We start from the raw sequence: 57467 nt of genomic DNA on the forward strand, positions 1-57467 counted from the left end.
GACTCAATAGCTAACTCATCAGGGAGATACTCGTCAATGAGTTGTATCATGCGGTCAAAAATTTTCTTTAACTTGATGGCGTGGTTACTGTAGCTTTTCAGATGAATGACACCATACTGAATGACCTGCACCTTAGAACCTGTTATTTCAATAAGGCCGTAGCCCATTACCTGTGTGCCAGGGTCTATACCAAGAATAAGTTTATTAGGCGGAAGTGCAGAAGTGTATACCATGAGGTTACAAAATTAAAACATTATCTTGAACATTGTTTCCAATAGAAGGTTCCTTTTGCTTTTTGCAAAAGTTTTAGTGATACCACTTACATTATACCTGTTATACCAGACTGTTTTTACAGCACCAGATACGTTCCTGACCTGGGGAGATATTTTGCAAGATGCTCTAAAAAGTCCGGTAGGCTACCTGTTTATTATTTCAGCAGCACTGATACCCATAAACTGGGGTTTCGAAGCCCTTAAATGGAAACTGTTGGGGCAAAAGATAGAACCTATCTCTTTTCCCAGAGCTTACAGATCGGTGATGGTAGGCCTCACATTGGGCTTTATAACGCCTAACCGCTTGGGAGATTATGCCGGTCGTGTACTGGAGCTTAAGAGCAGGCAGCGGCTGGAGGCAATAGGAGCTATCTTTATCGGCAGGTTTTGCCAGTTAGTGGCTACCGTTTTGGTAGGAGGACTTGCCTTACTTTATTTCTTACTCCGCTTTTATTGGAATAGCTTTCCTGCTATTAGTCTTAGTGTTGCTTTTCTGTTGCTGGTACTGAATGTTATTTTTCTTCTGCTATTGTTTAACGCGAGAGCTATGGTAGCCTTTGTTGCTGCTATTAAGCTTCTAAAGCCGTTTGTGCAATACCTGGAAGTGATGGGTAGTTATACTTCCGCTGAAATAATGCAGTTACTCTTACTTTCCATTGGCCGTTATTTTGTTTTCCTGGTGCAATTTGTGTTACTACTCATATTATATAAGGTGCAGCTTCATCCTTTAGAGTATGTATGCGGGGTGTCGGGTACTTTCTTTCTGAAGTCAGTGGTGCCATCGGTGAGTTTAGTTTCTGACCTGGGGGTGCGGGAACTGTCGGCTATGTACTTTTTCAGCCTGCTGGGGCAGGCACGTTTGCAGGTGCTGAGTGCCAGCCTTAGTCTATGGTTACTTAATATTGCTGTGCCCAGTGCTGTAGGCTTAATTTTTGTGCTGCGTCTAAAGCTTTTCAGGAAGGAGGTTATCGCTTGATTGCAGCTCTTGCCCTGTCTCTTACCGCTTATGCCTGGATTATCCTGCGCCGCTGGTTCGCATGGAATAAGCTTCCTGAAGTGGAGGTGCCTGTAAACTACAAGCCGATTACCAAACTCTCCGTTGTCGTACCGGTTCGGAATGAGGCTACCCATATAACACAGCTACTGCAGGACCTGGAAAATCAAAGGTATCCTAAAGAACTGTTTGAGGTACTTATTGTAGATGATCACTCAGAAGATGGTACTCCTGAATTAGTAAGAGCATATGCTACCACATCCAATCTTCAGTTAAGAGTTGTTGAATTAAAAAACTACATCAACTTAAAACAAAAAAAAGATGCTGTAAAAACAGGTGTGGAGCAGGTAAAGGGGGAATTAATTGTGCTTACCGATGGCGATTGCCGGGTACAGCCTGAGTGGCTGGCACTGTTTGAATATACCTATAAAACTCAGAATGCTCTTTTTATAAGTGGTCCGGTCTGCTTCCATAACACCCACACACTTTTTGAGCGCATGCAGCTAGTAGAGTTTGCCAGCCTGATTGGTATAGGTGGTGCTTCTATTATGTTGGGGAAACCGAATATGTGTAACGGGGCCAACCTAGCCTATGCCAAAGGCGTTTTTGAACAAGTCGGGGGCTTTTCAGGTAATGAGGGAGTGGTCAGTGGCGACGATGAATTCCTGTTACATAAGGTCAGTGAACGGTTTCCGGGCAGAGTCGCTTTTCTGAAAAACAATAAGGCCACTGTTTTTACAGAGGCCCGCAAATCTATCAGAAGCTTTGTTTCGCAAAGAGTTCGCTGGGCCAGCAAGTGGAAAGCTTACCAGAATTGGCAGGTGCAGTTGGTGGCGCTGATTGTGTTCATAATCAATTTGTTGCTGTTTCTGGCTATGCCCATGCTGCTGTTTAAACAACTATCTACGCAAACATTTATAGTTGCTTATTGTGCCAAGTTTGCTATAGATTGCTTATTTTTAAATTATGTTCTGCGTTTTTTTGGCAGAAGCAGTTACCTGATATACATGCTGCCGCTGCAGCTAGTATATATACCTTACGTACTTTATACGGCTATTCTTGGTCTGTTTGGCCGGTACAGCTGGAAAGGAAGAAAGATACGCAGCCGATGAGCGATAATGAGTTTGATATACTGGATGAGCTTTATTTTGTAGTGGCTTATTCTGACCTTAGAAGCTCCTTAGCTTTTTCTGATGAAGATATTTGTGAGGGGCTTAAGTCACTGCTGGAAAAAGGATACATTAAAATATTATATCCTGACCAGGATACAGAGCAGGATTATAACCAAGAGGCTTTTGAAAAGCACTATAAAGATTACTATTATCTTGCTACAAAGTCAGGATTGGTTGTTCATAACTCCATCTAAACAAAGTTATGCTTATTTAAACTGCTCTAGCTTATGCAGGGGTAACGAATGAGTTGAACAGGACCTGTTGTAAAGCTGTAGTCAGATATGCTTTGCCTTTAAAGAGAGATGTTCCTTTAAAGGGAACAATAACGTTTACATCAGCCATTTTTATAAATGCAGTACTAAGTTTTTCAGAGTTTGGTGCATAGTTATTTATAACATTGGTGCCTGCGCTATTGTAGGAAGGTTTTTCAGTTAATAGCTGCAAGGGCTGCTCTTTTTTTAGTAATTTTACCTCATAAATGTATTAGTATGCTGGTGTTGGCCTCTTATCTGTTGGAGAATGGCCTGCTCGATGCGTATGACTCAAAAATACCGCTTTCCAATGCCTGACATAATTGTACCTAACATAAAGCAGGAACTAGACCTGAAGAAGCTGGAGCTCTCTGCATTACTTGAGATTACACAGGCTATTAACTTTAACTTGCCTGAAGCTGCGCTGTATAAAATTTACCGTTTTACACTGCTGGCCCAGTTACAGATTAGCCGCTTGGTGCTTTTTGTGCATGACGAGGATTGGAAATGTGAAGTATGTTTCGGCGCTGATCAGGATTTTGCAAAACAGCAACTACCAGAGGAAATCAAAGAGCTAAAGGAGATTACGCATACTTCAAAGCTCAAAATTGAAAAGAAGTGGCGGGTGTTTGAGTTTGTGCTTCCAATTCTGCATAATGGTAAGGTACTGGCTGTTGTCATGATAGGAAAAATTCAGCCTTACTATACAAGCTTGGATGCGCTTAACTTTGTGCAGACGGTGAGTAATATTATGCTCGTTGCTATTGAAAACCATAAAATGGCCCGTCAGCGTCTGGCGCAGGAGTCTATCAGGCGCGAGATTGAAATTGCACGAGAGGTGCAGACTATGCTCTTCCCTAAGTCATTGCCTAACGATAAAGATGTTGCGATACATGCCAGCTATATCCCTCATTCCTCTATTGGGGGCGATTACTACGATTATGTTGAGATTGACCAGGACCAGTGCCTGTTTTGTGTAGCAGATGTGTCCGGTAAAGGAGTTCCAGCCTCCCTGTTGATGTCTAACTTTCAGGCAGGGCTAAGAACAATGCTCAGGCAAACCTCTGATCTTAAAACGGTAGTGGCGGAGCTGAATAACCTTATTTACCGGAATGCCATAGCCGAAAAGTTTATTACGTGCTTCCTGGCTATCTATAACCGTAAAACACGTGAGCTGAGTTATGTCAATGCAGGCCACAACGCCCCGATTTTGCTGTACCAGGATCATTCTCACAGCCTGTTAAACGAAGGCTGTACCATGTTGGGAGTGTTCGATGTGCTACCATTTATGTCGGTTACCAAAGTGCAGGTGCCTTCAAACTCTATGCTGCTTTGCTATACCGATGGCCTAACAGAGGTTTTTGATGAGTATGAAGCAGAATTTGGAGTTGAAGGAACTATAGCGTTTATGCAGCGTAACCGTTTTCTTAGCTCTAAGATGTTACATATGCAGCTTCTCCAGGAGATACACCTTTACAATGAAGAGGCTTCCTTTAGCGATGATATCACGCTTTTGTCGTGCCGGTTTAAATAGTTTGGGCATTTGATTGAGTAAATAAGCAAATTGTTATGGCTTTTTGAAGAGAGCATATAAGGCAAACTCCCTCTTTTCTGTAACATCATTTCTTTCACAAATCTTCAAATTCCAAATCATTATCTTGCTCCGTTTGTACAAAACACCCTTGCTTCTAAAAAAGCTGATGCCGCGTTATACCTGGCATCGGGAAGTACAGGGGAAGAAATTGTTCTTGACATTTGATGATGGACCTATACCAGAAGTTACACCTTGGGTACTGGAGCAGTTGGAGAAATATCAAGCAAAAGCAACTTTCTTTTGTGTGGGAGACAACCTTGTAAAGCACCCGGAGGTGGCGCAGTTGGTGTTGGAGGCTGGGCACAAACTGGCAAATCATACACAGAACCACCTAAAGGGCTGGCAAACAGAGCTGCAAAAATATGTGCAAAACGTGGAGATATGTCAGCAGCAGCTACAAAATATTTTCCCTTCTGCCTCATTAGTTAAGAAAAAGTTGTTTCGCCCACCTTACGGGCGCATTAGTAAGCAACAGGCGGCACAGCTACGGGATAAGTATGAACTAATTATGTGGGACGTGCTTACCAACGATTATGATGCCAGCCTCTCACCAGAAAAATGCCTTAAAAAGTCTATAAGGTATACCCAAAGTGGTAGCATTATCGTATTTCACGACAGCCTGAAAGCTAAAAGAAATATGATGTACGCCTTGCCTCGTTTCCTGGAACACTTTACCTCGCTTGGCTACTCCTTTGAGACTTTATGATTGTATCTGTAGCCTATTTCATACTTTATTTCCTGCTTTTTCTGGCTTTGCTGGCCCTGCTTGTTTTTAACCGGAAACATTACAGACTGCACTTATCGGAACAGCCGCATATCAGTATTCTGATTGCTGCCCGTAACGAAGAGAGCTCGATCCTGCATTGCCTGCAGGCTATAGAACGTTTAAAATATCCAAAAGGTAAAGTAGAGGTGTTGATAGGAGACGATGCCTCTACAGATGCCACCAAAGCTACAGTAGAGGCCTTTATTAGAGACAAGCCAAATTACAGATGTATTACTATTACCGAAAACATAGGTAAGGCAAAAGGCAAAGCAAACGTATTGGCACATTTGGCAAAGTTAGCTACAACAGACTTTTTTTTCTTTACAGATGCCGACATAGAGGTGCCTCTAAGGTGGGTGCAAGGTATGTTGTCGGAGATGAAGAAGGAGGTAGGAATAGTTACCGGCATTACAACCATAACGGGTAATAGTTTATTTGCAAGGCTACAGGCACTGGATTGGTTATATGCGCTTGGCCTTATGCAAGTGGTGTCGGACCTGAAATTACCTGTTACTACCATGGGCAATAACATGCTTATAAGAAGGCAGGCGTACGAGCAGGTAGGCGGCTTTGAGAATGTTAAGTTCTCTGTGACCGAAGATGTGGCTATCTTTAATCAGATAATAAAAAAAGGTTGGGGGTTTCGTAATATTTATGATCGTTCTGTTTTAACTAAATCTGAACCTGCTTCCAATTTAATGCAATTGCTGCACCAGCGTAAGCGCTGGATGCGCGGGTCTATGCATTTACCTCTTTACATGGTTGTTATTCTTGTTCTTCATGCAGCTTATTATCCGGTGCTTCTTCCTTTTTTTGCCTATACATCGGTAGGTGTGATGCTGGGTATTTTTCTCTTCAAACTGCTACTGCAAAGTATCTATGTGCATCTCTGCCTGAAGCGGGTAGGCCAACATGCATTGTGGTGGCAGTATGTATTTTTGGAGTTTTATTTAGTCTTTACGTCTGTAGTGCTCATTATATTTTTCTTCCTGCCGATAAATGTCCGCTGGAAAGGCAGACAGTACTGATTGCGCTGAAGTTTTACGTTTCATGTTTTGAATTTTGTAATGCAAAAATGGAAAATAAAGCTTGTTTGTGTGATTCTGTTTTTGTGCTTTCTCAAAATAGGGTATTTAAAATTATTAAAATTTAATATTGGTTAGAAATTTAAATGTCGTTACAGTTAATATTTGATGATTTTCGTGCTTATATTGCCATCTTAATAATTGGTGATATACTTAGTGTCAATAGAATTTTAAACTAATTATTGTTCATGAAGCTTATTGATTCACACGCACATATTTATTCAGAAGAGTTTAAGGAAGATCAGAGGGAAGCGGTTGTAAGAGCACAGGAAGAGGGCGTGGATAGAATCTATATGCCTAACATCGACCACACGTCAATTGATGCTATGCTAGAGGCAGAGGCTCAGTTTCCTGAACAGTGCATTCCAATGATGGGGCTGCATCCGGCTTATGTAAATAAAGATTTTGAGCGTGAGTTATACCTGGTTGAGGAGTGGCTAAGCAGAAGGAAATTTGCAGCAGTAGGAGAGTGTGGTATAGACCTCTATTGGGATAAAACTTTCCTGCCACAGCAGCAGGAAGCCTTAAAAGTTCAGGTAGAGCTGGCTAAGAAGCATCAGCTTCCGGTTATATTACATACACGAGATGCTTTCGATGAAACTTATGAAATAATTGCAGAGGCTCAGGATGGAACTTTGCGAGGTATATTTCATTGTTTTTCCGGTTCCGTAGAACAGGCAGAAAAAGTAAAAGAGCTGAGTTTTCTGATGGGGATAGGAGGTGTATCTACCTTTAAGAACGGAGGATTGGACAAGCTCTTGCTGCACTTACAGCTAGATGATCTGGTGCTGGAAACAGATTGCCCCTACTTAGCGCCTGCACCCTATAGGGGTAAGCGTAATGAACCTGTATATGTCCCTATCATAGCAAGAAGAGTAGCTGAACTGATGAATAAGCCTGTAGAAGAGGTTGCAGAAAAAACAACACATAACGCCCTTAACCTTTACAAACTATAGCCATGCAGATAGTAAAAGTAGATATAGAGACAGCTGCTCCTGCTGATCCGGATGCTTCCATCCTTATTATCTATACAGGAGGAACAATAGGGATGGTATTTGATGAAGAAAAAAAGCATTTGGTGCCTTTTAATTTTAGCCAGATAATTCAGAAAGTGCCCGAGCTAAAGCAGTTTAACTACCTGCTGACAGTAGTGAGTATAGAACCTGCAATAGATTCTTCTAATGTAACAATAGCAGACTGGCTGATGATGGCCCGTCTGATTGAAGAAAACTATAACTTTTATGATGGCTTTGTTATTTTGCATGGCACTGATACCATGGCCTACAGCGCATCGGCTCTTAGCTTTATGCTGGACAACTTACAAAAGCCGGTAATATTTACAGGAGCCCAATTACCGATAGGGAAGGTCCGTACAGATGCCAGAGAAAATCTGGTAACAGCACTTCAGATAGCTGCTACTAAAATTGACGGTAAAGGATTGGTGCCAGAAGTATGTATTTATTTCCGTAACTTATTGCTACGAGGCAACCGGGCTAAAAAAGTGGAAAGCAGGCATTTTGCTGCCTTCAAGTCTGAAAACCACCCTCAGTTAGCGAAAGCTGGTGTTCACATAGACTATTACTGGGGCGCTATTCGTCCGCATGCAGAGCAGCCATTTGTAGCACATCATTTTTTAGAGGATAGGGTAGCTATTTTAAAACTTTTCCCAGGTATTACTCCTCAGGTAGTACGATCTATTTTGCAGGAACCTGATTTGCAGGGGGTTGTGCTGGAGACTTTTGGTGCCGGTAATGCGCCTACTGCTCCCTGGCTCTTGGAATTACTATACAATGCTATTCAGCGGGGTGTGTATATTCTTAATGTTTCGCAATGTGATGAAGGACGGGTAGATCAGGGGCATTATGAAACCAGTAAATATTTGTTAGAGATGGGCATAGTTGGTGGCTCTGATATTACCACAGAGGCGGCTATCACTAAAATGATGTTCGTTCTTGGTCAGAAGCTGCCCCATGAGCAAACCATTGAAATGCTGCGTAGTGACCTGCGTGGAGAAGTTTCAGTGTAGATTTATCTGCTGTATGTAAGTATTAGTTTGCAAGTGTGCCGGTTTATCTATTATCTTTGCACAGCAATTAGAGAGGTGTCCGAGTGGTTGAAGGAGCACGCCTGGAAAGTGTGTATACTCCAAAAGGGTATCGCGGGTTCGAATCCCGCTCTCTCTGCTGGTAGAAATACCAAAATCAACTAAAAGCCTGCAAATCAAGAGTTTGCAGGCTTTTATGTTTTTAGAACTATACCATTTTATTCATTTTTTCTCATAAAAAAGGTGCGTAATCCGGTGAGTTCGTTTGAGAGAGTAATTTACTCACCATAATTTACATAACATACTGATTTACAGGGTGTACAAAGGTTGTGCATCTTGATTACGGTTGACTGCAAAGCTACATTTGTTTAATCATTAAAGTCACCGTTATGAGTGTTAACTTCAGTCTTCTCTTTTACCTCAAAAAACAAAAGAACTATCGCATGGGTTCTGTTCCTATCTACCTGCGCATCACCGTTGCCGGGAAACGTGCCGAGCTGGCCACAGGAAGGGAGTGTGAACCTGAACGCTGGAATGCATCCGCCGGTCGTGCCGCCGGCACAAAGGCATCCTCCAAATCCCTGAACGCTTACCTGGACAGCCTGCAGGTGAAGGTGTATGAGGCTCACCGCCAGCTGGTGGAAGCCTCAGGATTGGTCACGGCAACGGCTATCAAGAACAGGATCACCGGAAAGGAGGAGAAAGGAATCATGCTGCTGGAGGTCTTCCAGGACCACAACCGCAGGATGGAAGCTCTTGTGGGGGATGAGTTCGCACCGGGTACGCTGGAGCGTTACACCACCTCTTTGAAGCATACAGCTGACTTCCTGTGGTGGAAGTTTCAGGTCCCAGACATCGACATCAGGAAAATAGACCACGCCTTCATTACCGAGTATGAGTTCTATCTGCGGAGCATCCGCGGAGCATCCGCAAGTGCTCCAACAACACAGCTGTCAAGTACATCAAGAACTTCGGCAAGATCATCCGCATTTGCCTGGCAAATGGCGAGCTTTCTGCCAATCCCTTTGTAAACTATAAAGCGAAGGTGAAAAAGGTGGACCGGGTTTACCTTTCAGATGAGGAGTTAGAAGCGATGGCAGCGAAGGAGTTTGCAATGGAGCGTCTTTCGCAGGTGAGGGACATTTTCCTTTTCAGCTGCTTTACAGGGTTAGCGTATGTGGATGTGCTGCAGCTGTCACGAGCTGACATTAGCAGGGGCATTGATGGAGAGAAGTGGGTAGTCAAAAAGAGGCAGAAGACTGACACCCCTTCCCGCATTCCTTTACTGCCCACGGCATTAAAGATACTGGAGAAGTACAAGGACCACCCGCAGTGTCTGAATGAAGGGAAACTGCTCCCGGTGCTGAGTAACCAGAAGATGAATGCCTACCTCAAGGAGATAGCCGACTTGTGCGGCATCAGCAAGCCGCTCACTTTTCATATCGCCCGCCACACCTTTGCCACCACCGTTACGCTGCTTAACGGTGTGCCCATGGAGAGTGTGTCGAAGATGCTGGGCCACACCAACCTCAGGACTACCCAGCACTATGCCAAAATTCTTGATATAAAGGTAAGCGAGGACATGCGGATGCTTAAAGACAAGTTCAAGATATAGCCAAAGGTTAACAACCCATTGTTTACTAAAATGGGCTTCTTCGGATTTTTAGAAAGACATTCAAACCGTGTAAAACCCTTCAACATACTTAGGAAATGGTTTTAGCAGAGTTAGCGTGCAAGCCTGCAAAAAGGGGACTTTATGAAAAGCCTCAAAATATTCAAAGATTTTCCGTATGAGCCTTTAAGTGTGGAGGTGAAAGGACTGTCCTGTAGTACCAGGCAGCCCTTTGCCTTTGTTAAGCGGCGGCAGGCAGCGCTTCTTTGTTCGTTTCTGCCTTTAGGCCCAGTATGTAGCTGGCCGCTTTAAAGGCCCTTGTGCTGGCGTAGATGATCATCGTCCTGTCATCTTTGAACCTGCTGACCCAGCCCTGCAGGTAAGCGACAGAGTTTTGGAACACGTCCTCTTTGATGCCTGTGAAGGCGCAGAGGAAACTGGCTCCCATCTCGGCAACCAGTTCCTCTTTGCTGTAGTGCTCATCCCCGAAGCGGCTTGCCTTCTCCTCTTCTGTGAAGCGGTTGAGCCTGTCGGGGTGGCCGGTGGTGTGAATCAGCTCATGGAACAGCGTGGCGTGGTACGATTGGGGAGAGACAAAGCTTTTCAGCTCGGGCATCTGTACCTGGTCACTGGCGGGCGCATAGTAGGCTTGTGAGCCTCCGTGCAGGATCTGCGGGCGCGGCATGGGGTAGTGGTCCACCACGTGTTGGCAAGCTTCTATGACCTGCTGTTCAGGACGCTCGATAGCTGCCGGAAGTGTAAAGTCAATGCCTTCCACCTGGTCGATGTTGAAGACTGTCCAGATAAAGGGCACAAACTTTCTGCCGTGCCTGCCTTTTTCCTCCTCTGCCTGTACACCGTCCTGTTCACCTGCTTTCTCTTCGTAGATTTTCCAGTAGATGACGGGAGTGCCCTTCTCGCCCTTCCTCACGTGTCCGCCTAGCTCAAGAGCCTGTTTGAAGGTGAGGAAGTAGGGCGCGGTGAAGTTGTTCTTCTCCGTGATGTAGTTGAGATAGATAGCGTTGAAGCCTTCGTAGTGCCTGCCGGAGGAGTAGTTCTTCGGCAGGCCGTAGGTGCTCCAGGGCTTTTGCCAGAGCACCTTTCCCTGCTCCAGCTGCGCGATCACTTCGTTTGTCACCTGTTCTGCCAGTTGATCCAATTTTTGATAAGCGTTCATAGTAGTAAAGTTTAAGATTATTGATAGATTATTTTCCGGAGCGGCCTCTGTTCGCTTGGCTCCACCTAATAAGAAAAAAGGGGCTATAAAAGCCCCTCGTCAGCCAGCGAGTAGTAACTCTCGCTGGTGATGATGAGGTGGTCCAGCACCGCGATGTCGAGCAATTCGCCGCCCGCTTTCATCTTCTTTGTCAGCTGCAGGTCTGCGACGCTTGGCTTCAGGTTGCCGGAGGGGTGGTTGTGACAGAGGACGATGGAGGAGGCGCAGGCTTTTAATGCGGCTACAAAGATGAGCTTTGGGTCCGCGACAGTGCCGGCGACTCCCCCCGTCGACAGCTCGTAGATGCCCAACACCCGGTTGGCCCTGTTGAGGAGCATGACCTTGAACTGTTCCACGAACTCTATCTTTCCGCTGTCCCAGCTTTGCTTCAGCACCTTATAGCAGTCGGTGGAGCAGGTGACCTGCGGGCGCTGGGATGGTTTCACTTTGGCGCGGTAGGAGAGCTTGATCTCAGCTACTTTAGAGAAGGAGGAGTTTCTGGTGAGCTTTTCCATAATCTTTGTCTTTTTAGTGTGAGGAATTGATTATGGTGCCCCACCTGCCTTCGGGACGGACTAAGGGCAAGGTGGAGGCGGCAAAAATGCGGAGGCTCCCCGGCAGGGGATACCCATTTTTTCCGTACTACCTTGTTCCCGTGTCCGGCACGCAAGGCTACCTTTGCGCCCGAATGAATTGCCCTGCACCTTTGCATTTCAGTGGCTGAGAGGGATAATGATTTAGGATGTTTCTCGGTAGAAATGCTTTGAAGCCTGAGAAATGGTGGCCTTGAGTTGAGAGATATCTAAAAGAAATCCCCGGCATCCGAAGGGATACCGGGGATTCAGGTTTTATGGTGCTGCCAGTGCTGGCAGCAGGTGTGCTGCGTTGGGGACACGCCATTGGGGGCTAAATTGCCATTCCTTTCCTGCGAGGTCGCTTCTGTTCGGGCTGGTCTTCTGAAGGCAATTCCTGCTTTTTTTCCTTCTGCTGCTGCCTTACCGCTGTTTCCTGATTTGGCTCCTCCTTCAAGATGTTCTCCCGCTTCACAGGCTTCATGTGCTCGTCAAACACGTTGATGGTCTTGTACTGCGGGCTTGCCTCAATGAAGCGCTTTGCCTCCTGGCCGTCCTGCAGGGCCGTTACCTGCTGCAAGTTTCCCCGCTCGAGGGAGCGCAGCAGCCGCTCTTTTTGCTGTGGGTCCTCCAGCTCCCGGATGGCGAACTGCTTCAGGGTCTTCTCCAGGTCAAAGCCGTAGTTCTCGTGGAACTGCCGCACCTTGTGGTTCCCATGCTGGTCCTTAATAGTTGGGTCCAGCTGTAGCCAGGCCTTGTAGGGCTGGTTCTCCTGGTTAACCAGTTCTTTGTGCACGGACCGGCCACCCAGCAGGTTGTAGGCCTCCTTGGCCGTGATGCCGCTGTTTTTGTTAATGTAGAAGGTCTGGCTTCTTTCCTGGGCAGAGTCATCTGGCTTGAGCGTAGCGTCATACTTGTTGAAAAAGTACATGTCCGCCTGATCCGACCTGCGGAAGTGCAGGGTATAGTCCATGGTGCTGCTGTGGTGCGGCACCTGCAGTTGCAGACGGAACTCCGGCTGCTGTGACTGCACCTGCCTTTCCAGCTCTGCGTTCAGGCTGGTGCCGAAGCCCTGGTATTTGAGGCCTTCCTTCAGGTAATTGAGGTTCTTTTCATTCATGGTGATAGGATTAAGAGGTCTTGAGTTCTGTTTAGATTTCAGCTTCATCTGAGAAAAGGAGCGGGCATGCCAGCAGGATGTCTCTGGCACGAATTTTTAGTTTAAGGTGCCTGCCGCCGCTTTTCTCAAACAGGACGAGCACCAGCTCCTTGCCGCGGTTCAGGTTGTGCTTCTCCAGGGCGAAAACCAGCACCTTCCGCTGACCGGCCTCCACTGCCCTGTCTTCTTCCCCGTAGGTGTAAAGCGGGACAAGCTCCTCTTCCTGCGTGGCGGTGCGCTTTGCCTTTTTCCTGTCCCGCACCGTGAAGCGGGTAAAGTCAATGCCGTAGGGAACAGGGGAGGAGTTGGTAAGCACGACCCTGTAGAAAAGAGTGCTTCCCCGGATGTAGATGCCTTCCACCGTGGCCTTTATCCCGCCGGCTTTGTCTTTCATGCCGTAGTGAAACCGGAAGTCCTCCGCCAGCCGGCTCATGATGCTCTCCAGCTGCCTTTGGTTCAAGCCGGCATCCGTGAAAAGCACGGACGTGGCCTGCGCAGCCTCCAGCCGCAACAGGGTAGTGGCCGGGCTCTCATCGTAAATGACGAAAAAGCTGTAGAGCCTGCCGTCGGCGGTGATGACGGTGAGGTTCGTTTCCTGAAACCGGGGACTGGCAGCTTTCACCTGGAGCACGTTTCTCACCTGGGGAGGTACCTGGGCCAGTATTCCCCCGCTGCCGCGGTCTACGCTTTTGATGGGATAGGGGAAAACCAGACTGGTGGTTTTGCGGCAGGCCAGCTCCAGTGTGTGTTGCTGTTGCATGGGCTGCGCCTGGACGGTAAGCCTGCTGAGCAAAAAGCACAGCAGTGCGATGATAGTTGTTTTGTTCATGGTATCGCGTTTAGGAATGGTAGGATGTATTGACAGTTATGTTTTCTGGTCCCGGAGCAGGAGGCGGTGGCCCGCTTTCACCGTGACTTTCACCTGCCTTGCCTCTTTGCTCAGCAGTCCCCTGGCTGCGTCAATGCCGGCACTTGCCGCCTGGGCCCCAAGGGAAGGGGAGAGCGAGGGAAGCTGCAGGCTCTGGCTGATGGCGCGCCCGGCACCCTGGCGTGCCGCCTCCCGGGCGGGGGAGCCGGGGACATAAAGCCCCTCTATTCCGTCCAGGTCGTAGGCTGAGAGCAACACCGGCAGGAGGGCATTGCCGGAGCGGACGGAGGTTACCTCGATAGCTAGCCGCTCGCCCCTGACCTGGCAGGTGCCGTACACGAGGCTTCCCTCTGGCAGCAGCCGACCGGCCAGGTAGGTGTCCTGGAGCAGGCGCAGCTTCACAGTGGCCCCTGTCGTCAATGCCTGCGTTTCGTACACGGCCGCCTCTATGGTGCTGCCCTGCTGCTCAGGAGTGGGCGGAGCCTCATTCAGGTTGAGATTGAAAAAGGTGTTCTGCGACTGGCCTTGCGGAACCAGGGCACTGGAAAGTACGACGGTAGTCGGCTCTGACCCGGAAATATGCGGGGAGGGAGCCTGGTGCAGCAGGGTGATGGGCGGGCCTTCTGATGCGACCTGCACGGTGAATGCCTGCTGCCCGTTCTCCAGGGATTCCCCGCGTAGCCTTTCCTTTACCCGCTCCGGGTGCTGGATGTCCAGGATCCGCTCCAGCATACCCTCCAGTTGCTGCATCTCCGGGTCTGCCGCGGCACCGCCGTTCGTCCCGCCCATCGTGCGCATCATCGTCTCCAGTTTCGCCACATCCTGGCTGAAGCGGCTCTCTCCGCTCTCCTCTAAGGGAGTGCCTGCCGCTTTTCCCCTTTGCTTTGGGGCAGCTGGCCTGGAGGGTTCCTGGCTGACGAGCTGCGAGAGCCGGGAGAGCCGCTTGTTTATCTTCTCCTCATTCGGGTCCTGTGGCGTGAGGTCGAGCAGCTGAGCAGCGTTTTCCGGAGCCGCGGCGGGTGAATCTGGGGCAGAGTTGCCTAAGGTATCATCTGTGCTTTCTTCGACGCCGGGCTCCAGGCCCAGCCGGTGCAGGAAGTTTTTCCCGCCGGTGTCCTGCTGCTTTTGCAGCTTGCGCCGGGCCTGCTGGTAGAGGCCCAGCTTACCGCTTTCCGGTTCTTTTTTGAGCTGCGGCTCGGGGAGCTGGAGGTTCAGCCCGCGTACTGCCTGCGGTGCCTTGGCTTCTGTGCCCGCACCGCCGCCCAGCGCCCAGAAGGCCATCGTCAGGAAGGGCAGCACGAGCAGGGGGAGGACGAGCAGGAATCTTCTCCTGCGGAGGAATGCTTCGGAATGAGTTTTCATGGACAAGTTATTTTAGTGGTGATGAGGGAATAGTTGTTCCGGGTGCCCCCAGGCTGTCGGGTAGTCCCTGCAGCGGTTGCCGGTGGTGCTTCGGGGGTAGGGGCAGAGGAACACCCGGGGTGAAATGGGAGCCAGGTGCCGTGTGGGGGAGAACCGCTTCTGCCAGTATCCAGCCACTGGCCCCGCCGAGCAGGAGGCAGAAGAGCAGCAGGCAGAGCGTTCTGGTGCGGAAGGACAGGGCCCCGTACTTCCGGCCCAGCCACCCGGCGGCCTTCTCCTGTGCCTGGCAGATCGCCCTTGCGACGGCCAGCGCTTTCCTGTCGGTGGCCGGGTCCGCCGCTGAAGCCGGTGACGCTTTGGGTGAGGTGCGTAGCCCCGGCACCGAGGGCGGCTGCGGCATAGCCTGCCCCCGTGCCGCCCGCCGCCAGGGCAGTGCGGTTGGTGGTGCTCAGCAGGTTGGTTACTTTATAGAGCAGGGCATTGCCGCCGCCGGCGTGCACGATGTAGCCCGCCACGTTGGGCACGGTGAAGTACCCCACAATGCCGATGAGCAGGAAGATGAGGTAGGCTGAGTCAGTGGCACTGAAGAACGTCTCGCCGCTGCTTTCCACCTGTCCGATGTCGAGCCGGAGCATGTTCTCCTGTATCTTGCCGATGATGCCGCCGAAGATGTTGGCCACCGGCAGCCACATGAACACGTTGACGTAGCGTGCCAGCCAGACGGTGAGCGTGTGCTGGAAGCCGTCGAAGACGGCGAAACCGAACACCAGCGGACCGAGCACCGCCAGGACGATGAGGTAAAAGGTGCGGATGGTGTTGATGCAGAGGGCGGCCGTCTGGAAGAGCAGCTGCAGCACTTCCGACATCCACTGCTTGATGGAGTTCCGGAAGCTATAGGAGGCCTTGGCCATGGCAAACCGCATGTCGTTGCCGATGCTTTCCAGGATACCCTCCCCCTCGCCCAGCGGATCGTCCGGGTGCGTGTACTTATACCATTTGTCCCGGTCGCCGTTGCCGTCCACCCCCGCGTACAGCTGCCAGGCATCCGAGCGCTGGATGGCCTCCTCCTTTTGCTTCAGCAGCGCGGCAATGGCTTTGTCCGTATCCTCGACCAGGGCACCGGTGGCCGTCACCGTCGGCTGGAGCACCCCGTTCAGCAGGGCCAGCACCGAGGGAAAGAGCAGCACGGCAATGCCCAGGGCGAAGGGCCGGAGCAGGGGGTAGAAGTCGACGGGCTCGGCACTGGCCAGGTGGCGCCAGACGCGGGAGGCGATGTACCACAGGGCGGCAAAGCCCGCCAGTCCGCGGCCCACGCCGATGAGTCGCTCGCAGAGCGGCAGCATCTCCTCGTAGAGCCCTTCAGCACCTGGTGCATGCCGGGCATGTCGGTGCCCGAACGCTGCGCCTGCGCATGGAGCGGCAGGAGCAGGGATGCCAAACAAAAGAGAGAGGCGATTTGCGATAGCTTTTTCATTGTGAAAGGATTGACTGGTCAGGGATTGATTCTGTACAGGCCCTGTATGCTCTCCAACTCGAACCGCTCCCTGTCCCGCTGCAGGGCCAGCAAGCCTGCCTGCCGGTTGAAATGCCTGAGGAAAGTGAGCTTATCCTCGGTTTCGGTGAAGATGCGGTCGATGGCGGCCAGGCGCTCCTCTTCGCTCATGCGCAGTTCCCCGGCGGTGAGGATGAGGGTCAGCTCATCCAGGTGCCGCAGGCTCTGGCGGTTCAGAGAGGCATAGACGCTGCCCAGGTACGCCAGCTCTTCCAGGGTGAAGCTGCCGCCCTGCCGGAAACGGGCGTAGGCGCGGGTGTGTTCGGAGACGATGCGCCGCTGGTACTCGATAATGTCGGCCACCCGCTTGTACTTCCTTACGGTGGGGCTTACCTCCAGCAGGCTGCTGAGGAAGGCATCGTGCAGGCTGAAGCTTCCCTCTGAAATAGCCTTGACCGCACCGTAGCCTTTGTGGATAATGTCGTAGCCTGTCTTCATGTCCGAGAGGATGCTTTTGAGCTGGGCGAGCTTCTCTACGTTTAGCAGCAGTTGCTGTGCCTCTTCTGACTGCGCCCTCGCCCGGTTCGGGCCCAGGAAAAGGGTAGCCAGGAAGAAGAGCGGGAGGAGATACCAGGTTCGTTTTATAATCAGATGCATAAGAAGTGGATGATTTACCTGTTGTGAAAGGTGTGGCTATTGCGGCAGGCCGTAAAGGGAGCGGGTGCTTTCAAGCACCTGCCGCTCGCTGTCCCGCCAGTGGGCCAGCACCCGCGCCTCCAGGAGAAAGGCCTGGGTGAAGGAGAAAATATCAAGTGTGTTTTTGAAGAGCTCCTCGAGTCGCTCGAGCCGTCCTGCGTCGCGCATCTCCACCTCGTTCTCCGTCAGGATCAGCCAGAGCGCCTCCAGGTCCCGTGCGCAGGAGGCGAGCAGCCTTTCCCTCACTTTTTCCAGGTGCTCCAGCTCGTTCTCTTTCAGCTGCCCGCTGAGCCGGAGCGCGGGCAGGGACTCCCGCAGGTCCCGGGCGATGGCCGCCTGGTAGCGGAGGATATCAGCGATGCGCGCCGCCCCGCCGATGGCCGGGCCCGCAAGTTTAAGGGAGCCAAAGAAAGCCTGGTGCAGGCCGAGGTCGCCGTTTTTGCTGTGCTCCACGGTGCTGATTCCCCGGAGGGCGATGCTGTAGCCCTCGCGCAGGACACCGGCGTATGCCTCGAGGGCTGCGATCTGCTGCACCAGGTACTCCCTTTGGGTCTTTTTCTGCCGGAACCACTCGTCAAAGGCCTGCGCCTGCAGGGGGACGGAGGCCAGCAGAAAAACGCCGGGCAGGAATGTTTTCAGTGCGCTGGTTTTTATATGGAATGCCTTCATAATGCTTGCTTTTAAATATTTTGTTATTGAAGCCCGTACAGTCGCTTCACCCGCTGCAGGTCGATATGCTCCCTTGCCCGCTGCAGGCTGAGCCGGATGCCCTGCTCGTTGAACTCCCGCAGGTCGCTGTAGTGCCGGCCGATGCGCGCTGCCGCCCGGTGGAGGAGCGCCAGGCGCTCGCCGTCGCTCATCTGGGTGGTAAAGGAGCTGATGACCAGCAGCACCTGGTCCAGGTCCTTGACGCTCTCCCCGAGGATGCCGGTGTAAACCTGCTGCATGTAGTCCAGCTCGGCAGGGGAGAGATTGCTGTCCTGCCGGAAGAGGGCGTAGGCCCGCCTGTAGGCTTCCACCAGGGCCGCCTGCTGCCGGATGATGTCCCGCACCTGCCCATAGGAGGCGATGGCGGCCTTCACCTTCCAGAGCTCCTGGTAATAGCCGGCGTACAGCTGCCGCTGACGCTCCGTCCAGTCAGCGATCTCGGTGAGCCGGAGCTCGGAGAGCTCGTTCTCGATTACCTTCTGGGCGTTCTGCAGCCAGATGGTTTCGTTCTGCAGGCGCTGAATCTTCAGGTCCATGGCCACGATTGCTTTTTTGACGCCCGCTTTTATCACCTCCGTGACAGGGTCCTGCGCCTGTGCCGCCTGGCTGAGCCCTGCGGCAAACAGGAGCACAATGAGCCAGGCCCGGGTAAAATGTTTTTTCATGCTGTGTCTCATGGTCTTTTAGCTTATTGGATGAAATGCCGCTGTATCTGTTGTTATCACGCTGCTTTCGGCCGTTAAACTTTCCCTGTCCGCATGTCCCCGGCCAGTTCCCGGATACCCTTCCGCAGGTCTCCGCCGTGGCGTTGGGCGTAGGCCTGCACCTTCACTTTCTCTGACTCCTCGGTGGTGTAGGCCAGGTACTCCTCCAGCGATACTTCGGTGCGGTACACCTTGGAGAGCGTGCCCCCCAGGCTGATGAACACCTCCTTGTACCTGCGGTGCGGGTCGTTGGCCTTGTTGATGGAGAGCACGAGCGCCTTCTCCTTCTCCGTCAGGCCCAGCAGCTCCTGTATGCCGTCGAACTTATTGAGGTACTTGCTCTGGTCCAGCAGGATCTTACAGTCGGAGTTATTGATGATGGCCTGCTTCACCACGGGGGAGGAGATGATGTCCTCGACCTCCTGGGTCACCACGATGGCCTCTCCGTAGAATTTGCGCACCGTCTTGAAAAGGTACCTGATGTACTCGGCCATACCCTCCTTGGCGATGGCCTTCCAGGCCTCCTCGATCAGGATGGCCTTGCGCACGCCCTTCAGTTTGCGCATCTTGGAGATGAAGACCTCCATGATGATGATGGTCACCACCGGGAAGAGGATAGGGTGGTCCTTGATGTTGTCGAGCTCGAAGACGATGAAGCGCTCTGTGAGCAGGTCCAGGTTCTCTCGCGCGTTGAGCAGGTAGCCGAACTCCCCGTCCCGGTAGTAGGGCCGTAGCACATAGAGGAAGTTGTCGATATCAAACTCCTTTTCCCGCACCCGCTCCGCCCGGAGCCTGGAGCTGAAGGTCTCCCGCACGAAGGCATAGAAGGTGTCGAAGCAGGGGAAGATGTCCGGCTTTGCGCGCAGCGTATGATAGTACAGTTCCAGGGCGTTGGAGAGGGCCACGTACTCTGAGCGGGAGAAAGCCTCACTGTCCTTTTTCCAGAGCGCGAGCAGCAGCGTCTTGATGCTCTCCTTTTTCTCGGTGTCCAGCTCCGCGCCCCCTTCGATGTAAAAGGGGTTGAAGCGGATGGGGTTCTTCTCGTCGTAGGTAAAGTAGTAGCCGTTCACCAGGTCGCAGAGCCCCTTATAGGAGTGGCCCACATCCACCAGCACGATGTGGCTGCCCTGCTCGTGGTAGGAGCGCACCAGGTGGTTGGTGAAAAAGGACTTGCCGCTGCCCGAGGGGCCGAGGATAAACTTGTTGCGGTTAGTGCAGATGCCCTGCCTGACCGGCTCATCGGAGATGTCCACGTGCAGGGGCTTTCCGGTGAGCCGGTCGCCCAGGCGCAGGCCTGTGGGGCTGAGGGAGGAGCGATAAGCCGTCTCCATGTTGAGAAAGCAGCAGGCCTGCTCCAGGAAAGTGTCGAAGGTGTCGTTCATCGGGAAGTCCGCGGCGTTGCCAGGCAAGCCAGCCCAGAATATCTGCGCCGCCCCGTGCGTCTCCAGCTTTGGAGTGGCGTCAAGCTGGGCAATGGCCGAGGAGACAACATGGCCCAGCTTCTTTAGCTTCTCCTGCTCCTCTGTCCAGGCCAGCACATTGAAGTGCGCCTTCACCGGGAGGCGCTGCTGCCCGAGGGCCTCGTTGAGGAAATCCTGCGTAGCATCGCGGGCGATGGCGTTCTCCCGGGAGTAGGCTGAGAGCGACTGCAGGCGCAGGCGTTTGCGCTCCAGCCGCTGCAGGGTCTGCGGGGCATCCTCCAGGAAGATGTATTGGTTGAGTATGTGGCTGCAGGGCAGCAGCTGGCCCAGCGGAGAGGCAAAGCCGGTGCTGCACTTGCTGCGGTCGGTGGAGTATTTGTCGTAGTTGACCCTTGAGCCGCACAGGGCGGGCAGCGCCTCTGCGTCGGCCAGGGTAAAGAGTTGGCAATGCCTGTCGCCGATGCGGATGCCCCCTCTTAGGTGAATGTCCTGGAGCAGGGGCAGGCCTTCTTCCTCCAGGAGGCCGCAGTAACGCTCCAGCAGCCCCGCTTTTTCCCTTGTGCCGGCCAGTTCCTCATCCGGGAGCCTGCGGAGCCGGGCAAAGCCGCTGTCGCTGAGCACCTGCTCAAACTGTCCCGCCTGGTCCAGGAAGTCCAGCAGCAGGCGGGGCTGCAGGGCCTGCTCCGGCACAAGGGACCTGCGCAGCAGTCCTGATAACAGGGAGCTCGACGGCCTGCGACTGTCCGGCTTCCGGGTCAGGAAGATATAGCAGGAGTGCGCCAGGTAAGGGCGCTCATGGAAGAAGCGCTCGCTGGCCCTGGTCAGGAAGCTTTGCCGCTCCCCGGAGAAGTCAGCCTTGTAGGAGGTTTCCATAAACCAGTCCTGCTTATGAAAGACCGTGAAGCGTGGCAGGAGGCGGATAGACTTAATGAGCGCCTGGTGAAAGGCCTCATAGTCCCTGTCTGAGAGGGTGAAGATCTCAGGGAGGCTGACCTGGTAGGCCAGGGTAATGTCTCCCTGCCGGGAGAGGATGCAGCCGTGCTCTACTGTGTAGATCGGCAGCAGTTTCCCCAGGTCAATGGGCGCTGCCATGGACTTCCTCCTTTCCGGTTTTGTGCGGGGTGTTCAGCTGCAGGAATAAATGTCTGGAACAGATGCGGATGCAGGCCGGCACCTGGCGACGGGCAGCCATCTTCAGAAGGCCGTACTCACCATAGGTGTTGTTGAGGTGATAGACTGCGCCGAAAAGAGCGGCTCCCGCCAGGGCAATAAAGGCAAGGCAGGCTGCCACGGGCGCCCCGGCCAGGTACAGCAGGGTGAACAGCAGGAGCAGCAGGACCAGCCCCAGCGCCAGGTAAGTGATGTACTGAGCACGGAGGCCCCTGAACTCCAGGGACCTGTTAACGCCCTTGTTGATGGTATAGACACTTGTAGCCATAGACACTAAGCTGGAAGTTCAGACACCGAAGAAGGATTTAAGGACCGTGGCCACAATGACCAGAAAGATGCAGCTGCCGAACCAGGCAGCGGCCACCTTGCCGGTGTCCGGCTCTCCGCCGTTCCATTTCTGGTAGACCTTCACGGCGCCCACCAGCCCGACCACGGCACCGATGGCATACATCAGGCTGGTGCCGGTGTCGAAATAGCCGCTGATCATGTCGGTGGCCTGGGCGATGCCCGCGTTGCCGTCGCCAGTCTGCGCCTGCGCGGCCAGGGAAAGCGAGAGGGTCAGGATAGCTGTCAGGGCAGCGGCTGCTTTCGTCTTTTTGCGCTGCGGGAATAGTGCTTTGTGCTTTTTCATCTGGAATGGGTTTGAGGTTAGGGATAAGATATGGTAAAGCTTATTCTTTTGAAGAGGTCTCAGACCAAAGGGACTGCAGGTCGGCGGGTGTCAGGGTGAAAGAGTACATGCCCTGCCCGAGGAGAAAACTTTCTACAGCCTCTCTATGATAGTCCTGCAGAGAGGGGCTGTGCCTGGAGGTGACCAGGCGCAGGAGCGGCAGGAGCTCTTCCTTTTCCACGTCCGCCTCGGTAGCAAGCTCCAGCAGGGGCTTTATATCCTGCAGTACAGCGGTTACCACGGCATCTCCAGGTTCCTCTTCCGGGAGAGTGGAAGGCTGCGGAGCCACCAGGATAGCCGACGCCTCGGACAGGAATGGGTCCGCCCCAGGGGAGGCGGACCCCATGACGGACACCTGCGGGGGGTGGGGCAGACCTGCCGGCAGGGCTGGCCTGTTTGTTTGGCCTTTTATGATGCGAGTAAGGTCTTCTCTGCAATACAGGAGCAGCACCGCCAGGTAGTAGAGCCCTAAGGTCGCTCCTGCTGTAAGCAGGTACTGTTGCCAGGTAAAGGAAGATAGCATAGCCTTCGTGTCTTAACCCCGCCGCCCCATGCGCCGAGTATAATGAAGGCAAAGATGGGGGTACCGGCTATCCGGTTTTCACAAGTCGAGCCGTAGTAGGGGAAAGTTTTAAAGCGAGTGCCTGCATGTCAACCGCATTTTATCGCTTGAAATCTGAGGGTGCCATAAAGAAGCAGGTTGAACGCGTATAGTAGTACAACGACATTAATTATTTATTGGCACTATTTTCATAGAAGTAGCTGAAGCATCAAGTTGGAATTACTCCTGTAAACAAATTTGAAAAGTGGCTCTGAAGACCTATTACCTATTCAGGACTTACAATAGATAACGATGCATATTACCCTTATTGATTACAGTACTTTGAATAAGCCATTCAAATTTTGGAATTCTCTAAACTTTGGATGCGTTTAACCTGCCGCACGATCAAGCGGTAAAGCAAAATGAATATGTGCATAAGCTCCAAGGCTGTTGCAGTATCCATTCTCTTTCAAACCAACCGTAGAAGGCTGCCACTTATAGTGTTTGATGAATGCGAAACTTGCAATGGCATTGCATCACTTTGTTAACTACCTTTGTTTAAATGAGGTTTATACTCTACATATTGACTCTGCTTTTGCTGACTCTTTCCCTGAAACCGTGTCTGGACAGGGCAACCGCGATTCCCGGGAAAGGGGAAGTAGTAACTGTGGCTGGTTTGGATCAAGACCACCAGGACTGTGGTGCAGACGAGTGTTCCCCTTTTTGTGCCTGCCATTGCTGCCATACCCATTACCAGCCACAGAATATAGCGGTTGTTGAAAACGTCTCTGCACCAGAGGCAAGGCATGAGAGTGCCCTGTACAAAAATAGTTTCGTCTTTTCCATTTCCCGTTCTATCTGGCAGCCGCCCAAGATAGGATAACCCATCCCTTCTTGTATGTGCACAGCTAATCATGCCCTGTATGGGCATGCTGATGTACTGCTGTACCCTCTATCCTGTTCCTTTCAATCAAGGAGGAGATCACCCATTATATGATTTAAAATAAAACTATAGCTATTTATAGTTGAATAAATCAAATAAAAATCAACTCAACAGACGAAACAAAACAAAGGAAAAGCAGAAGTACGGCTGGCGTAAATAGTGAAAGATCATCGGGCTGACTGTTGCAACCGCTCTTGCGGCCTTGGCCATTATTGCCAGAGCTTATTATTTCTTCTCTGTTCCTACAAATAACCAACATGATAAATAGTGTCATCGCTTTTTCCATCCGGAACAAGCTTATTATCGGCCTCATGATCGTCGCCTGGATCGGTGCGGGCGTATGGGCCATGTCCACGGTTAGCCTCGGGTCCGTGCCCGATATCACCAACAACCAAGTACAGGTCATCACCACCTCGGAGAACCTGTCCACCGAGGATATAGAGCAGTTCGTGACCTATCCGGTTGAGCTGACCATGGCCAACCTTCCGGGGGTGGAGGAAATACGCTCCATATCCCGCTTCGGCCTTTCTGTGGTGACCGTGGTGTTCGATGAAGGCATGGGCACGTACTTGCCCCGGCAGCTGGTGCAGGAAAAACTCAGCGAAGTCGAGATTCCGGAGCAGTTCGGGGAGCCTGCCATGGGACCCATCAGCACCGGACTCGGAGAGATTTACCAGTACGTGCTGGAGCCGCAGCCAGGGTATGACACCGTGTATACCCCCACCGAACTTAGAACTATACAAGATTGGATCGTGACCCGCCAGATGGCGCTGGTGCCTGGCGTGGTGGAGGTAAACGCCTTTGGCGGAAACATCAAGCAGTACGAGGTCGCCCTGGACCCGGGCAAGCTCAACGCCATGAATGTGTCTATCTCAGAGGTGTTCCAGGCCCTGGAAAAGAACAATGTGAACACCGGAGGCGCTTATATCGAGCGGAACAGCATGGCCAACTTCATCAGGGGAGAAGGCCTGGTGCGCTCCCTGGAAGACATCCGCAACATCGTTGTCCGGAATGATAACGGCACACCGATCCTGATCAGCGATGTGGCGGACCAGGTGCAGTTTGGGAGCCAGGTACGCTACGGTGCCTTCACGCAGGACGGCCACGAGGCTGTGGGCGGCATGGTGCTTATGCTCCGCGGCGAGAGCCCGGACAAGGTGATTACGGCGGTGAAGGAGCGCATGGCTGAGGTACAGAAATCCTTGCCGGAAGGCTTGGTGATAAAACCCTTTATTGACCAGAGCAACCTGATTGCCCGCACGACCAGCACTGTCTCCAGGAACCTGACCGAGGGCGCACTGATCGTGGTGTTCGTGCTGGTGCTGCTGCTGGGCAGTTTCCGGGGCGGCCTGATCACCGCCTCTGTCATCCCGCTGGCCCTGCTGTTTGCCTTTATACTCATGCGCATCTTCAACGTGTCGGCTAACCTGATGAGCCTGGGGGCCATTGACTTCGGTATCATCGTGGACGGGGCCGTGATCATTGTGGAGGGCACTATCCACCTGATAGAGAAGAAAGTCAGGGAAGGAAAGATGAGCTTTGGGCAGCAGCAGATGGACGAAATCGCCTATGGCTCGGGCAGCACCATGATGAACTCGGCCTTCTTCGGGCAGATTATCATCCTGATCGTTTTCGCACCCATCCTTTTCCTCACCGGCGTGGAGGGCAAGATGTTTCAGCCGATGGCCTTTACCTTCGGCTTTGCCGTGCTGGGGGCCATCATGCTGTGTTTGACCTATGTACCCATGGTGTCGGCTTTGCTGCTGAAGCCGTCTTCCAGGCAAAGCCTGCCTGGTAAGTTTGAAAGCAAGGTGGAGCATATCAGCAATAAACTGATGGGCGGGATACACAAAGGGTATCTGCCTTTATTGCGTAAATCGATGAACCACAAAGCTATGGTACTTTTAACTGCCTTAGCCTTATTGGCAGGAGCGGGCTATACTTTCTCCCGCATGGGCGGAGAGTTTATCCCGAGCCTGGATGAGGGTGACGTCGCCATGCAGGCGCTGCTGCGCCCGGGGTCTTCTCTGTCTGAGAGCATTGAGCAGTCCAAGAAAATAGAAAAGATCGTCTTAGAGAATTTTCCGGAGGTGAAGACGATGGTGGCCCGCATCGGGGTATCGGCCATTCCGACGGATCCCATGCCCATGGATATACTGGATTCCTTTATCATTCTGGAGAAAGACGAGGAAAATTGGGTGAGCGCCGACTCGAAAGAGGAGCTGCTCGAAAAGATAAAAGAGAAACTTTCAGTATTACCGGGAATAAACTTTGTGTTCAGTCAACCAGTGGAACTCCGGTTTAACGAGCTGATCAGCGGTGTGCGAGAGGATGTGGCCGTGAAGCTCTACGGGGAGGACCTGAACGTGCTGGCGACCAAAGGCCAGCAGATGGCGCAGATCATCCAGACTGTGCCAGGCGTGGGCGACGTGAACCTGGAGGCTATCTCTGGGCTGCCGCAGATGACGGTGCGATTTGATCGTAGGAAGATCGCGCAGTACGGGTTGGACATCGAAAAACTAAACAATTACATCAGCACCGCCTTTGCCGGTGGGGTAGCCGGGGTGGTCTTCGAAGGGGAAAAGCGCTTTGACATTGTTGTCCGCCTCTCCAAAGAGAACAGGCGCAGCATTGGAGACCTGAAGAACCTTTATGTCGACCTGCCGAACGGGGAGCAGGTGCCCATGCAGCAGGTGGCGGATATCAGTTACCAGCCAGGGCCTATGCAAATCTCCCGCGACAATACTTCCCGGAGAATCAACGTGGGGGTAAACGTGCGCGGCCGTGACGTGGAGAGCATGGTGAATGAGATTCAGCAAAAACTGGATGCGCAGCTGGACCTGCCGCCTGGCTACTATGTGACCTACGGCGGTTCCTTCGAGAATCTGCAGCGGGCCAAGGCGCGCCTGCAGGTAGTGGTGCCTATTGCGCTGGCGTTGATATTTGTGCTGCTGTATTTTGCCTTAAAGTCGCTTTCCCAGTCGATTATGATTTACATGGCGGTGCCGCTGGCAGCCATTGGTGGGGTATTTGCCTTGGCCCTTAGAGGTATGCCTTTCAGTATCTCTGCCGGGGTGGGCTTTATCGTGCTCTTCGGGGTTGCCGTACTGAACGGGCTGGTCTTGGTCAGTAGGTTCAACAGCTTAAAAGAAGAAGGTATAACGGACCTGAGGCAGCGTATCTTTATCGGTACAGAAGAACGGCTGCGACCTATCCTGCTGACAGCTACTGCCGCCATCATGGGCTTTATTCCGATGGCTTTCTCTGCCTCCGCGGGCGCTGAGGTGCAAAGGCCTTTGGCGACTGTCGTGATCGGCGGTCTGATCACAGCGACGTTCCTCACGCTCGTGGTGGTGCCTATTCTGTATTTCTTCGTTGAATCGAGGGTTGGGGAAAGTGGCGGCAAAGGGAACATGGCCATGGCTCCTGCCTTTCTTTTGCCCTTGGTGATGGGTGCCGGACTTTTCTTTTCTCCTGGCCCAGCCACGGCACAGGATAAAGAAATGCTTCCGGACAACCTGCCAGCTATCTCCATGGAAGAGGCGGTGCAGCGGGCAGTAGCCAACTATCCTTCCATTACAGCCGCCAGGCTTGGCATAGAAAATCAGCAAGCCCTGCGAAGTGCGGCCTGGAACCTGGGGAGTACTCAAGTATTCACAGGGAAGGAAGAGGCGGGGAATGGAAGCGAAGGTGTTCAGGACCGTATCGGCATTCAGCAGCAGAACATAGAGGTATTCAGTATCGCGCCCAGGCTCAAGCTGCAGCAAAAGCAGGTTAGCCTGGCCCAGTCGGCGCTGAATTTAACTTCACTGGAGGTGGCCCGTGAGGTGCGTATAGCCTGGAGCAACACTTACGCTGCCAGAAGCCAATACCTGCTTTACCAGCGGCTGGACTCAATTTTTTCCGAGTTCACCAGAGCCGCAGAGGTACGGTACGAAACAGAGGCCATTTCCCACCTGGAGTACCTGGCGGCGACGAATCAGGCCCGGAAGATAAGGATACAGCAGGAGCAGGCTTTCCGAAATTACCGGGCAACCCTGCGCCAGCTGAATCAGTGGCTGGTGAGCGACACTCCCTGTACTACGACCCTGCCAGAGCCTGATCAGTTGGCTGAGCCTCTGCCCGGTCTGGCAGACACCCTAAGTCAGCACCCGTTACTGGACTATTCCCGCCGGCAGGTGGAGGTGGCTCAGGCCCGCCAGCGCGTGGCCAAAGCGGCCTACCTTCCGAGCCTGAGCGGACAGTATGCTGCCCAGGAAATAGCAGGTCAGTCAGGTTTCTACAGCTACCAAATTGGAGTGAACTTCCCCTTGTTCCCTTTTGCGGAGCGTGGCCGGGTCCAATCCGCCAAAATAGCGCGCGAGATCGCCGGGCAGCACCTCCGCCGTACGCAGCTGGAGCTGCAGGCTGGCTATGGCAGTCTGCAGGAAGAGTACCGCAAGTGGCTTAACTCCTGGCAGTACTACCAGCAGGAGGCCTTACCATTAGCGGTAGAGCAGCGCAATGGGGCCATCATCGCTTACCGCGAGGGAGCCATTGACTATATCGGTTTCCTCCAGATCATACGGGATGCTATTCAGGTGGAATTCGATGCCCAGGAGGCGCTTGGGAATTACCTGGACACGAAGGCGCACCTAATTTATTTTCTTCAATCATCCAATCAACAAAACAACTAAAGACGATGCATATCAAACCAAATATACACTTTCTGCTTCGTGTGCTGCTACTGGTGTTCAGTGCCTGCAGCACCCCGGATGACACTGCCCGGGAGCAGGAAATGGCAGCCGAAGAAGGGCATGAGGAAGGTACTGTGCGCATGTCCCCGGCACAAATAAATGCCATTGGGCTAAAGCTCGGCCCTTTGCAGAACAGGAACCTGACGGGCACGGTGAAAGTAACGGGCGAGTTGGAGGTGCCTCCCCAGAGCAAGGCGAGCATCAGTGCGACCGTAGGCGGAAACGTGCAGGAAATAAAAGTCATAGAAGGCGACAGGGTACGGAAAGGGCAGACGCTTGCCCTGCTGACGCACCCCGAGCTGGTGCAGATGCAGGTAGACCTTCAGGAGGCGGCCAGCCGGCTACAGTACCTGGAGCAGGAGTACAATCGTCAGCAACGGCTGTATGAGCAAAAGGTGGGCTCGGGACGGGACCTGCAGGAGGCCACTTCAAACTATAACACCAATAAGGCTCAGGTGGAAGGACTGAAGTCCAGGCTCCGCATCCTGGGACTCAACACAGGCAGTATCCTCTCCGGCAGAATATACCAGTCGGTCCCGGTCGTCTCGCCCTTAAGCGGCTACGTGCAGAAGGTGTACATGAATATAGGAGAGTACGTGTCTCCCCAGCAACAGATGCTTACCGTAGTAGACCGCTCACAGCTTCATGCCGACCTCATGGTCTTTGAAAAAGACGTTGCAAATGTAAAAGTGGGGCAAAAGGTAAGCTTTACAGTTGCTAATGCGGCAGGTAGAGAATATACCGCAACAGTTTACAATATGAGTCCGGCTTTCGAGGAGGATGTCAGGGCAGTGCACCTTCATGCCGACATAGAAGGCAGCACAGAAAGCCTGATACCGGGCATGTACATTGAGGGCCGCATTGCAGTGGACAGCACGACAGCCCTCGCCGTGCCAGAAGCGGCCGTTGTGCTGGAGGGAGACCAGTCCTTCATCTTTGTAAAGACAGGAGAAGTTGGCGCCGAAGAAGCGCATCCAGCAGAGGGAAATACTACCGGAGCAACGGAGGCCCCTGCACAAACAGCGGGAAAGGCCTGGGTGTTCAGGCAGGTTCCTGTCGTGACAGGTGCCAGTGACAGTGGCTGGGTTGAGGTAAAGCTGCAGCAGCAGCTGCCTGATAGTGCCCAGGTGGCCTACAACGGCGCTTACAACCTAATTGCAGAAATGGGTAAAGGCAATACAGCGCACGCTGATTAACAAGAAATGAAAGGCAATTCGTTGGATAGCTTAACAGAGGCGTCCACGACCATAACGCTTTGCTTTATAGAGAACAAGAGAAAGAGTATGAACGAGGAACTTGAAGCGCGGCTGCGGGCCAGGCATATCCGCCCGACGGCTATGCGCCTGCTAGTACTGGATAAACTTCTAAAACAGCAGACGGCTATGAGCCTGAGCGAAATGGAAGCGGGTTTCGAGCATGCAGACCGTGTCACGCTGTACCGTACGCTGAAGACCTTTGAAGAAAAAGGACTGGTGCATCAGGTTATTGACGGAGCGGGCTTAACGAAGTATGCTTTATGCCAAGAGGATTGTACCTGTGCCCCAGAAGAGCTGCATGTCCATTTCTACTGTAACAGCTGCAAAGAAACCTATTGCCTTCCCAAAGCGAAAGTGCCGGATGTACAGCTTCCAAACAAGTTCAGCTTTCAGGAGGTGAACATGGTGGTGAAAGGTATTTGTGACCGTTGCAGTTCATAACGAAGCATACTTGATTTTAACGGGCTATATTCTGAAGAAGAATGAGCAAGAAACTAGCTATCGTATGGGTAGTTATAACGTGGCAAACTGTAGCTGCATTGTCCTTGTTCCCCCTAATACTTTCTGTAGGCAGAATTGAGGCGCAGCACCAGGAGAAGTCTTTTGCCGGGCAAAGCTGCCCTGATGTTAAAAGACAACCTCTCGCTTCAAGAAGCATAGCCGTTTCTGATTTGGACACTGATGGGGCTGTTGTTAGCAGCTTTCATACTTAGTATAACGGTCGGTCCTAACTTGTTGCTTTTCGGCCTCAGGAAAGCCAGTTGTAAAAAGATTAACGTAGTCAATAAAAGCAAATGAGAAAAATTAAAATAGCACTTCCTCTTGTACTCCCTGAAGTGCCGGATGTCAGGGACCGCTGCGTACGTGAACTCATGGACCGTCTTCAGGGCCGGCAGGGCATTGAAAAGGTGCATATTTCTGATGAAACAGGCCAGAATGCACCACAGCTCTGTTTTCACTACAACCCGGAGGAGATCTCCATGGAGCGCATAACGACGCTGGCCAGGCAAACAGGCGCTTCGTTGACAGAGGAATTTGGGCATCAACTTATCGAGGTAGAAGGCATTCGCCATGCCCGCCATGCACGATACCTGGAGCAAAGCCTGCAGCAGGCTGACGGCCTGCTGCAGGCTTCGGTAGCCGCCTCGGGTATAGTGCGCCTGGAATTCGATAGGTCCAGAACCAACGAAGAGAGGATTCTGTCGCTCATCAGGAAAGAAGGATTGAGGGTTGCCGGTACCCCGGCAAGTGCAGGAGGAGTTAATGTAGGGCAAAGCAAAGAGAAAAAAGACGAGGTTACACCGCAGGAGCAGGAACGACTGAAAGAAAAAATGGAGCCAGACAGTGACCACACGCATGAACACGGCGGAATCTTTGGCAGAAACACAGAACTTATCTTTTCCATCATCTGCGGGGCCTTGCTTGCTGTTGGTTTTGGGTTAAGCTTTGTGGAAGGGGTGCCAGGTTGGGCAAGCCTGGCGCTTTACATCGGGGCCTACTTCTTCGGCGGACTCTTCACGGCCAAGGAAGCGGCTGAGGAGATCATCAAAAAAAACTTCGAGATAGATTTCCTGATGCTGGTGGCAGCTATTGGAGCGGCTATACTGGGAGAGTGGGCGGAGGGAGCCTTGCTGCTGTTCCTCTTCAGCATGGGGCACGCGCTGGAGCATTACGCCATGAACAAAGCCCGGAAATCTATCGCGGCATTGGCTGATTTGGCACCCAAAACAGCCTTGCTCAAGAAGAATGGCAAGACAGAGGAGGTAGGTATCGAAAAACTGCGCCTCGGCGATGTAATCATAGTAAGGCCAAACAGTAAAATATCGGCTGACGGTGTGGTCGTCAAAGGGCAGAGCAGCGTAAACCAAGCCCCCATCACCGGAGAGAGTGTGCCGGTGGATAAGGAGCCGGTAGATGATCCGGAGCAAACATACAGTACGGAAAGCGAGATAAAAAGCGAAAACCGCGTGTTCGCCGGCACCATCAACGGGAATAATACTTTGGAGGTGAAAGTGATCAAAGAGGCCAAGGACTCCACTTTATCGCGGCTCGTAAAGCTGGTGAATGAGGCACAGACACAGAAATCGCCCACGCAACAGTTTACCGACAGGTTTGAAAAGTACTTCGTGCCTTCCGTACTCCTGCTGGTAGTGGCCTTGAACTTCGCTTTCCTGGTGCTGGATGAGCCCTTCAGCGCAAGCTTTTACAGGGCCATGGCCGTTTTGGTGGCAGCCAGCCCCTGTGCCCTGGCCATCTCCACGCCTAGCGCCGTGCTGAGCGGGGTGGCAAGGGCAGCACGTGGCGGTGTACTGATCAAAGGCGGGCGGCCCCTGGAGGACCTGGGCGTGCTGACTGCCCTGGCCTTTGATAAAACCGGAACTCTGACAGAAGGCAAACCCAAACTCACCAATGTTATTCCCTGGGGTGATATTTCGGAAAATGACCTGCTGAAAAGAGCGGTAGCCGTGGAGGCACTGAGCGACCACCCGCTGGCCAAAGCCATTGTCAGAGACGGGAAAGAAAGGCTCGGGTATATGCCGGTTCCCGGGGCAGAAGATCTGGAAGCTGTGCTGGGAAAGGGGATAAAAGCCACCCTGGAGGGCAACAAGGCATTCATAGGTAACCTGGAGCTTTTCGAGGAACTGGACGAAATCAGGCCCTCCCAGGAGCTGATTGACAAAGTGCAGTCGTTGGAAGCAGAAGGGAACACCTCTATGCTGGTGCGTGAAAATGACAGCTACATCGGCCTCATCTCCTTGATGGATACGCCTCGTGCAGCGGCAAAAGCTACCCTGGAAGAGCTGAAAAAAATGGGTATCAGGCGGATGATCATGCTGACGGGCGACAACCAGAAAGTGGCGGATGCGGTAGCCGGGGAGATCGGCCTCACCGATGCCTGGGGCAGCCTGCTGCCGGAAGAGAAGGTAAAGGCCATCAAGGAGCTGCGGCAGAAGGAAAGCAAGGTAGCCATGGTGGGAGACGGCGTAAACGATGCCCCGGCCATGGCCAACAGTACCGTGGGCATTGCCATGGGAGCTGCGGGTTCGGATGTGGCGCTGGAAACGGCCGACATCGCCCTGATGTCGGACAAACTGGAGAATCTTCCTTTCGCCATCGGCCTGAGCCGGATGTCCAGGAGAATAATTAAACAGAACCTTTGGGTAAGCCTGGGGATGGTGGCGCTGCTAATCCCGCTGACCATCTCGGGGGTGGCCACCATTGGGCCTGCCGTTTTGATGCACGAGGGCTCCACCTTGCTGGTGGTGTTTAATGCGCTAAGGCTGCTGGCCTACAGGAAGTAAAGGCCAAAACAAAATAAGGTGTATTTATAGGTAGGTTAGCTATGGCTGATAAAGAAAGGGAAAAGTGCCTGAAGAAAGCAAAGAAGGTTCATGAGTACAACTTTGTATATGACACCATTGAAGTGGTGGTGTCTTTAACCGCCGGCTTTACCGCTGGCAGCGCCGCCCTGGTCGGGTGGGGGCTTGACAGCATCATAGAGGTGATCTCGGCAAGTACCCTCTGGTGGCGGCTGAAAGGAGAACTTGAAGGCATCAGCAGTGAAAAGGTAGAGAAAAGGAAGAAAATTACTTTGTACGTCATAGCCTCCTCTTTCCTAATCGTTAGCGCATTCATCACTTACGATTCTGTTACAAAGCTTATAAAAGAGGAGACGGCTGACTGGAGCACGATGGGAATTGTTATCCTAATTGTTTCGCTGGTGATAAACCCAATCCTTATCTGGTACAAGTACAGGTATGGCAATAGGCTGGACAGCGAGGCGCTGAAAGCAGACGCCAAGGATACTTTCGTATGCCTCTATCAGACCGTGGCGGTACTGGGTGGTCTGCTGGCGGTGCGCTACCTGGGCTGGTGGTGGGTCGACCCGGTGGCTGCCCTGCTTATTGTTCCGTATGCCCTAAAGGAAGGGTGGGAGGCTTTCCGAAACGGCAGGAGGATCACGTACAATGGCTGACATGGTCCTTGTGTGGATTTGTCCTCATTGATATGTCAAAAGTACTCGGTGAAAGTAAGCTGAAGGTGTAAAATAAATCACATATTTAAATATGGCTGCAGATTTTAAACATTATAGAGAGGGAAACTTGTACTGCTACTTAAGCATAATACCACCTGTGCTATCTAAGACTGATAAAAATGACGGAGGAAATTACAGGGCGCGGTTTAAAAGATACATTGGTTGGGCAACGAGCTTATCGGAGGGTAAGCGGCTGTGGGTGATCATGAGAGAGACACCCGAGAGTGTGGAGCGGTTCAGGCAATTCAAGCCTGAGCGTATCCAATGGAAGTATGACGTCGTGACAAACGATGCGGAAGGAATGGGGGTCGATAAGGGCTTTAAGCCAATGGAGGCTCCTTACAGCCCGCTGCACAGCGACCAGGGTTGGGCCAGCCTGCTCCTGCCAATACCTGAGCTAAAGCTTCTTGAAAGCCTATCTGAAGACGCCCTAGGTGATGTTGACTCACACGTTACCATCCTTGCCCTCCAGAGCGAAGCCCAAGATGCTCTAGACTTGCTGAAAGCGAATGCGATTCCCCCAATAACCAGGATGTTAGGAGCTGATGATCTTTTTTTTAACATAATAGTTGGAAAGGAGCAGGGATTCTATGACTGTTTTCTGGTGAAGGCGGAGCGGAGCATCAGTGCTTCTTTACTCCACCTTTCTTCCTGAGCACCTTGCACATCATTATAAACTGCAGGTTTACCCAGCTTTCATGGCAAATATGTCCAAGGATTAGAAGCAGCACATCAATGTGCTGGCCGAGGATGCCCAAAGGCTGGCCATTAAATTTGCGGAAGAATCTGGGCAGAATGAGCAATGTAGATAAGAAGAGGCACTGGAAAATGGCAAAGCGAAAGCGGGAATGGGGTTCTTAAATCATTAAATAAAACCGAATAGACATAGTTTCGGTAGCACAAATTTCGATGCGCTTTTGGTAGTGGTCTTTGAGAAAAGCCATGTAGGGCTTATCCTTTTCACCTGCTACTTGATTTACGGCAGCAGCAGAGCCCGACCCCGGCACACTCGGAAAGCAGGGCCTCCACTTGGTCGCAGGTATAGCCGGCGTCGGCATAGATAGAGCCTACTGCCCTCGGACCAGTCCAGTTCCATGGCCTTGAAGGCGGCAACGTCGGCAAAGGATCCTGCATGGATATAGCACTGGACCTGCACCCCGTCTGAGGTAGTGACCACCTGCAGGTGGAAGCCATATATGTAGCGCCGCTTGCTGACGCACTTGCCCCGTAAGCCTTAGCTCGGGGCAGATGGCAGACAGGCATCGGGAAGAAGTTGATCAGGTAGGCGCACGAGATGTTGAATCCCTGGATGCTTTGCCCCAAAGCAGGGATAAGGGCAGCAGTTATTGCTCAAGGCCCTGCAGGCGGCGCACGAAGTCTGATTTGTCGATGCGCCTCACTCCGTGGTGGGCCTGCATATAGCCGTAGGCCGAGTGAAGGTGGCCGTGGAAGTAGCGGGCCGAGAGGAGGGCAATGGTCAGCAGTTTGACATCAAAAGTTTTACAGTGGGCGTCATCTTTACTGCCATCCAGTGGGCGTCATCTTTACTGCATCAAGAACGGCTGCACCACAGGGAGAGCAGGAAGTGCATCAGCGGTATCTGTCATTAGCTTGAGTACCAAATGTTTCTTAGAAATGGGGATGTAATCAGCTCCAGTCTCTCTGTGCTATCCCCTTGAAAACCATATTTGTAACGTGTTCCTGTAGGCATTTAGCCTATATAAGAGTATTTCAGGTAGGGGAGCTTTTTAGTTACCATCCAGCTCATCCATGCGCTGCAGGAGCCGTTCCCGCATCAGGTCCAGGAATTTGGTGCGGCTGTCCTTCTTCCGCTGGCGGACCTCCTGAAACGTGCGGTAGACGTTGCCGAGCTTCACCTGGAAGAGGGCCTCCAGTTGCCGGGTGATTTCCATGAGGTCTGTCGTGCCGTTGTTGATGTGCCCTGATTCGTACAGGCCGTAGGCCAGCTCAATCAGGTGAACCTTCGGCCCCGTCCAACTCAGCTCTTTCCGGGGGGGAGAGGCCGCAGGCTCCAAGTGGCCCTCATCCAGGTTCCGGAGCGCCTGCAGCAGGTAATCCCGGAGCCGCTGGTTGGCCTGTAAGCGGGCAACCACGTAGTCATAATGGGTGGTGAAGCGCGTGTCCGTATCCACGGCCGATGTGCTGTAATGGTAAGGCAGCTCAGAATTGCCCCGCACGAAAAGCCGGGCATCCAGGAAGAAGGCCTCCGAGAGCATGTACTGGTGGAGCTGCACGTGGTGATCGTAGAAGACGCGGATCAGCCGCAGTTCGTTCTTGTAGTGGCGCCGCAGGTCCTGCAGGCTCCCCACCGGTTTTTTAAGCTCGATGAGGGCCAGCCGGGAGTGGTAGATGAGCAGGCTGCTGAACCGGGGCTTGAGATACTTGAAGAAGTGAATCTCCTCCTGCTCCTTGTCAAAATGGTGGTGGATGACCCGCAGCTTCAGTTCCGCAATGGAGGCGTTGATGAGCTGTAGGTATTTCTCCCGGCGCTGTGCCGGGGAAAGGTCGGGCTGGTTTTCTGCCTCCCGGAGCTGTTCCACGAGCTGTTCATAGAGCTTGTTTGCCTGGTGTATCATATGCATGTACGTTAAGTTTCCCCGGTGAACTTGATTAAGGGCTTTTCCTGGAGAAGGCTGGCATGACCATGCTACGGCAGGTTCAAGATTAGCCCTTTTGCCTGCTCCACATGCTATGGCTTCAGTATAACCTGCTCAGGGGAACAGGTTTGTGAAATTTGATAAGCAAGGGAGTGGTCTCTTTTTTCAGGAGATGTAACTAATTGATATATAGATATATATTTATTTAAATGTAACATGGTTTTTTGATGAACGCGTCTAATGGCTTCCTTCCATGATCAGCCTGACCTCCTCCCTGATGCGCCGGTATTCCGCCATTACCATGTCCCTGTCAGGTTCACGGATCCGGGGGATGGGCAGGTAAGCTTTTTCCTCCCGGGCCAGGGCCTGATGGTCGTTGAGGATGGTGGCGTGGAAGGTCTTGAGTTCTACCGGGCACTGCGGCTCATCGGCCACCGTGCCCACGAATTCCCCGGAGGAGAGCGAGGCGATGACGGCGGGGGGCACGGCGGCGTCCAGCTGCGTAGAGCGGCTCACGGAGGTGTCGCTGCTGTTTACAGAGAAGCTTTCCCGCTGCTGCACGATCCTGCCGAAGCGCTCGGACAGCTGTTTGGCTGTCTCCCCCGTGACCTGGCCGCTGATGACGTTGCCCACGATGTTCATCACCACCTCCGCCTGGTCCCGCCCGTAATCCTTTTTGAGCTGGCTGTAGTCCTGCACGGCCAGGGTGGTGGCCACTTTATTCGAGCGGGCCGTGGCGATGAGGGAGTCGATGCCGTTAAAGTAGATGGTGGGGAACTCATCGAAAATGAGACTGCTCTTGACCCGCCCTTTCTGGTTGACCAGCTTGATCGCCCGGGAGATATAAAGGGAGAGCACCGCCCCGTACACCTGCTGCTTCTGGGGGTTACCCGCCAGGCAGATGACCTTGGGCTTCTCCGGGTTATTCAGGTCCAGCGTAAAGTCATTTCCCGAGAGCACGTAGTAGAGCTGCGGGGAGACCAGGCGGGCCATGCTGATCTTGGCGCTAGCCACCTGGCCCTCCAGCTGCTCCATGGCCTCGTTCTCGAAGGCCGAGACGAAAGGGTTGATGAGCACCTCTATCTCCGGCTCGGTCCGCAGCACGGCGAACAGCTCCGGGTAACCTGCCTGCATGAGCTCGATGACGTGGGGCAGCGTGCAGTATCGGCCATCCTGGTACTTCCGCAGGAACCAGATGATAGCGGTGACGAAGTTGATGGGAGACTCCACGAAAAAGTCCCCCTGTTTTTTGATCCACTCCCGGTTCAGGCCCAGCATGATGGTGCGGGAGGCCTCGGTGGCGTCCGTGATGTCCGTCATCGTGTCCGGGTCGAGCGGGTTACAGCGGTGGGTGCGGGAGAGGTCATCGAAGTTGATGAGGTAGAACGCCGGCCTTACCGGGTACTTGTCAGCGTGTCGCAGCAGGGTGTTGTAGGCGATGCGCGTCAGGTCATCGTATTTGAAGTCGTAGAGGAACATGGCAAAGCCCTTGCGGATGTGCTGGGTGATGACGTGGCGGATGACAAAGTAAGACTTGCCCGCCCCGGGCGTGCCGATCACCAGCAGGGCCCGGAAAGGGTTGATGATGTTTATCCAGCTGCGGCGGGGTTTGCCTTTGAGCGTGTACCGGGCCGGCAGGTTAATGGAGTACTCGTTCTCTAGCAGCCGCTCCTCCTGCGGAAAGGACTGGTTGGCCTTGTTGAAGATATCCTGGCCCAGCCTCACCTTCAACAGGCGGGAGAGCAGCGTGCCCCCTGCCAGGATCAGCAGGTAGCCCAGCGCTGTTGTGCCCATGTAAGCTGTTGCCACAGGAGGTGTGACATCAACGCTTAACAGGAACTGGCTTGAGAAGTAAAGCAGCAGCCCGGGGAGAAGATAGCCGGCGACGGTGCCGAAGCGAAGATGTTCGCTTTTCTTTCCTTTGGCTCCGAGAAGCGAAACAAGCAGCAGGAGCAGTGCGGCTCCGCTGGCTTTCAGGCTGCTCTGAAACAAAGGCATGCCGGCGAAATTCTGCACCACCCGGTCCGTTAGGGCGGCAGTCAGCCCCCACTCCCGGAAGGCAGGGTGGCAGGCGATGTAGAAGTGCAGGAGCAGGACCGCCAGGCTTAGAAGCCTGGTGAAGTCGGTGACCTGACGCAGTCCCTGCTGGTTTTCCCCTGTGTTCATGTTTCGTTTTACTTAAGTTTGAGTTACTTTCCTCTATAGTCTTGGCCTTCTCCGGCGCTTTCGCCTCCTGGCCTTGAGCGTGTGGGGGAGGTAATCCCCCTGCTGCTCGGCTTTCAACAGGTCCTGCAGGATCGCCGGTGCGTCGAAGTGTAAGGCCGTGTGCCATGCAGGCTCAGGCAAAGGCGCTCCGGGAGTGCTGTGCCCTGTCGGTTGCTCCAGGCGCCGCCTTTCCTCAGTTGTATTTAAGTCTTGCTCTCCAGGGAGGCGCTTCAGCAGCGCTTTGGCGCCGTAGGCCTTGCCCAGCTCGCTTCCGTTGAGGACTGCCTTGCGCCGGTGGTCAATGAAGGTCACCCCGTAGGTCAGGCCCAGGGCACTCTCCCGGAAAAGCACCTGGATATGCTCCTTTTGCAGGAGCAGCGCGAATTTTTCCCTGCTGGGCGATGGTACTGTATTGAAAACCCTGTCAATGCTTTGCCTCAGGGCCTCCCGGTACAGTCTCCGCGTCTGCCTGTTCTGCTCGAAGCGCTTCTCAAGGGCTGCCAGGGTCGGTTTGCCGGCAATGGCGCTGGCCTTGACCGGTACGCCCACCTTTTGGCCCTGCCCGTCGAGGATGCTGTAGGCCAGCCCGCCCCTGCGGTGCATCTGTGACTTTTCGCTTCCCCTGTCCGCCGTCACGTTAAACCCCTTTAGCACTGCGTTCAGCTCCGCCAGGGAGGTGTAGTTGTAGCCGCGGGTGACGGCGGTGACGATACTAGCGACGGTGCGCTTTGTCTCTGACTTCCCGTAAAGCGCCGGCGCCAGCAGGGCAGGGGACAGAGGCCGCTTGTTTGATTGCTGCTGGTCCTCCGCCCGCACCAGCCTGTAGTCCAGCTCTATGGCCCTGCGGGCAGGCTCTGACTTTTCCCGCCCGATGTTGTGGAGGTCTATCCGCGTCCCGCCTGCCTGTATATTGGTGGTGACGATGTGCAGGTGCGGGTGCGCCGCATCCAGGTGGCGGTAGACCAGGTAAGGCTGGCCGCCAAAGCCGATCCGGTCCATGTAGTCGGTGGCGATGCGCTGCAGCTTTTCTGTTTCCAGCGCCTCTCCCATGGCAAAGTTGAGGGAGATGTGCACGGCGTTCGTTCTGACCTGCGGGCTTTTCTCCTGGAGCCGCTCAAAGCGGGCCAGCTTCTCCCGGAAGCGCAGCAGGTGGGGCTCCTGCAGGAACCGGTGGGCCAGCAGCAGCTCTGCTTTCCCCTCCTGTACCTTGTGCTCGTTGTAGTGCAGGACGCCCCTCAGGTTCTTTCCGGTGATGATGCGGGCTACCATTTCCTGGCCAGCTGGGAGATGAGCGAGAGCAGCAGGTTCACTTTCGTCTCCACTTTCCGGTACTGCTCCAGGGCCTGGTGGGAGAGGAATGCCCGCCTCTGCCCGGAGGAGCTGGCGTTGAAGTGGCGCGTGATCTGGTTGATGTTCACACCGATGGCCCGCAGCTCCTCCACGACCCCGTCCAGGGAGGCGTCCCTGTGGAAGAGCCTGACTTGCCTGCCTGCGAGGGAGCGCCGGATTACCTCCCCGATGGAGTGGCAGTCGCTCTTTTTCTGTATCTCCTCCAGGCGCAGGTACTCCCGCTCCGTCACCCGGAAGATGATAGGGTGGGAGAGCAGCTCCGCTGCCTCGTCCGTTTTCCTTCTAGCCATGGCGCATGATCCGGTATGGGGACAGCAGGCACCGAGCTCCGAGGTGGGCAAACGCTGCGGCAAACCCAACGGGAAGGAGGCGCGGCAGGTTTTGGTATACAAAAATACATCTTGCTCGCTGCACCAGGCCGCAGCGGAACATTCCTTGAGACGGGGTAAAAGAGCCTGCCTCAGGCAGGAGGCAGAGCTGCAGCAGGCCCCTTTTCGGGGAGCGGGGGAGCCGGGGCTGAAGCCAGTGTTTGTTTTCTTGATTTTCCATGAGGCGTGAGTTTACAGGCAAAGATTGGCTGCTTTCCCGGGGCATTTTCACAAGGGATTCCCCTGTGGGGAAATATTTTCCAGGGGTGTTTGGGGTGGATTGACAGGGTTGCCCGGGAGGGGGAGCCGCCGCCGGGATGCTTTGGAAGTCGTCAAACAGGCAAATCGGGCAGGTCACTCCCCTTTAACCTTCATCAGCCGTAGGGGACAATTCTTTCCCCCCTATGGCCTGCCTTGTGAAGACCGGTGACCCGGCGGTTGAAACTTGGGGGGCTAACCAAAAAATAAACAACATGTCAGTGGAAATCATCACCAAGGAAGACCTGCAGCTCTTCCGCCTTCAACTGCTCGAGGACTTGCGGGAACTGCTGAGCAGGAAACAGGCTCCCGCCCCCAAGCAAGTGCTTAAATCGGCGGAGGTGCGGAAGATGCTCAAAATCTCCCCGGCCACGCTGCAGACCCTGCGCATCAACGGCACGCTGCCCTACACCCGGATCGGGGGGACGCTCTACTACAGAAGTGAGGATATTGAGCGGCTCATGGAAGGAAAGGGGGGAAAGCCATGAACTATATCGCGCACCTGTCCGGCTTTTTCCGGCGCGTGGCCCGGGACCCCCGCTTCAACCCCACCCACGTGAGCCTGTACATGGCCTTGTTCCAGCAATGGAACCTGAACCACTTCCGCAACCCCATCTCCATTGCCCGCTCCCAGGTAATGGGTATTTCCCGTATCAGCTCCCGGGTCACCTACCATAAGTGCATCAGGGAGCTACACGCTTGGGGCTATATTTACTACAGCCCTTCCTTTAACCACTACCGGGGAAGCCTGGTATACATGCCGGCTTTCGACGACAGGGAACCGGATAAGCAAGAAAGGGCCAACCGTACCATTTGCTGTACCGGAGCTGAACCGGGGCTGGACGGGGACTGTAGTGGAGCTGAACAGGAGGTGAACCCTTCTATAAACAGTACAAACCTATTAAACACCTTAAACAGTTTAAACGAGCGCGCACGCGCCTACGCGAGGGAGCCTGTCGGAGAGGAAAGGGGAACAAGCGAAAGAAAAGAAAAAAGTTGCGTCCAAAAAGAAAAGAAAACCATGCTGGAGCCGCCGCCAGAGCTGGAGGAGGTGCGGCACTTCTTCCAGGTGCTGGGGTACAGGGAACTGGAGGCTTTCCGCTTTTTTCACCATTACAGCGCCAACGGCTGGATGATCGGGCGGCACCCCATGCAGGATTGGCAGGCAGCTGCCCGCAAGTGGGTGTGCAACACCATCAGCCGAGGCAACCCCGCACCTGGTCCGCCAAAAGGCAGCGTAACCGAAGGAAAAGACTATGCAGAGCTGCTCTGAGACAGGGGAGCCAGCAGCAGGGCCTTATGATGGCTGGCTGCCGGTATTAGAGCGGCAGGGAAAAAAATTATTCGGTGCACACTTCCGGCTGTACACCGAGGACCAGGCGCTCCAGGCCAGGTTGCTGGCTTATTTCCTGCAAGACAGGGAGAGAGCCAGGCAATACGGGGTAAGTCTTCGGAAGGGGCTCTTGCTCAGCGGCCCCGTGGGGTGCGGCAAGACCAGCCTGATGACGCTGCTGCGGCTGCTGCTCTCTCCCGGGGAGCGCTATCGCACCAGGTCCTGCCGGCAGGTGAGCTTTGAGTTTCAGCGGGAGGGCTTTGAGGTGATCCGGCGCTATGGGGAGGGCTACCTCCCTGGAGGCAGCCCAAGGCCCTTGACCTATTTTTTTGATGACCTGGGAACCGAGAGCCGCCAAAAGCACTATGGCAACGACTGCAACGTCATGGGGGAGATACTGCTGAGCCGTTACGACCTGTTTGTCTCAACCGGGTTGAAAACGCACCTGACCACCAATCTGACCAGTGCGGAGATAGAGCAGTTCTACGGCACCCGGGTGCGGTCGAGGATGCGGGAGATGTTCAACCTCATCAGCTTTGGAAAGGAGGCCCGGGATAAGCGGGTGTAGCTGCTGGAGGCAGGTGCCGCGAACAGTGGTTTTGAAAAGGATAAAGGCTTTGGAGAGAAAACCTTGAAGATATTTTACCTATGAATCTTATTCATGCTGTTTCCAGCCATGAAACCGCTTTCTTATGTTCCTTCCTTGTTGCGTTTTACCCCTGGGTAAAACGGTGCGCGCCAACTCATGCCTTCACCCGCTATGGGGAAGAAAACCTCCCGCAGCTGCTCCGCGATGCTTCTTTGCAGGCAGCGTTGCGCCTGGTGAGCTCCGTCCTGTATCGGGAGCTGGAGAAGGTTTGGGTATGGGCTTAGCCAGGGAAGACATCTGCAAAAGCGATGCGCTGCCTTTATCCAGGCGTTGAAGTCTCTGGCACGACTAAAAGGAAGCAAGGCGATGAGCCGGAGGACAAAGCCGGTACCTGGTTTAATGCACCTCACCCCTCTGTTGGCAGAGGAGCCGCGCAAGCAGGAGCTGGTAATCTGGTGTTGCCTGTGGAAGCACTACCAGGGCGTGCTGGCCTGGCGTAAGAGACAGTAGGTTAAAAGAAAGCGTGCTGTATACCGGAACGCCTGAACCTGCTGTACATGCTGTGTCTTCCGTTTTGCTATAGACATATGCCAGCAATGGCATATGTCTATAGCAAGTTCTCGTTGGTGTAAAATCTTTGGCAAGCTACATCCATGTAGCTACATTTCAGGTTCCTGATCCCCTTCAGGAACAGCGGGAAACGCATTTCTCCATACAGCCTGTGTTTCTCCTGGTGCCTGCCCCGCGTCAGTTCCCGCTGAGAACGGGCAGGAGGATGTTATGATCCTATTCCGTGCCGGGAAATCTGTTCCTATCGGGGGCGAAGAGACTAAACCCAAAGCTATGCTGGTAGACAAACTTTTCGAGGCCATGCTGCGCCTGGGGCCTATCCCTGATAGGCTGAGGGATGCCGAACTACAGGATAATATCAGGTCCTACCTGAGGGAGGCCACCGCTGTAAGCTATTACTCACAGAAGCAGCTGCTGTTGAGCGCGGGGCAACCGGCGGACTATGTAAATTATATAGAACAAGGCTTCGCCCGGGGATTTTACCTGGAGGAGCGGACGCAGCGGCAAGTCTCTGTCTTCTTCTGGGAGGCGGGGCATTTCGCCGTGGCGACCAGCAGCTTCCTGCTCCGGCTGCCGTCCGATATTTACATAGAGGTGATGCCGGGAAGCCGGCTGCTTTCCCTGTCGCACGGGCAGCTGGCCCACATGGTGGAGCTGTTTCCGGTCACCGAAGCGCTGGCGCGCATGCTGCTGCTGCGTTACAAATCCTTTCATAAGAAGAGAACGCGGGATTTGCTGACAAGGTCGGCCTGGGAGCGCTACCTGGACTTGTTACAGTCCCATCCGAGGATAGAGCAGCAGGTATCCAAAGAAGCGATTGCCTCTTACCTGGGCATCACACCGCAGTCGCTGAGCCGGCTGCTCCGGGAGAATGGCCATCCCTGAGGCTTCGGGAGACGCCCCGGAACATAAGGTAAGTCATTTATGAACCTCTGTTAAATCCTTTCATAACATAAGGTAAACAATAATATCAACTCCCCTTCCTAATTTTAGAACATTCAGAAGCTCGCCGAAAAGCCGTGCAGAAAGCAAGGGGTACATGCCTCACGGCACATAATGCGGGCCTTCTGAAATCACTTCCCTTTCGGGGCGGTGTTGCTCCGGGTTGGAGAGGAGCAGCTGAAACAATGGTGCTATTGCATATTTTGATGTGTTTTTCCGCGGTGAAAGAATAGTGTCATCTGCTTAGGGTGCCGTTATCACAGCGGAAATGAGGCATCCTGTACAGGAAACAAACATGATAAAGTGAAACAAGCATGAATAAACGGAACAACACCGCCGTCTCTCTGCTGGTAGCGATACCCAAAAAAGCAAAAAGCCCGTAAATGATTGATTTACGGGCTTTTTGCTTTCTGCCCCCTTGCTAAATCATTCAGTTTTTCTCCATCCTAATGTTTGATCCCTTAAACTTTAATCAGGTAAGTCTAGATATATTTAGATAATGTTTAAATTTTAAAAGCAGAGAAAAAGAGCGAGTCAGTCCGTAAGCAAAAAGTGACCAAACAATCGTGCTTGTGGTATCTCTAAAAGTTACTCATGTCCCTGCTTTAAGAATTGTTTAAGTAAAAGCTAGGTTAACATATAGGTAATGAACTCAGTTGTATAAAAGCCAGGGTAGGCAAAAAACAGGTTATCTTCCTCTACCAAGTAGAAAACCTAGGTTTAGTCTTAGAAGGGGTGTTAATCCTTCATCTCCAAACTTATCCTTACCATATCCTGCTCCTGCCGTAACTGTTAAGTTCAGGCCACTATTGAAGTTCCTTTGCATCCCCCACACTGGCCCAACTCCATAGGAGGCCTCATTCCCTGATTCTTCATGCTCAATAAGGGAAGGTGTATTTCCATAAATGCTTAGAGCTATAAAGTTGCCGGAGTTGTCGGATACATTTTTTCCTGCTTTTGATCTTTTGTTTAAGTTATAATACCCTCGTGTCTGTAGCTCCAGGGAAGGCCATAGATAGGCATTATAGTCTCTCTCGTTATGATAGTCAAGGCCAAAGCTGATGTTAGGATTAATGTTGAAGGTAGAGGATTTTCCAAGCGCCTGCTCAAACTCCAAACCTAGGGTAAAAAAGTTTATCTTATAAAGCCTTTTAGTAACTGTAACCGGTAGGTCATTCTGTGCCTGTGCTACACAGCTCGTCATTAGTAGAACAACTATAGGAAGGAGTAGTCTTGCTTTCATAGTTACAACTGTTATGAAATGTTATGCTTGGTCTTCTCCATTGATCGCTGTATGAAGAAGATAAAAGGTCTTTTCTTCCAGATCCAGAAGCGCAACATAACTAAAATATTTTTAGGTTGACGAGCAAATAAATATCAAACCTTAATGCTGGTTCATGTGTCTGAAATAGGTTTTTCCTAATTCAGGTTATAGCCTGTTTCTTAAGAATTTACTACTTCACCCTTATACGTGGGAGATAAAAGAGACATTCGGTCAGGCTCTAATAGTAGCGAAGGTTTAACAACGCTTACATATGTAGAGAAGTGTACCTCCGAAGCATGTCACTAATGAGTGGAATGGTAACACCGCAGCCCATCCTGCCTAAGTTCAAATGCTAAATTCTATATGTACTTAATTGTATCCTGCTTCTAAATCGAATAATACCATGCAATTCTGAAGCCGGAATAGCATATTGGATACTAGGCTGACTTGTAGCGCACATCCAAGTATCAAGGGCAGGCAAAAAGGCAGACAAAGTCACCTTCTATGGCTTTACGAATGCCTCTATATAGTCCCCAAATAGCTCCCACAGCACCTCCAAGAATCATTACCGTTTCTGTTTGCCCGACTCTATAGAACTCTGCAGCAAAACGAACGGTGTTTTCGACCACAGCCACAACAACTGTAGCTACTATATTTACAACCTTTTTTAGAACATTGCCTAGCCATCCTTGAGTGCTAACTTCTCCATCAACGCTACTGCTTGTGGGATCTTCAAAGCAATTGAGATTATTGGTTACCAGACTAGATGCTTGGTGAAAATTATCATTAACTGCTATAAACGCTTTTGATAGCACGTTTTTTTGCTCAATATTCAGATTGGGGTCGTTAGATATTTTTGTTTTTAAAGGAGTAAGGTAGCTGTTTAAATAAGATAAATAAGTTGATGCGTTGTAGTTTGTTGTTGAAGATACAGATGCTATATATGCATTGGAAGCATTGATGATTGCGTTCCTGATTTGAGAGACATAAGCTGATACTAATGAACTGTAATTTGAAAGATAAACAATATTTGAGACCGAATAATAGTCAGATTGTATCTGATCAAAAGCAGATCCTCCTTGTTGCCCATACAGGGTTGTAGCCTTGTTTCTTTGGGATGACCTAAGAGTACTGGCGCTCACTGCTTCACAAGGATAACTCACTTCATCTGGCAAAATAGGATCCCAATGGGTGTATATCGGACACCCACCTGGAGGTATTGTATAAGTGATGGCTTTAGCGTTTGAAGGACACTCCTCTTTGATACTTGGAGCAGGCTGCTCCTGATCTTTGCCACAGGAATTGAATACGAACAACATCAATAAACAACATAATGTTATTACTGAACTTTAGGTTAGTTTCTTCATATAAAGAATTGTTATTACAGATTAAGTTTATCTTCGTTTTTAGTGAGATCAAAGCTTCTTACACCAACATAAGTTTTCTGTAGATAATCGATTTTATATTTTAGATAACCATTACTTAGTGCATTAACATACAAGAAAAAAGCTGCTCGTATCAAGGAGCAGTAGTATGTGTTGTTCTGGCATCAGTTATTCACTGAGATCCTTTGATCACGACGAAATATTCAGCATTGTTGACAGGATCAGGGAGAAAGACCCTTTCTGTGACAAAGAGCAAGCCACCGAGTTTGCCCTGGGCTTAAAAATATTCAGTGAGGTGATGATCAAAAACAGGAATCACCCTTTGTTTGAAGAGCTGAAACCAGCCTTTCAGAGCTTTATGAAGCGGCTAAAGAGCATGTAAGCAGAGGCCTCTACAACGAAGCAATAACAATCAAATATTTAAAACGGATTGATGAAGTCTAATATAGTAATACTTTTTATGCTGCTGTTCAGCCATATGGTAGCAGCACAGACCCAGCCCAAAAATGAAAAGATAGAAGCAAAAAAGCTATCAGAACATATCTATGTACTAACTGGTGAGGGTGGGAATGTTGGCGTAGCGGTAACCAGGCATGGCGTGTACATGATTGACGATAAGTTTGCTTACCTGTCAGACGAGATACTGGCTGCTGTTAAAAGGATTACGGACCAACCTGTTCGCTATCTGGTGAACACCCACTGGCATGGCGACCACACGGGCGGGAATGAAAATATAGCCAGAGAGGGTGCCGTTATTATAGCACACAACAACGTGTACGAGCGGATGAGTACCAAACAGTTTCGTAGCGGCGGAATAATTCAGGAGCCTTCACCCAATGGTGCCTTGCCATAAATAACTTTTTCAGATAATCTGGTTTTGCACCTCGACTCTACCCTGCAACTGATGGCGATGCACGTGCACAATGCCCACACGGATGGCGATGCCATGATACTGCACACGGGAGATGTCTTTTTCAATGGCAGGTACCCTTTTATTGATTTAAACTCTGGAGGTACGATAGACGGCACGATAAAAGCGGTGAATAGTGCCTTATTCATCGTCAACAAAGACACAAAGATCATTCCAGGCCACGGAGAAGTGGCTAACGGGGATGACTTGATGCGTTACCGTGACCTTTTGATGACCATCAGGGAGCGTGTCAAAAACGCCAAAGACAGCGGGAAAACCCTTGAGCAGGTACAAAGCATGGGCTTGACAAAAGAATGGGACAAGGCGCAGGGGCAGGGTAAGACAAAGCCAAGAGACATGGTTGAATCCGTATATAACAGCCTCGATTAGCCTAGCCTTTGATAACTAAGAAAGAACAGCCCACAGGGCTTTGTGCCTGATTGAAGATGTTCCACAAACGGTTCTTATAGTTCTAAATCCGATAGATGAAAAATAAAAAGCAAACGGTACTCATTGTTACTCTGGGCTTGCTGTTAGTTTTTTTAAAGAATGAAAGAAAAGAACAAAGTACATTGGTTAAGGTTAACTCATTATTGAAACAAGAAGCATGAATACAATAACAGACAACCAAGTAATAGAAACACTCCAAAAGCTTCATCAGGCAGCAAAGGATGATCATGTTTCCCGCTCTCAGCAAAAACAAAAGGCGGCAGAACAAGGGATAGCGTTTAACCGCTCATGGGCTACCGCTTATATGGCTGTAAGCCCTGAACAAGGTGATTTTCTTCACTTCTTGGTAACTGTTTCCAAGGCAAAGACAATTGTTGAGTTTGGCTGTTCTTTCGGAATCTCTACCATTTACCTGGCTGCCGCTGCACGCGATAACAAAGGTAGTGTTATAACAACTGATCTTGAACCCAATAAGGTGGCTGGTGCCCGTAAAAATATAGATGATGCAGGCCTTGGAGACACCGTAACCATATTGCAGGGTAATGCTACACAAACACTTTCTTCCGTTGACGGTTTCATTGACTTCCTGTTTTTGGATGGAGCAAAAGAACTGTATCTGCCAGTGCTCCAGATGCTTCAACCAAAACTAAGCAAGGGTGCCATTATTGTTGCTGATAACGCAGACCATGAGGGTGCCCGTTCTTTTGTTGAACACTTACTCCATGCTCAATCTGAGTACACTTCCGTACAGCTTTTTGAGAATCGTATGTTGGCTGCCTGTGTTAAATAGCTTGACCAACATTTGTTCAAGCCGGCGTACATATTGATTCCCTTTAAAAGTACTTGCTGTTGCATGAGTTTAAGCTATCCACATTGTTGTTGAATAGCTCAAAGCCTAATGGAAGATATTGTTCATTAGGTTCAATAGACAATAATCCACTTAGGGATATAAAGTGAATTCTGAAAATAATACTGGAAAGCTTCTTAATCACAATTTAGTTTGATTAGTGCTGTATAGTAGCATGTTTATGCTATAGAACTCACGCCATAATATACTGCTTTGGTGTTGTACCATACTTTTTGAATGCAGCTATAAAATGAGAAACGCTTTTATAACCTAGTTCTGCTGAAACATCATTTAGAGGAAATTTCTCCAGTAATATTTTTCTGGCTTTCTCCATTCGCAATTGTATTATATAATTATGAATGGTATTTTCATATAACTGCTTGAAGCTAGCTTCAACTTAAGCTCATTAAACGATACAATTCTATAAGGCTGCTTTATAGCTATAGAGTGTTCCAAGATATGCTTTGGCAGCTTTAAGCTTATACATCATTTCTTCAGGTACTTCAGAAAAGTTCTCCTTTGAAGAGTTAAGGATATGCATTAAAAGAAAAGCTCCCGTAATTTGCTCTCTGCATATATTCCTTTTAAATAACCTTCTTACTTATTATTTACTATATCGGTTAAGGTTAAAAATACATTGCTGTAGAGAGGAACCATGTTCCTACCAAAAGGCACATACAGCCCTTCTTGTACATTTTAATAAAATTGATCCCTTGTGACCCGTTTCTTGTTACTGGTAAGGAGTAAGGGGATTTTGTGCTATTAGTTTATACCAGTGTTTGTTCGGTTCAATGCAAAGGTCCGCTTTATAACCACTGGCTTTAACATCAATTCTCCTTAAAAAAGAACCAATTAATCTGAACGAACAGTTTTATGTGCATTTAGGATGTTAGTATAAGGGAATGTCCTAAAAGGCACTTTGGGGTATCCTTTGAATAGTAATGGGCTAGATGACAGAAGTTGTTCGTGAAGAAAAAAGCAGCAGGATATGTCTTCCGTGAAATTGGTCCTTTTTTCGGAAAAATGGGAATTGCGGTCCCCTCAGATCCAGGTTAATTTTGCATTCGAAAAGAGTAAAGTGCTTAACAGAGAATTCTTCTCGGGCATTCACTATAAAATAAACAAAGAATCAAATTAGCAGATGATCACAATTATTTCAGGCACAAACCGACCGGGCAGTAATGCGCTGCGGGTTGCAAAATACTATAGGAGAAGGTTTAAGGAGAAAGGCCAGGAAGCAAATTTGCTTCCTCTTACGGAGCTTCCGGCTTCCCTGATCGAGAGCGACCTCTACGGCAATAGGAGCGAGGAGTTTGCCCGCATACAGGAATTGGTGACTAAGACAGAAAAATTCCTTTTTGTCATACCCGAGTACAACGGCAGCTTTCCAGGTGTTTTAAAGGCTTTTATAGATGCTTGTGAGTTTCCGGCCAGTTTCTATGAGAAGAAGGCAGCACTGGTAGGCATCTCATCCGGCAGGCAGGGCAACCTGAGAGGGGTGGAACACTTTACGGGAATAGCCAATCATATGCACCTGCATGTCATGCCGCTGAAGATATACTTGTCAGGCATTGAGGCCGAGCTGGACGATAACAGCAACCTACACAAAGAGGGCACTGTAAAGTTCACGGATGAGCAGATAAATAAGTTCATCTCCTTCTAAAAATTCTACTGCCATATAAGCCTGCCTCAACAGGTAAGCACTTTAGCTGTTGAGGCAGATTGTAACAGGCTGATGGATTAAAGTAGAAAGTATTACCGTTAATTCTTTTTCCTATGTATGATGTTCGCAGTGTTATTCGTTTTGAATTGGCCCGGCTTATAAGTAGCCTCAAGGGCAAGGACCTCACCAAAATGCTGTTCAGTAGCTCCTTCAGTGAACTTGAACTTGGTATTGTTGATGTCATAGACCTGATGTATGAAGTAGAGAGGGAATATTTCATACATGTCCCTGACAAGTACCTGATCAATTCTCTGGAGGATGTTGTCAGTGTGATATGCGGCAATTCCTCTTCAGAAACCTTTCTCTATACAAGCAGTGCACCCGCAAAAGCCTTTTGGTATTAAGTGTTGGTGCCTCCCTGTTTACAGACAGTTTGCTATGCTACTAACAAAATGGGCAATGGACCCCATGCACTCAGAGGTGCATTCTAGAGTAAAGTACCTGGCATCTCCAAGCTAATCGGCTCATCCAGAAGTTTCAGCGGGGGCGCAACTTCCCCAAGCGATGGCTTTGAGGATGCGGAGGTATCTTTCGGTCTGCTGGCTATAAAAGGCATCACAAAGATAATTGAGCTGGATGTAGAGTTCGGCGGGTGGACAACGGATACAGGGGGTAACAAGAAAGCTAGCTTTGAGGTGAGCGGCAGTGTAAGCCAATGGGAGTTTGGGCTTACCTTCAACAACAGGTGGAATGGTGCTGAGCGAGGAGATAAAGCTTATAGCCATTATTCAGCTTTTCAAGGAAGCGACATCCCCATCACCTGATGCCTTTACCTGCTGAATCTTGCGCATTATCGTTATATTTAAAAATTGTTAAGCATACTAAAAGACGAGAAATGGCTGATTCCACTACACTCCCCTCTGATGTCGCACCTATGCTGGATATAAGCTCTACTATCCGGTACTATCTGTCGCAGAAGAAAAAAGCGCCGCAAACTTTTGGAATGAACAAGTACGAAAGTCTGGAGGATGGGAGAGACTTTGCTGTGTTGAGCAACGAGGGAGGGACGACTAGTGGGCCACCCGTCAAAACAGATCATTTTGCGCTAATTCTGTGCTTGAGGGGTAGCAGCACCAAAACAGTGGGGCAGTTTACCTTTGAGGTACAGCCCCAGACGGTCCATTTGGTGTCACCTGGCATCATCAACTCTTATGAAAACTCTACAAGCGATCTACTCCTTTACATGCTGCTTTTCAGGCGGGAGTTCCTTGATGAGAGTTTCATAAGTGGATCTATAGTGGACAACCTGCTGCTGATGAACCCGGACTACCCACCGGTTTATACTCTGGACACCTACAGCTTTGGTGCGATGAAGGCCTGCTTCGAGAAAATCAGCGATGAGTTCGACAGGGGAGGGGCTTTCCACCTGAACATCATTCGCCTGCAGATGCTGCAGCTGTTCTATGAGATGAACAGGGCCTGTGAAGCCTGCCTGTTGGGCTTTAGCAAGCACATGAACAGGCAGTATCAACTGACCCATGGCTTTAAGATGCTGATAGAAGAGAATTTCCTGACAAAGCGGACAGTGAATGAGTATGCCGACTTGTTGAACATCTCAGCCAAGCACCTGAGTGAATCGGTAAAGCGGGAGACAGGGGAGAGCGCCCTGGAGATCATCCACCGGAGGCTGCTACGGGAGGCGCAGTACCTTCTTTCCTATTCCTCCTGGAGCATAAAAGAGGTTGCCGAACACCTGCAGTTCGACACTGCCTCGCACTTTAGCCGCTTCTTTAAACAAAAGACAGGCCTCAACCCAAGTCAGTACAGTGCTGCTGCCGTATTTTAGGTGAGACAAGGCATGCTCAAACAAAGAACATCCTGACGGCCTCTGTTGCTGCTTCTTTCAGTAAATTTGTTTTTGTCTTTATCCAGCATCAGATAGTATTTTCAATACAATTTTGCATTTACAATTTTTTTGAACAATATACGAGATGTATTTCTTTGCTTTAGACTGTTTGATAAACATGAAAGGAATGAAGGCATTATTGTAGCGTGAAGTAATAGCCTTGCTTCCTCATTATTATCTGTTACACCACGTTGTTTTTATTATGTATTACAATCTGATCAGAATTAAAAAAACAAAAATCGTTGCACTCCTGGTCCTCTGTCTTTTCCAACTGACATCTTTTAAGGCTTTTGCCCAGGTAAAGTTACCGGAGCTTGTAAGTGATGGCATGATACTGCAAAGAAACGCCAAAACGAAAGTTTGGGGATGGGCTAGTCCCGGGGAAAAGGTCACGGTAAATTTTAACAGAAAGACTTACAGGGCCACTACCGATGCAAATGGGAAGTGGGCGATAACACTTGCTCCGATGAAAGCTGGTGGTCCTTATACCATGGACATCAAAGCCAGCAACCAGATCACCATTAAGGATATCTTGTTAGGAGATGTTTATTTAGCTTCCGGACAATCGAATATGGTGCATCAAATGTCACTGCATAGTATTACATATGCTGATGATATTGCCACTGCTAACTACCCGCAGATAAGGCATTTCTGGATTCCTACAACTACCAACCTGGAAGGCCCTGCCACCGATTTGCCTCAGTCATCGTGGAAATCAGCTAATCCGGAGGATGTAAATAATTTCTCCGCCGTTGCTTATTTCTTTGCCCGAAAGCTTTACAACCAATATAAAATTCCGATTGGCCTGATCAATGCCAGTGTAGGCGGCACCCCCATTGAGGCTTGGATGAGTGAAGAAGGCCTGAAGGATTTCTCCTCTACACTCGCGACTGTTAACAGAAACAGAGACACCAGTTACGTTAATTCTATCAAGCGGCGTGCGATAGCTGCCGCCAATGCAAACAGGCAAAAAGCAGAGCAGGATAAGGGACTGACAGATGCGGTGAAATGGTACGAAACCGCTTATGAGTCCAAGGGCTGGCGAAACATCAACATTCCTGGTTATTGGGAAGACCAGGGTATCAAAAACCTGAATGGCGCTGTCTGGTACCGCCGCGAAATAGATGTACCGGCATCCATGACCGGTGTACCGGCAAAAGTACATTTAGGCCGCATTGTAGACGCGGATGTTTTATACATTAATGGGGAGCAGGTGGGCAGCACAGGCTACCAATACCCGCAGCGAAGGTACAGTCTGCCTGCCGGCACTTTAAAACCTGGGAAAAACCTTTTTGTGGTAAGAGTGCAAAACCATGGCGGTAAAGGCGGATTTGTCCCGGACAAACCTTATTACATAGAAGCGAATAATCAAACCCTTGACCTGAAAGGCTACTGGCAATATAAAGTAGGCGAAGTCTATCGCCCGGTTAGTGGCAACGGAAACAGTGGTGGCTTCAATGCGCAAAACCAACCCACTGCTTTATATAATGCCATGGTGGCTCCGGCTACGGACTACACGCTGAAAGGAATTTTGTGGTACCAGGGGGAAAGTAACGCCGGTAACCCGACGGAATATAAAAAGCTGTTACCAGCTTTAATAAGCGACTGGCGGGATAAATGGCAGCAAGGTAGTCTCCCGTTCCTTTATGTGCAGCTTCCGAATTTTATGGAAGTGAATTACCTGCCTTCTGAAAGCAACTGGGCCCTGATGCGAGAGGCTGCCCTGGAAAGTCTATCGGTGCCTAACACTGCCATGGCCGTGACCATTGACTTGGGGGAGTGGAACGATATTCATCCAGATAATAAAAAAGATGTAGGGGAACGGTTAGCACTGGCTGCTCAAAAGCTTATTTACGGAGAAAAGAACCTAGTTTCGTCCGGTCCACTTTTTCAATCCGCTAAAATCGAGGATGATAAAATTGTTCTGAGTTTTACTGATACCGGTAGCGGGTTAACCTCCATTGATGGGGAAGAGCTGAGCTGGTTTGCCATAGCCGGAGCCGATAAAAGCTTTGTTTGGGCCAAAGCCAGAATCGAAGGAAATAAGGTGGTGGTGTGGAGCGATGAAGTTTCAGAACCAAGATATGTCCGCTATGCCTGGGCCGATAACCCTGATGGAGCCAATTTATATAACAAAGAAGGTTTGCCGGCTTCTCCATTCCGGACTGATGATTAGTACACCTCATTTGAATCAATCCACCATCGTGAAAAAACAATTTACCTTCTGTTTGCCCTGGCAATGTCTTCAGCTTTTGCCAGCAGGCTATAACCGGGGCAACATCTAGTACTAGTAGTACCCGCCGTAGTTAGTTATACTACCGAATAGGATCATCAGCACTTGGTATATAGGCATTATGTGTTTGGGACAGTAGTGATGAAAAAGCATCAAACCTTGTAAACAACGGCTAAGCGTTGGCTAGTCCTTATCTGAACCTGCTGCAGGTATTTAACAATAAGCGAAGTAGCATGGGGATAGAATAAAAAGTGTGACTTAGGTTATTTTCTTTGTTTTAAAAGGATAGAGAGGACGAAACGCTACAGCGTAAGCGCAACGTCTTCTCCCTTCAGGGACTGCCCCACCAGAATGTTGGGCACTGGCAACTATAATTACACACTACAGTTAAGCAGTGGAATTTCCTGTGAGTCGAAGAGCTGGTCTGCCACAAAGTCCATCGATCAACAATCATAGGTAGTAGAGAGTTCTGGGCGGGCGGCACCTTAGAGCGGTAATACCAGCCTGAGCGGTGAAGCTGCACTACCTTACAGGCCCTTGTGATGGAAACGCGGTAATCCTAGGCCAACCCTGAAGCCAGCCTAGCTAAAGGGACTGGCTTCAAAGCTTCTTTCGCAATACATCCTGCAGCATTTGTGTGTCCAAACTCAGGTCCGCCACCATTGCTTTAACTGCCGGTGCTTATGAGTTCGGATACTCCTAAACCTCCATATTTTTTCTTCCTTTGTAGAAGGTGACCTCCGAAATAATCATCTTGCGGCACACTTCTGCGACAGCCCCCCTGTCTCTTACTGCTTGATGGCGAAGATGATTTGCGCCTCGGTAAGTTTTGTCTTTTTCATGTCAATTCGTTTTGTTTAAGTACGACGAATCGCCCGTTTCTTCTATTTTACAATGGTCTGGTTTTTCGGGGGGAGGTCTCAAGCATTGTATAGTTTTGAAAGCAAAATACTGTAGCAAATCCGAAGTGCTCAATTCTCTTTTGAATAAATAAAATTGCTGCTTAGCTCCGAAGCTTTAACTTTACTCTTTATATCATTAAGCTTCATTTATGTTTGGTCTAAAGAAACACCTGTTGATCTGTTTATTGTTACTTGTTAACTGTGCTTTTGCACAGGTAAGAACCGACAGCAACCGGCAACGGCTCTTAATGGATTTTGGCTGGCGTTTTGCTTTCGGGCATCCTTCCGATACTGAAAAGGATTTTAATAATGGCACAAGTTATTTTTCATATCTGGCTAAAGCCGGATATGGTGACGGAGCTGCGGATCCGAACTTCGACGACAGAGCTTGGCGAAAGCTGGATCTCCCGCACGATTGGGCGGTTGAACAGGGCTTTAGCAGCCAGGCAAGTTTCAGCCATGGGTTCAAAGCTATAGGCCGTAACTTCCCAGATAAAAGCGTGGGCTGGTACCGCAAGTCCTTTGACATTCCCCTTTCAGACTTAGGCCGTAAGCTTTCAGTAGAATTTGACGGAGTTTTTCGTGATGCTATGGTTTGGGTAAATGGCCATTATGTGGGTACTGAGCCAAGCGGCTACAACAGCTTCCAATATGATATTACCGATTACCTTAATTACGGGGGAAATAATGTTATTGCCGTTAGGGTTGATGCCACCATGGAGGAAGGTTGGTTCTATGAAGGTGCGGGCATTTACCGGCACGTGTGGCTTTCGAAGACAAACCCTTTGCACGTAGCTCCCAACGGTACATTTGTGACCTCCGAGCTTAGCAGCAACACCGCGAAGATAACCGCAAGAGCAAACATTATTAATGAGGACAAGGCAGCGAAAGCCTTTTCGCTTGTGCAAACCATTGTAGATGCCAATGGTAAGACAGTAGCCAGCAAAAGAAAGGACAACCTAAAACTGTCGCCATTCGAAACTCAGGAGATTGAAATGGAGCTTCCTGTTGCCAACGCTAAGCTTTGGGATATTGAGTGTCCCAATCTATATAAGCTAGTGACTACCGTTCTGGCTAATAACAAGGAGGAGGACCAGTATGAAACCGCCTTTGGCATCAGGACAATCAGGTTTGATGCCAAAGAAGGCTTCTTCCTGAATGGGAAGCACGTGAAGTTGAAAGGCACCAACAACCACCAGGACCACGCTGGTGTAGGTACGGCCATGCCCGATGAGCTTCAGTACTGGCGCATCAGAAAATTGAAGGAAATGGGCTCCAACGCCTATCGCTGCTCACACCATCCTCCCACTCCTGAATTGCTGGAGGCCTGCGACCGCCTGGGAATGCTGGTGATAGACGAGAACCGCTTAATGGGCACCTCGGAACAGAGGCTGGAGGACCTTAAAAGAATGATTATTAGGGACAGGAACCATCCCAGCATTATCAGCTGGTCGATAGGCAACGAAGAGTGGGCCATTGAAAACAGTGTTACCGGCGCCCGAATAGCCAGCACTATGCAGACATATGCCAAAAGCCTGGATACCACGCGGGCCATAAACGCTGGTATCAGCGGTGGCTTCAAAAGTGGTATTTCCGACGTTATTGAGGTGATGGGGTACAACTACATGGGCAACGGCGACATAGAGGCACACCATAACCAGTTTCCTGACCAGCCAGCTATGGGCACAGAAGAGGGCTCTACCTTTGCCACCAGAGGTGTGTATGTAACAGATCCGCAGAAACATTATATAGCAGCTTATGATAAGAAGCCCCGCCCTTCCTTTTACTCTATAGAAGAAGGCTGGACTTTCTACGCCAACCGCCCCTGGCTGGCAGGTATGTTTATATGGACTGGTTTCGATTACAGGGGCGAGGCCACTCCGCACACATGGCCATCGGTAACATCTTATTTCGGGATGATGGATTTGTGCGGCTTCCCGAAAGACAATGTATACTACCTTAAGTCCTGGTGGTCGGACCAGCCGACGCTGCACCTGCTGCCGCACTGGAACTGGCAAGGGCAGGAGGGGAAAGAAATAGATGTATGGGCCTACAGCAACTGCGATGAGGTGGAGTTGTTCCTGAACAGAAAGAGCCTGGGCAGGCAGCAAATGAAGCCTAACTCACACCTGGAGTGGAAAGTGAAATATGCACCAGGTACGCTGGAAGCCGTAGGATATAAGAACGGGAAGAAGGCACTTTCTGAAGTGGTGAAAACTACAGGGGAGGCTGCAGCTGTTAAACTGGATGCTCACAAAACCTCACTTCAGGCAGATGGAGAAGATATTACTGTTATAACAGTTTCTGTTGCCGATAAGCAAAAGCTAAAAGTGC

At 51.1% G+C, this 57467-nt stretch carries 55 protein-coding genes, 1 tRNA gene and 3 pseudogenes (2 of these 59 cut by a window edge); 35 read left to right on the plus strand and 24 right to left on the minus strand.

Going from position 1 to position 57467, the window contains the following annotated elements; genetic code table 11:
- On the minus strand, positions 1-233 hold the 5' end (the start) of the coding sequence (ruvC, locus tag LN995_RS13745) for a crossover junction endodeoxyribonuclease RuvC (RefSeq protein WP_262910490.1). The gene continues 334 nt to the left of window position 1, outside the view; the window shows 233 of its 567 coding nt (coding positions 1-233); its start codon is at positions 231-233; its stop codon lies off the left edge, out of view.
- Between the two features lie 76 nt (positions 234-309).
- Here ruvC and LN995_RS13750 point away from each other — a divergent pair, with 76 nt between their 5' ends.
- From LN995_RS13750 to LN995_RS13800, 11 genes are all read left to right on the plus strand, one after another.
- Positions 310-1248, plus strand: coding sequence for a lysylphosphatidylglycerol synthase domain-containing protein (locus LN995_RS13750; RefSeq protein ID WP_229961657.1), 939 nt, complete (start codon positions 310-312; stop codon positions 1246-1248).
- Positions 1245-2378: a glycosyltransferase gene (locus tag LN995_RS13755; protein ID WP_229961658.1), complete on the plus strand. Its 1134-nt coding sequence runs from the start codon at positions 1245-1247 to the stop codon at positions 2376-2378. The genes LN995_RS13750 and LN995_RS13755 overlap by 4 nt, the downstream gene beginning before the upstream one ends.
- Positions 2375-2632 (plus strand): hypothetical protein, encoded by a 258-nt coding sequence (locus tag LN995_RS13760; protein ID WP_229961659.1) that lies wholly within the window; start codon positions 2375-2377, stop codon positions 2630-2632. Before LN995_RS13755 ends, LN995_RS13760 begins: the two co-directional genes overlap by 4 nt.
- Positions 2633-2999: 367 nt before the next feature.
- A complete protein-coding gene (locus LN995_RS13765; protein ID WP_229961660.1) occupies positions 3000-4223 on the plus strand; it encodes a GAF domain-containing SpoIIE family protein phosphatase in 1224 nt (407 codons plus the stop codon).
- 166 nt (positions 4224-4389) lie between these two features.
- Entirely contained in the window at positions 4390-4989 is a 600-nt protein-coding gene (locus LN995_RS13770) for a polysaccharide deacetylase family protein (RefSeq protein ID WP_229961661.1), read from the plus strand.
- Positions 4986-6077, plus strand: a complete 1092-nt coding sequence (locus LN995_RS13775) for a glycosyltransferase (protein WP_229961662.1) — start codon at positions 4986-4988, stop codon at positions 6075-6077. The genes LN995_RS13770 and LN995_RS13775 overlap by 4 nt, the downstream gene beginning before the upstream one ends.
- Before the next feature lie 245 nt (positions 6078-6322).
- Entirely contained in the window at positions 6323-7090 is a 768-nt protein-coding gene (locus LN995_RS13780) for a TatD family hydrolase (RefSeq protein WP_229961663.1), read from the plus strand.
- A gap of 2 nt (positions 7091-7092) precedes the next feature.
- Positions 7093-8160, plus strand: coding sequence for an asparaginase (locus LN995_RS13785; protein ID WP_229961664.1), 1068 nt, complete (start codon positions 7093-7095; stop codon positions 8158-8160).
- 69 nt (positions 8161-8229) lie between these two features.
- Positions 8230-8317 (plus strand) — tRNA-Ser (locus LN995_RS13790).
- A 250-nt stretch (positions 8318-8567) separates the two neighbouring features.
- Complete coding sequence (locus LN995_RS13795) at positions 8568-9209, plus strand: phage integrase SAM-like domain-containing protein (protein WP_229961665.1); 642 nt, start codon at positions 8568-8570, stop codon at positions 9207-9209.
- Between the two features lie 101 nt (positions 9210-9310).
- Positions 9311-9793: a site-specific integrase gene (locus LN995_RS13800; protein ID WP_229961666.1), complete on the plus strand. Its 483-nt coding sequence runs from the start codon at positions 9311-9313 to the stop codon at positions 9791-9793.
- 238 nt (positions 9794-10031) lie between these two features.
- On the opposite strand, the gene LN995_RS13805 is transcribed toward LN995_RS13800, so the two are convergent.
- From LN995_RS13805 to LN995_RS13865, 13 genes are all read right to left on the minus strand, one after another.
- Positions 10032-10967, minus strand: coding sequence for an ArdC family protein (locus tag LN995_RS13805; protein ID WP_229961667.1), 936 nt, complete (start codon positions 10965-10967; stop codon positions 10032-10034).
- Between the two features lie 83 nt (positions 10968-11050).
- Entirely contained in the window at positions 11051-11521 is a 471-nt protein-coding gene (locus tag LN995_RS13810) for a JAB domain-containing protein (RefSeq protein WP_229961668.1), read from the minus strand.
- 391 nt (positions 11522-11912) lie between these two features.
- Positions 11913-12788, minus strand: a complete 876-nt coding sequence (locus LN995_RS13815; protein ID WP_229961669.1) for a hypothetical protein — start codon at positions 12786-12788, stop codon at positions 11913-11915.
- On the minus strand, positions 12730-13566 hold the full coding sequence (traN, locus tag LN995_RS13820; protein WP_229961670.1) for a conjugative transposon protein TraN: 837 nt from the start codon (positions 13564-13566) through the stop codon (positions 12730-12732). The genes LN995_RS13815 and traN overlap by 59 nt, the downstream gene beginning before the upstream one ends.
- Positions 13567-13602: 36 nt before the next feature.
- Positions 13603-14967 (minus strand): conjugative transposon protein TraM, encoded by a 1365-nt coding sequence (gene traM / locus LN995_RS13825; protein ID WP_229961671.1) that lies wholly within the window; start codon positions 14965-14967, stop codon positions 13603-13605.
- Positions 14964-16310 (minus strand): conjugative transposon protein TraJ, encoded by a 1347-nt coding sequence (gene traJ / locus LN995_RS13830; protein ID WP_229961672.1) that lies wholly within the window; start codon positions 16308-16310, stop codon positions 14964-14966. The genes traM and traJ overlap by 4 nt, the downstream gene beginning before the upstream one ends.
- A gap of 149 nt (positions 16311-16459) precedes the next feature.
- Positions 16460-17116, minus strand: a complete 657-nt coding sequence (locus tag LN995_RS13835; RefSeq protein ID WP_229961673.1) for a TerB family tellurite resistance protein — start codon at positions 17114-17116, stop codon at positions 16460-16462.
- Between the two features lie 36 nt (positions 17117-17152).
- Positions 17153-17824, minus strand: coding sequence for a hypothetical protein (locus tag LN995_RS13840; RefSeq protein ID WP_229961674.1), 672 nt, complete (start codon positions 17822-17824; stop codon positions 17153-17155).
- A 23-nt stretch (positions 17825-17847) separates the two neighbouring features.
- On the minus strand, positions 17848-18528 hold the full coding sequence (locus LN995_RS13845) for a conjugal transfer protein TraI (protein WP_229961675.1): 681 nt from the start codon (positions 18526-18528) through the stop codon (positions 17848-17850).
- 74 nt (positions 18529-18602) lie between these two features.
- The gene (locus LN995_RS13850; RefSeq protein WP_229961676.1) at positions 18603-21080 is read right to left on the minus strand and encodes a TraG family conjugative transposon ATPase; all 2478 of its coding nucleotides are present in this window, start codon (positions 21078-21080) and stop codon (positions 18603-18605) included.
- Positions 21064-21426: a DUF4133 domain-containing protein gene (locus LN995_RS13855; RefSeq protein ID WP_229961677.1), complete on the minus strand. Its 363-nt coding sequence runs from the start codon at positions 21424-21426 to the stop codon at positions 21064-21066. The genes LN995_RS13850 and LN995_RS13855 overlap by 17 nt, the downstream gene beginning before the upstream one ends.
- A gap of 18 nt (positions 21427-21444) precedes the next feature.
- Complete coding sequence (locus LN995_RS13860; RefSeq protein ID WP_229961678.1) at positions 21445-21789, minus strand: DUF4134 domain-containing protein; 345 nt, start codon at positions 21787-21789, stop codon at positions 21445-21447.
- A gap of 143 nt (positions 21790-21932) precedes the next feature.
- Complete coding sequence (locus tag LN995_RS13865) at positions 21933-22403, minus strand: hypothetical protein (protein WP_229961679.1); 471 nt, start codon at positions 22401-22403, stop codon at positions 21933-21935.
- A gap of 528 nt (positions 22404-22931) precedes the next feature.
- Here LN995_RS13865 and LN995_RS13870 point away from each other — a divergent pair.
- The 8 genes from LN995_RS13870 (at position 22932) to LN995_RS13905 (ending at position 33995) form a co-directional block, all read left to right on the plus strand.
- The gene (locus LN995_RS13870) at positions 22932-23252 is read left to right on the plus strand and encodes a DUF6660 family protein (protein ID WP_317206956.1); all 321 of its coding nucleotides are present in this window, start codon (positions 22932-22934) and stop codon (positions 23250-23252) included.
- A 317-nt stretch (positions 23253-23569) separates the two neighbouring features.
- Positions 23570-27988, plus strand: coding sequence for a CusA/CzcA family heavy metal efflux RND transporter (locus LN995_RS13875; RefSeq protein WP_229961681.1), 4419 nt, complete (start codon positions 23570-23572; stop codon positions 27986-27988).
- Between the two features lie 5 nt (positions 27989-27993).
- The gene (locus LN995_RS13880) at positions 27994-29244 is read left to right on the plus strand and encodes an efflux RND transporter periplasmic adaptor subunit (RefSeq protein WP_229961682.1); all 1251 of its coding nucleotides are present in this window, start codon (positions 27994-27996) and stop codon (positions 29242-29244) included.
- 6 nt (positions 29245-29250) lie between these two features.
- Positions 29251-29745, plus strand: a complete 495-nt coding sequence (locus LN995_RS13885; protein ID WP_317206957.1) for a Fur family transcriptional regulator — start codon at positions 29251-29253, stop codon at positions 29743-29745.
- 41 nt (positions 29746-29786) lie between these two features.
- On the plus strand, positions 29787-30017 hold the full coding sequence (locus LN995_RS13890) for a hypothetical protein (RefSeq protein ID WP_229961683.1): 231 nt from the start codon (positions 29787-29789) through the stop codon (positions 30015-30017).
- Positions 30018-30098: 81 nt separating this feature from the next.
- On the plus strand, positions 30099-32606 hold the full coding sequence (locus LN995_RS13895; RefSeq protein WP_229961684.1) for a heavy metal translocating P-type ATPase: 2508 nt from the start codon (positions 30099-30101) through the stop codon (positions 32604-32606).
- Positions 32607-32647: 41 nt separating this feature from the next.
- On the plus strand, positions 32648-33280 hold the full coding sequence (locus LN995_RS13900; RefSeq protein ID WP_229961685.1) for a cation diffusion facilitator family transporter: 633 nt from the start codon (positions 32648-32650) through the stop codon (positions 33278-33280).
- A 91-nt stretch (positions 33281-33371) separates the two neighbouring features.
- Entirely contained in the window at positions 33372-33995 is a 624-nt protein-coding gene (locus LN995_RS13905) for a hypothetical protein (protein WP_229961686.1), read from the plus strand.
- A 250-nt stretch (positions 33996-34245) separates the two neighbouring features.
- Here LN995_RS13905 and LN995_RS22250 read toward each other — a convergent pair.
- From LN995_RS22250 to LN995_RS13935, 5 genes and pseudogenes are all read right to left on the minus strand, one after another.
- A pseudogene (locus LN995_RS22250) lies at positions 34246-34872 on the minus strand (IS982 family transposase); the annotation flags it as partial.
- A 216-nt stretch (positions 34873-35088) separates the two neighbouring features.
- Positions 35089-35937 (minus strand): RteC domain-containing protein, encoded by an 849-nt coding sequence (locus tag LN995_RS13920; RefSeq protein WP_229961689.1) that lies wholly within the window; start codon positions 35935-35937, stop codon positions 35089-35091.
- A 258-nt stretch (positions 35938-36195) separates the two neighbouring features.
- A complete protein-coding gene (gene mobC, locus LN995_RS13925; RefSeq protein ID WP_229961690.1) occupies positions 36196-38124 on the minus strand; it encodes a conjugal transfer protein MobC in 1929 nt (642 codons plus the stop codon).
- Between the two features lie 33 nt (positions 38125-38157).
- On the minus strand, positions 38158-39432 hold the full coding sequence (locus LN995_RS13930; protein ID WP_229961691.1) for a relaxase/mobilization nuclease domain-containing protein: 1275 nt from the start codon (positions 39430-39432) through the stop codon (positions 38158-38160).
- Positions 39426-39803, minus strand: coding sequence for a plasmid mobilization protein (locus LN995_RS13935; protein WP_229961692.1), 378 nt, complete (start codon positions 39801-39803; stop codon positions 39426-39428). The genes LN995_RS13930 and LN995_RS13935 overlap by 7 nt, the downstream gene beginning before the upstream one ends.
- Before the next feature lie 494 nt (positions 39804-40297).
- Here LN995_RS13935 and LN995_RS13940 point away from each other — a divergent pair, with 494 nt between their 5' ends.
- The 5 genes from LN995_RS13940 (at position 40298) to LN995_RS13960 (ending at position 42561) form a co-directional block, all read left to right on the plus strand.
- Positions 40298-40627: a helix-turn-helix domain-containing protein gene (locus LN995_RS13940; RefSeq protein WP_317206958.1), complete on the plus strand. Its 330-nt coding sequence runs from the start codon at positions 40298-40300 to the stop codon at positions 40625-40627.
- Positions 40624-41412 carry a hypothetical protein gene (locus LN995_RS13945; protein ID WP_229961693.1) on the plus strand — a complete coding sequence of 263 codons (789 nt, stop codon included), beginning with the start codon at positions 40624-40626 and terminating at the stop codon, positions 41410-41412. The genes LN995_RS13940 and LN995_RS13945 overlap by 4 nt, the downstream gene beginning before the upstream one ends.
- Positions 41396-42040, plus strand: a complete 645-nt coding sequence (locus tag LN995_RS13950) for an ATPase (protein ID WP_229961694.1) — start codon at positions 41396-41398, stop codon at positions 42038-42040. Before LN995_RS13945 ends, LN995_RS13950 begins: the two co-directional genes overlap by 17 nt.
- Positions 42041-42164: 124 nt before the next feature.
- The gene (locus tag LN995_RS13955; RefSeq protein WP_229961695.1) at positions 42165-42395 is read left to right on the plus strand and encodes a hypothetical protein; all 231 of its coding nucleotides are present in this window, start codon (positions 42165-42167) and stop codon (positions 42393-42395) included.
- Positions 42370-42561, plus strand: a complete 192-nt coding sequence (locus tag LN995_RS13960; protein WP_229961696.1) for a hypothetical protein — start codon at positions 42370-42372, stop codon at positions 42559-42561. The genes LN995_RS13955 and LN995_RS13960 overlap by 26 nt, the downstream gene beginning before the upstream one ends.
- Positions 42562-42720: 159 nt before the next feature.
- Here LN995_RS13960 and LN995_RS13965 read toward each other — a convergent pair whose 3' ends face one another.
- Complete coding sequence (locus tag LN995_RS13965; RefSeq protein ID WP_229961697.1) at positions 42721-42900, minus strand: hypothetical protein; 180 nt, start codon at positions 42898-42900, stop codon at positions 42721-42723.
- Between the two features lie 4 nt (positions 42901-42904).
- Here LN995_RS13965 and LN995_RS13970 point away from each other — a divergent pair, with 4 nt between their 5' ends.
- Positions 42905-43516 carry a Crp/Fnr family transcriptional regulator gene (locus LN995_RS13970; protein WP_229961698.1) on the plus strand — a complete coding sequence of 204 codons (612 nt, stop codon included), beginning with the start codon at positions 42905-42907 and terminating at the stop codon, positions 43514-43516.
- Positions 43517-44261: 745 nt separating this feature from the next.
- On the opposite strand, the gene LN995_RS13975 is transcribed toward LN995_RS13970, so the two are convergent.
- Together LN995_RS13975 and LN995_RS13980 are read right to left on the minus strand one after the other, a co-directional pair.
- A complete protein-coding gene (locus LN995_RS13975) occupies positions 44262-44816 on the minus strand; it encodes a hypothetical protein (RefSeq protein WP_229961699.1) in 555 nt (184 codons plus the stop codon).
- Positions 44817-45304: 488 nt separating this feature from the next.
- Positions 45305-46159 carry a hypothetical protein gene (locus tag LN995_RS13980; RefSeq protein ID WP_229961700.1) on the minus strand — a complete coding sequence of 285 codons (855 nt, stop codon included), beginning with the start codon at positions 46157-46159 and terminating at the stop codon, positions 45305-45307.
- Between the two features lie 211 nt (positions 46160-46370).
- Here LN995_RS13980 and LN995_RS13985 point away from each other — a divergent pair, with 211 nt between their 5' ends.
- The 4 genes from LN995_RS13985 to LN995_RS14000 all read left to right on the plus strand — a co-directional run bounded on the left by LN995_RS13985 (position 46371) and on the right by LN995_RS14000 (position 48372).
- Positions 46371-46604: a DUF3861 domain-containing protein gene (locus LN995_RS13985; protein ID WP_229961701.1), complete on the plus strand. Its 234-nt coding sequence runs from the start codon at positions 46371-46373 to the stop codon at positions 46602-46604.
- Positions 46605-46655: 51 nt separating this feature from the next.
- Positions 46656-47075 (plus strand): MBL fold metallo-hydrolase, encoded by a 420-nt coding sequence (locus LN995_RS13990; protein WP_229961702.1) that lies wholly within the window; start codon positions 46656-46658, stop codon positions 47073-47075.
- A gap of 24 nt (positions 47076-47099) precedes the next feature.
- Complete coding sequence (locus tag LN995_RS13995) at positions 47100-47522, plus strand: MBL fold metallo-hydrolase (RefSeq protein ID WP_229961703.1); 423 nt, start codon at positions 47100-47102, stop codon at positions 47520-47522.
- 217 nt (positions 47523-47739) lie between these two features.
- Positions 47740-48372, plus strand: a complete 633-nt coding sequence (locus tag LN995_RS14000; RefSeq protein WP_229961704.1) for an O-methyltransferase — start codon at positions 47740-47742, stop codon at positions 48370-48372.
- Between the two features lie 250 nt (positions 48373-48622).
- Here LN995_RS14000 and LN995_RS14005 read toward each other — a convergent pair.
- Positions 48623-48808 (minus strand): annotated as a pseudogene (locus LN995_RS14005) (helix-turn-helix transcriptional regulator); the annotation flags it as partial.
- A gap of 762 nt (positions 48809-49570) precedes the next feature.
- Between LN995_RS14005 and LN995_RS14010 the strand changes: the two are divergent.
- The 5 genes from LN995_RS14010 to LN995_RS14025 all read left to right on the plus strand — a co-directional run bounded on the left by LN995_RS14010 (position 49571) and on the right by LN995_RS14025 (position 54174).
- The gene (locus tag LN995_RS14010; protein ID WP_229961706.1) at positions 49571-50092 is read left to right on the plus strand and encodes an NADPH-dependent FMN reductase; all 522 of its coding nucleotides are present in this window, start codon (positions 49571-49573) and stop codon (positions 50090-50092) included.
- A 113-nt stretch (positions 50093-50205) separates the two neighbouring features.
- Positions 50206-50496, plus strand: coding sequence for a hypothetical protein (locus LN995_RS14015; RefSeq protein WP_229961707.1), 291 nt, complete (start codon positions 50206-50208; stop codon positions 50494-50496).
- A gap of 291 nt (positions 50497-50787) precedes the next feature.
- Positions 50788-50916: a hypothetical protein gene (locus LN995_RS21915; RefSeq protein WP_262910492.1), complete on the plus strand. Its 129-nt coding sequence runs from the start codon at positions 50788-50790 to the stop codon at positions 50914-50916.
- Positions 50917-50987: 71 nt separating this feature from the next.
- Positions 50988-51938, plus strand: a complete 951-nt coding sequence (locus LN995_RS14020; protein WP_229961708.1) for a helix-turn-helix domain-containing protein — start codon at positions 50988-50990, stop codon at positions 51936-51938.
- A gap of 262 nt (positions 51939-52200) precedes the next feature.
- On the plus strand, positions 52201-54174 hold the full coding sequence (locus LN995_RS14025) for a sialate O-acetylesterase (RefSeq protein WP_377470251.1): 1974 nt from the start codon (positions 52201-52203) through the stop codon (positions 54172-54174).
- A 660-nt stretch (positions 54175-54834) separates the two neighbouring features.
- Here the strand turns inward: LN995_RS14025 and LN995_RS14030 are convergent.
- A pseudogene (locus LN995_RS14030) lies at positions 54835-55073 on the minus strand (transposase); the annotation flags it as partial.
- A gap of 209 nt (positions 55074-55282) precedes the next feature.
- Here LN995_RS14030 and galA point away from each other — a divergent pair.
- Positions 55283-57467 carry the 5' portion of a beta-galactosidase GalA gene (galA, locus tag LN995_RS14035; protein WP_229961710.1) on the plus strand. Its footprint extends 692 nt past the window's final position, so 2185 of the gene's 2877 nt are visible here — the first part of the coding sequence; it begins with the start codon at positions 55283-55285; its stop codon lies beyond the right edge, outside the window.

Origin of the sequence: Pontibacter silvestris, from assembly GCF_020907275.1 — a bacterium.
In the GTDB taxonomy this organism is placed as follows: Bacteria; Bacteroidota; Bacteroidia; order Cytophagales; family Hymenobacteraceae; genus Pontibacter; species Pontibacter silvestris.

Coding starts and splice junctions, on each gene's coding strand:
- LN995_RS13780 (WP_229961663.1), top strand. CDS start 6,323: ATGAAGCTTATTGATTCACACGCACATATTTATTCAGAAGAGTTTAAG.
- LN995_RS13890 (WP_229961683.1), top strand. CDS start 29,787: ATGAGCAAGAAACTAGCTATCGTATGGGTAGTTATAACGTGGCAAACT.
- LN995_RS13955 (WP_229961695.1), top strand. CDS start 42,165: ATGTTCCTTCCTTGTTGCGTTTTACCCCTGGGTAAAACGGTGCGCGCC.
- LN995_RS13895 (WP_229961684.1), top strand. CDS start 30,099: ATGAGAAAAATTAAAATAGCACTTCCTCTTGTACTCCCTGAAGTGCCG.
- LN995_RS13975 (WP_229961699.1), bottom strand. CDS start 44,816: ATGAAAGCAAGACTACTCCTTCCTATAGTTGTTCTACTAATGACGAGC.
- LN995_RS13960 (WP_229961696.1), top strand. CDS start 42,370: ATGCGCTGCCTTTATCCAGGCGTTGAAGTCTCTGGCACGACTAAAAGG.
- LN995_RS13850 (WP_229961676.1), bottom strand. CDS start 21,080: ATGGCAGCGCCCATTGACCTGGGGAAACTGCTGCCGATCTACACAGTA.
- LN995_RS13990 (WP_229961702.1), top strand. CDS start 46,656: ATGAAGTCTAATATAGTAATACTTTTTATGCTGCTGTTCAGCCATATG.
- LN995_RS13860 (WP_229961678.1), bottom strand. CDS start 21,789: ATGAAAAAGCACAAAGCACTATTCCCGCAGCGCAAAAAGACGAAAGCA.
- LN995_RS14015 (WP_229961707.1), top strand. CDS start 50,206: ATGTATGATGTTCGCAGTGTTATTCGTTTTGAATTGGCCCGGCTTATA.
- LN995_RS13970 (WP_229961698.1), top strand. CDS start 42,905: ATGCTGGTAGACAAACTTTTCGAGGCCATGCTGCGCCTGGGGCCTATC.
- LN995_RS14010 (WP_229961706.1), top strand. CDS start 49,571: ATGATCACAATTATTTCAGGCACAAACCGACCGGGCAGTAATGCGCTG.
- LN995_RS13880 (WP_229961682.1), top strand. CDS start 27,994: ATGCATATCAAACCAAATATACACTTTCTGCTTCGTGTGCTGCTACTG.
- LN995_RS13885 (WP_317206957.1), top strand. CDS start 29,251: ATGAAAGGCAATTCGTTGGATAGCTTAACAGAGGCGTCCACGACCATA.
- LN995_RS13855 (WP_229961677.1), bottom strand. CDS start 21,426: ATGGCTACAAGTGTCTATACCATCAACAAGGGCGTTAACAGGTCCCTG.
- LN995_RS13905 (WP_229961686.1), top strand. CDS start 33,372: ATGGCTGCAGATTTTAAACATTATAGAGAGGGAAACTTGTACTGCTAC.
- mobC (WP_229961690.1), bottom strand. CDS start 38,124: ATGAACACAGGGGAAAACCAGCAGGGACTGCGTCAGGTCACCGACTTC.
- LN995_RS13765 (WP_229961660.1), top strand. CDS start 3,000: ATGCCTGACATAATTGTACCTAACATAAAGCAGGAACTAGACCTGAAG.
- traJ (WP_229961672.1), bottom strand. CDS start 16,310: ATGCTGCCGCTCTGCGAGCGACTCATCGGCGTGGGCCGCGGACTGGCG.
- LN995_RS13775 (WP_229961662.1), top strand. CDS start 4,986: ATGATTGTATCTGTAGCCTATTTCATACTTTATTTCCTGCTTTTTCTG.
- LN995_RS14020 (WP_229961708.1), top strand. CDS start 50,988: ATGGCTGATTCCACTACACTCCCCTCTGATGTCGCACCTATGCTGGAT.
- LN995_RS13770 (WP_229961661.1), top strand. CDS start 4,390: ATGCCGCGTTATACCTGGCATCGGGAAGTACAGGGGAAGAAATTGTTC.
- LN995_RS13935 (WP_229961692.1), bottom strand. CDS start 39,803: ATGGCTAGAAGGAAAACGGACGAGGCAGCGGAGCTGCTCTCCCACCCT.
- traN (WP_229961670.1), bottom strand. CDS start 13,566: ATGAACAAAACAACTATCATCGCACTGCTGTGCTTTTTGCTCAGCAGG.
- LN995_RS13810 (WP_229961668.1), bottom strand. CDS start 11,521: ATGGAAAAGCTCACCAGAAACTCCTCCTTCTCTAAAGTAGCTGAGATC.
- LN995_RS13840 (WP_229961674.1), bottom strand. CDS start 17,824: ATGAAGGCATTCCATATAAAAACCAGCGCACTGAAAACATTCCTGCCC.
- LN995_RS13985 (WP_229961701.1), top strand. CDS start 46,371: ATGTGTTGTTCTGGCATCAGTTATTCACTGAGATCCTTTGATCACGAC.
- LN995_RS13900 (WP_229961685.1), top strand. CDS start 32,648: ATGGCTGATAAAGAAAGGGAAAAGTGCCTGAAGAAAGCAAAGAAGGTT.
- LN995_RS14025 (WP_377470251.1), top strand. CDS start 52,201: ATGTATTACAATCTGATCAGAATTAAAAAAACAAAAATCGTTGCACTC.
- LN995_RS13805 (WP_229961667.1), bottom strand. CDS start 10,967: ATGAACGCTTATCAAAAATTGGATCAACTGGCAGAACAGGTGACAAAC.
- LN995_RS13875 (WP_229961681.1), top strand. CDS start 23,570: ATGATAAATAGTGTCATCGCTTTTTCCATCCGGAACAAGCTTATTATC.
- LN995_RS13870 (WP_317206956.1), top strand. CDS start 22,932: ATGAGGTTTATACTCTACATATTGACTCTGCTTTTGCTGACTCTTTCC.
- LN995_RS13835 (WP_229961673.1), bottom strand. CDS start 17,116: ATGCATCTGATTATAAAACGAACCTGGTATCTCCTCCCGCTCTTCTTC.
- LN995_RS13760 (WP_229961659.1), top strand. CDS start 2,375: ATGAGCGATAATGAGTTTGATATACTGGATGAGCTTTATTTTGTAGTG.
- LN995_RS14000 (WP_229961704.1), top strand. CDS start 47,740: ATGAATACAATAACAGACAACCAAGTAATAGAAACACTCCAAAAGCTT.
- LN995_RS13950 (WP_229961694.1), top strand. CDS start 41,396: ATGCAGAGCTGCTCTGAGACAGGGGAGCCAGCAGCAGGGCCTTATGAT.
- LN995_RS13785 (WP_229961664.1), top strand. CDS start 7,093: ATGCAGATAGTAAAAGTAGATATAGAGACAGCTGCTCCTGCTGATCCG.
- LN995_RS13930 (WP_229961691.1), bottom strand. CDS start 39,432: ATGGTAGCCCGCATCATCACCGGAAAGAACCTGAGGGGCGTCCTGCAC.
- LN995_RS13795 (WP_229961665.1), top strand. CDS start 8,568: ATGAGTGTTAACTTCAGTCTTCTCTTTTACCTCAAAAAACAAAAGAAC.
- traM (WP_229961671.1), bottom strand. CDS start 14,967: ATGAAAACTCATTCCGAAGCATTCCTCCGCAGGAGAAGATTCCTGCTC.
- LN995_RS13945 (WP_229961693.1), top strand. CDS start 40,624: ATGAACTATATCGCGCACCTGTCCGGCTTTTTCCGGCGCGTGGCCCGG.
- LN995_RS13845 (WP_229961675.1), bottom strand. CDS start 18,528: ATGAAAAAACATTTTACCCGGGCCTGGCTCATTGTGCTCCTGTTTGCC.
- LN995_RS13920 (WP_229961689.1), bottom strand. CDS start 35,937: ATGATACACCAGGCAAACAAGCTCTATGAACAGCTCGTGGAACAGCTC.